This is a genomic window from Sphingomonas sp. CFBP 13728 (assembly GCF_014841895.1).
Lineage (GTDB): Bacteria > Pseudomonadota > Alphaproteobacteria > Sphingomonadales > Sphingomonadaceae > Sphingomonas.
In genome coordinates this window covers 229,947-287,617 of record NZ_JACYUS010000001.1, presented here as the reverse complement: position 1 = coordinate 287,617, position 57,671 = coordinate 229,947, and the positions used below count along the sequence as shown (strand labels likewise).

General features: G+C 66.3%; 45 protein-coding genes and 2 riboswitches (2 of these 47 cut by a window edge). Of the genes, 26 read left to right on the top strand and 19 right to left on the bottom strand.

Annotated features, from left to right (window positions below):
* Positions 1-838, top strand: partial view of an ATP-binding protein gene (locus IFT67_RS01205; RefSeq protein ID WP_192144731.1) — the end only. Its footprint begins 1,142 nt before the window's first position; 838 of the gene's 1,980 nt are visible here — the last part of the coding sequence; its start codon lies beyond the left edge, outside the window; the stop codon is at positions 836-838.
* A gap of 44 nt (positions 839-882) precedes the next feature.
* Here the strand turns inward: IFT67_RS01205 and IFT67_RS01200 are convergent, their stop codons facing one another.
* The 7 genes from IFT67_RS01200 to IFT67_RS01170 form a co-directional block, all read right to left on the bottom strand.
* The gene (locus IFT67_RS01200) at positions 883-3,276 is read right to left on the bottom strand and encodes a TonB-dependent receptor (protein WP_192144730.1); all 2,394 of its coding nucleotides are present in this window, start codon (positions 3,274-3,276) and stop codon (positions 883-885) included.
* Positions 3,277-3,418: 142 nt separating this feature from the next.
* Positions 3,419-4,834 carry a coniferyl aldehyde dehydrogenase gene (locus IFT67_RS01195; protein WP_192144729.1) on the bottom strand — a complete coding sequence of 472 codons (1,416 nt, stop codon included), beginning with the start codon at positions 4,832-4,834 and terminating at the stop codon, positions 3,419-3,421.
* A gap of 145 nt (positions 4,835-4,979) precedes the next feature.
* Entirely contained in the window at positions 4,980-5,225 is a 246-nt protein-coding gene (locus IFT67_RS01190) for a hypothetical protein (protein WP_192144728.1), read from the bottom strand.
* A gap of 84 nt (positions 5,226-5,309) precedes the next feature.
* On the bottom strand, positions 5,310-6,515 hold the full coding sequence (locus IFT67_RS01185; protein WP_192144727.1) for an acyl-CoA dehydrogenase family protein: 1,206 nt from the start codon (positions 6,513-6,515) through the stop codon (positions 5,310-5,312).
* 12 nt (positions 6,516-6,527) lie between these two features.
* Positions 6,528-7,625, bottom strand: coding sequence for an acyl-CoA dehydrogenase family protein (locus tag IFT67_RS01180; protein WP_192144726.1), 1,098 nt, complete (start codon positions 7,623-7,625; stop codon positions 6,528-6,530).
* Entirely contained in the window at positions 7,622-9,160 is a 1,539-nt protein-coding gene (locus IFT67_RS01175; RefSeq protein WP_192144725.1) for an acyl-CoA synthetase, read from the bottom strand. The genes IFT67_RS01180 and IFT67_RS01175 overlap by 4 nt, the downstream gene beginning before the upstream one ends.
* Entirely contained in the window at positions 9,160-10,413 is a 1,254-nt protein-coding gene (locus tag IFT67_RS01170) for an acetyl-CoA C-acetyltransferase (RefSeq protein WP_187504768.1), read from the bottom strand. The genes IFT67_RS01175 and IFT67_RS01170 overlap by 1 nt, the downstream gene beginning before the upstream one ends.
* A 112-nt stretch (positions 10,414-10,525) precedes the next feature.
* Between IFT67_RS01170 and IFT67_RS01165 the strand changes: the two genes are divergently transcribed.
* Together IFT67_RS01165 and IFT67_RS01160 are read left to right on the top strand one after the other, a co-directional pair.
* Positions 10,526-11,098, top strand: a complete 573-nt coding sequence (locus tag IFT67_RS01165) for a TetR/AcrR family transcriptional regulator (RefSeq protein WP_192144724.1) — start codon at positions 10,526-10,528, stop codon at positions 11,096-11,098.
* A 51-nt stretch (positions 11,099-11,149) separates the two neighbouring features.
* Positions 11,150-12,769 carry a choline dehydrogenase gene (locus IFT67_RS01160; protein WP_192144723.1) on the top strand — a complete coding sequence of 540 codons (1,620 nt, stop codon included), beginning with the start codon at positions 11,150-11,152 and terminating at the stop codon, positions 12,767-12,769.
* A gap of 259 nt (positions 12,770-13,028) precedes the next feature.
* Here the strand turns inward: IFT67_RS01160 and IFT67_RS01155 are convergent, their stop codons facing one another.
* Positions 13,029-13,808, bottom strand: a complete 780-nt coding sequence (locus IFT67_RS01155; protein ID WP_192144722.1) for an SDR family NAD(P)-dependent oxidoreductase — start codon at positions 13,806-13,808, stop codon at positions 13,029-13,031.
* 104 nt (positions 13,809-13,912) lie between these two features.
* Here IFT67_RS01155 and IFT67_RS01150 point away from each other — a divergent pair, with 104 nt between their 5' ends.
* The 4 genes from IFT67_RS01150 (at position 13,913) to IFT67_RS01135 (ending at position 21,174) form a co-directional block, all read left to right on the top strand.
* A complete protein-coding gene (locus IFT67_RS01150) occupies positions 13,913-15,283 on the top strand; it encodes a cytochrome P450 (protein ID WP_192144721.1) in 1,371 nt (456 codons plus the stop codon).
* Between the two features lie 42 nt (positions 15,284-15,325).
* A complete protein-coding gene (locus IFT67_RS01145) occupies positions 15,326-17,413 on the top strand; it encodes a prolyl oligopeptidase family serine peptidase (protein WP_192144720.1) in 2,088 nt (695 codons plus the stop codon).
* Positions 17,410-19,518 (top strand): S9 family peptidase, encoded by a 2,109-nt coding sequence (locus IFT67_RS01140; protein WP_197982881.1) that lies wholly within the window; start codon positions 17,410-17,412, stop codon positions 19,516-19,518. Before IFT67_RS01145 ends, IFT67_RS01140 begins: the two co-directional genes overlap by 4 nt.
* A gap of 411 nt (positions 19,519-19,929) precedes the next feature.
* Positions 19,930-21,174 carry an ROK family transcriptional regulator gene (locus IFT67_RS01135; RefSeq protein WP_107962366.1) on the top strand — a complete coding sequence of 415 codons (1,245 nt, stop codon included), beginning with the start codon at positions 19,930-19,932 and terminating at the stop codon, positions 21,172-21,174.
* A gap of 5 nt (positions 21,175-21,179) precedes the next feature.
* Here IFT67_RS01135 and IFT67_RS01130 read toward each other — a convergent pair whose 3' ends face one another.
* From IFT67_RS01130 to IFT67_RS01115, 4 genes are read right to left on the bottom strand one after another with little or no spacing between them, the layout of a single operon-like run.
* Positions 21,180-22,643 carry a carboxylesterase/lipase family protein gene (locus IFT67_RS01130; protein ID WP_192144719.1) on the bottom strand — a complete coding sequence of 488 codons (1,464 nt, stop codon included), beginning with the start codon at positions 22,641-22,643 and terminating at the stop codon, positions 21,180-21,182.
* The gene (locus IFT67_RS01125; protein WP_244647121.1) at positions 22,640-23,395 is read right to left on the bottom strand and encodes a GDSL-type esterase/lipase family protein; all 756 of its coding nucleotides are present in this window, start codon (positions 23,393-23,395) and stop codon (positions 22,640-22,642) included. The genes IFT67_RS01130 and IFT67_RS01125 overlap by 4 nt, the downstream gene beginning before the upstream one ends.
* Positions 23,392-25,341: a glycoside hydrolase family 97 protein gene (locus tag IFT67_RS01120; protein ID WP_192144718.1), complete on the bottom strand. Its 1,950-nt coding sequence runs from the start codon at positions 25,339-25,341 to the stop codon at positions 23,392-23,394. The genes IFT67_RS01125 and IFT67_RS01120 overlap by 4 nt, the downstream gene beginning before the upstream one ends.
* On the bottom strand, positions 25,338-28,724 hold the full coding sequence (locus IFT67_RS01115) for a glycosyl hydrolase 2 galactose-binding domain-containing protein (protein WP_244647120.1): 3,387 nt from the start codon (positions 28,722-28,724) through the stop codon (positions 25,338-25,340). The genes IFT67_RS01120 and IFT67_RS01115 overlap by 4 nt, the downstream gene beginning before the upstream one ends.
* 40 nt (positions 28,725-28,764) lie before the next feature.
* Here IFT67_RS01115 and IFT67_RS01110 point away from each other — a divergent pair, with 40 nt between their 5' ends.
* From IFT67_RS01110 to cobJ, 8 genes are all read left to right on the top strand, one after another.
* The gene (locus tag IFT67_RS01110) at positions 28,765-28,956 is read left to right on the top strand and encodes a hypothetical protein (protein WP_192144717.1); all 192 of its coding nucleotides are present in this window, start codon (positions 28,765-28,767) and stop codon (positions 28,954-28,956) included.
* A riboswitch (cobalamin riboswitch) is annotated at positions 28,922-29,140 on the top strand. It overlaps the preceding gene by 35 nt.
* 167 nt (positions 29,141-29,307) lie before the next feature.
* Positions 29,308-30,369, top strand: a complete 1,062-nt coding sequence (locus IFT67_RS01105; RefSeq protein WP_446740784.1) for a HoxN/HupN/NixA family nickel/cobalt transporter — start codon at positions 29,308-29,310, stop codon at positions 30,367-30,369.
* 55 nt (positions 30,370-30,424) lie between these two features.
* A riboswitch (cobalamin riboswitch) is annotated at positions 30,425-30,639 on the top strand.
* A gap of 106 nt (positions 30,640-30,745) precedes the next feature.
* Positions 30,746-31,783 carry a cobalamin biosynthesis protein CobW gene (gene cobW / locus IFT67_RS01100; RefSeq protein ID WP_192144716.1) on the top strand — a complete coding sequence of 346 codons (1,038 nt, stop codon included), beginning with the start codon at positions 30,746-30,748 and terminating at the stop codon, positions 31,781-31,783.
* An 8-nt stretch (positions 31,784-31,791) separates the two neighbouring features.
* On the top strand, positions 31,792-35,025 hold the full coding sequence (gene cobN / locus IFT67_RS01095) for a cobaltochelatase subunit CobN (protein WP_192144715.1): 3,234 nt from the start codon (positions 31,792-31,794) through the stop codon (positions 35,023-35,025).
* On the top strand, positions 35,022-36,170 hold the full coding sequence (locus IFT67_RS01090) for a ferredoxin-like domain-containing protein (protein WP_244647119.1): 1,149 nt from the start codon (positions 35,022-35,024) through the stop codon (positions 36,168-36,170). Before cobN ends, IFT67_RS01090 begins: the two co-directional genes overlap by 4 nt.
* Entirely contained in the window at positions 36,171-36,800 is a 630-nt protein-coding gene (locus IFT67_RS01085) for a precorrin-8X methylmutase (RefSeq protein ID WP_192144714.1), read from the top strand.
* Entirely contained in the window at positions 36,797-37,522 is a 726-nt protein-coding gene (gene cobI, locus IFT67_RS01080; RefSeq protein WP_192144713.1) for a precorrin-2 C(20)-methyltransferase, read from the top strand. The genes IFT67_RS01085 and cobI overlap by 4 nt, the downstream gene beginning before the upstream one ends.
* Complete coding sequence (cobJ, locus tag IFT67_RS01075) at positions 37,519-38,268, top strand: precorrin-3B C(17)-methyltransferase (RefSeq protein WP_192144712.1); 750 nt, start codon at positions 37,519-37,521, stop codon at positions 38,266-38,268. The genes cobI and cobJ overlap by 4 nt, the downstream gene beginning before the upstream one ends.
* Here cobJ and IFT67_RS01070 read toward each other — a convergent pair.
* Positions 38,244-38,993 carry a cobalt-precorrin-6A reductase gene (locus IFT67_RS01070; RefSeq protein ID WP_192146306.1) on the bottom strand — a complete coding sequence of 250 codons (750 nt, stop codon included), beginning with the start codon at positions 38,991-38,993 and terminating at the stop codon, positions 38,244-38,246. The two genes, cobJ and IFT67_RS01070, sit on opposite strands and share 25 nt — an antisense overlap.
* On the opposite strand from IFT67_RS01070, the gene cbiE reads away from it, so the two are divergent.
* From cbiE to IFT67_RS20845, 7 genes are all read left to right on the top strand, one after another.
* On the top strand, positions 38,983-40,191 hold the full coding sequence (cbiE, locus tag IFT67_RS01065; RefSeq protein ID WP_446740783.1) for a precorrin-6y C5,15-methyltransferase (decarboxylating) subunit CbiE: 1,209 nt from the start codon (positions 38,983-38,985) through the stop codon (positions 40,189-40,191). The genes IFT67_RS01070 and cbiE overlap by 11 nt on opposite strands.
* Positions 40,173-40,565: a cobalamin biosynthesis protein gene (locus IFT67_RS01060; protein ID WP_342450526.1), complete on the top strand. Its 393-nt coding sequence runs from the start codon at positions 40,173-40,175 to the stop codon at positions 40,563-40,565. Before cbiE ends, IFT67_RS01060 begins: the two co-directional genes overlap by 19 nt.
* Positions 40,562-41,347: a precorrin-4 C(11)-methyltransferase gene (gene cobM, locus IFT67_RS01055; RefSeq protein ID WP_192144710.1), complete on the top strand. Its 786-nt coding sequence runs from the start codon at positions 40,562-40,564 to the stop codon at positions 41,345-41,347. Before IFT67_RS01060 ends, cobM begins: the two co-directional genes overlap by 4 nt.
* Positions 41,344-42,651 carry a cobyrinic acid a,c-diamide synthase CobB gene (locus tag IFT67_RS01050; protein ID WP_192144709.1) on the top strand — a complete coding sequence of 436 codons (1,308 nt, stop codon included), beginning with the start codon at positions 41,344-41,346 and terminating at the stop codon, positions 42,649-42,651. The genes cobM and IFT67_RS01050 overlap by 4 nt, the downstream gene beginning before the upstream one ends.
* Complete coding sequence (cobA, locus tag IFT67_RS01045) at positions 42,648-43,367, top strand: uroporphyrinogen-III C-methyltransferase (protein ID WP_192144708.1); 720 nt, start codon at positions 42,648-42,650, stop codon at positions 43,365-43,367. The genes IFT67_RS01050 and cobA overlap by 4 nt, the downstream gene beginning before the upstream one ends.
* Entirely contained in the window at positions 43,364-44,122 is a 759-nt protein-coding gene (cobF, locus tag IFT67_RS01040; protein WP_192144707.1) for a precorrin-6A synthase (deacetylating), read from the top strand. The genes cobA and cobF overlap by 4 nt, the downstream gene beginning before the upstream one ends.
* Positions 44,123-44,242: 120 nt before the next feature.
* On the top strand, positions 44,243-44,365 hold the full coding sequence (locus tag IFT67_RS20845; RefSeq protein ID WP_274599171.1) for a hypothetical protein: 123 nt from the start codon (positions 44,243-44,245) through the stop codon (positions 44,363-44,365).
* Positions 44,366-44,443: 78 nt separating this feature from the next.
* Here the strand turns inward: IFT67_RS20845 and IFT67_RS01035 are convergent, their stop codons facing one another.
* Positions 44,444-44,713, bottom strand: a complete 270-nt coding sequence (locus IFT67_RS01035; protein ID WP_192144706.1) for a DUF1488 family protein — start codon at positions 44,711-44,713, stop codon at positions 44,444-44,446.
* Between the two features lie 173 nt (positions 44,714-44,886).
* On the opposite strand from IFT67_RS01035, the gene IFT67_RS01030 reads away from it, so the two are divergent.
* From IFT67_RS01030 to IFT67_RS01020, 3 genes are all read left to right on the top strand, one after another.
* Positions 44,887-45,507, top strand: coding sequence for a DUF1826 domain-containing protein (locus IFT67_RS01030; RefSeq protein ID WP_192144705.1), 621 nt, complete (start codon positions 44,887-44,889; stop codon positions 45,505-45,507).
* A gap of 68 nt (positions 45,508-45,575) precedes the next feature.
* Positions 45,576-47,723 (top strand): M3 family metallopeptidase, encoded by a 2,148-nt coding sequence (locus IFT67_RS01025; RefSeq protein ID WP_192144704.1) that lies wholly within the window; start codon positions 45,576-45,578, stop codon positions 47,721-47,723.
* A gap of 144 nt (positions 47,724-47,867) precedes the next feature.
* Positions 47,868-50,282 (top strand): TonB-dependent receptor, encoded by a 2,415-nt coding sequence (locus IFT67_RS01020; protein ID WP_244647118.1) that lies wholly within the window; start codon positions 47,868-47,870, stop codon positions 50,280-50,282.
* A 34-nt stretch (positions 50,283-50,316) separates the two neighbouring features.
* Here the strand turns inward: IFT67_RS01020 and IFT67_RS01015 are convergent, their stop codons facing one another.
* Complete coding sequence (locus IFT67_RS01015; protein WP_192144703.1) at positions 50,317-50,955, bottom strand: glutathione S-transferase; 639 nt, start codon at positions 50,953-50,955, stop codon at positions 50,317-50,319.
* A 111-nt stretch (positions 50,956-51,066) separates the two neighbouring features.
* A complete protein-coding gene (locus IFT67_RS01010; protein ID WP_192144702.1) occupies positions 51,067-53,220 on the bottom strand; it encodes a TonB-dependent siderophore receptor in 2,154 nt (717 codons plus the stop codon).
* A gap of 145 nt (positions 53,221-53,365) precedes the next feature.
* Between IFT67_RS01010 and IFT67_RS01005 the strand changes: the two genes are divergently transcribed.
* Complete coding sequence (locus IFT67_RS01005; protein ID WP_192144701.1) at positions 53,366-53,716, top strand: hypothetical protein; 351 nt, start codon at positions 53,366-53,368, stop codon at positions 53,714-53,716.
* 317 nt (positions 53,717-54,033) lie between these two features.
* Here IFT67_RS01005 and IFT67_RS01000 read toward each other — a convergent pair whose 3' ends face one another.
* The 3 genes from IFT67_RS01000 to IFT67_RS00990 form a co-directional block, all read right to left on the bottom strand.
* Positions 54,034-55,686, bottom strand: coding sequence for a Na+/H+ antiporter (locus tag IFT67_RS01000; RefSeq protein WP_181321125.1), 1,653 nt, complete (start codon positions 55,684-55,686; stop codon positions 54,034-54,036).
* Positions 55,687-55,761: 75 nt separating this feature from the next.
* Positions 55,762-57,360, bottom strand: a complete 1,599-nt coding sequence (locus tag IFT67_RS00995; RefSeq protein WP_192144700.1) for a family 43 glycosylhydrolase — start codon at positions 57,358-57,360, stop codon at positions 55,762-55,764.
* Positions 57,357-57,671, bottom strand: the final stretch of a protein-coding gene (locus IFT67_RS00990; protein WP_192144699.1) for a DUF885 family protein. 996 nt of this gene lie beyond the right edge of the window; the window shows 315 of its 1,311 coding nt (coding positions 997-1,311); the start codon falls outside the window, past its right edge; it ends in the stop codon at positions 57,357-57,359. The genes IFT67_RS00995 and IFT67_RS00990 overlap by 4 nt, the downstream gene beginning before the upstream one ends.

Sequence of the window (57,671 nt, the reverse complement as noted above, 5' to 3'; positions counted from 1 at the left end):
GATCGAGATCCCGCGGCATCTGTCGTCGGCGCGCGTCGATCCCAACCAGCTCGAACTCGCGCTGCTCAACCTCGCGATCAACGCGCGCGACGCGATGCCGGGGGGCGGCAAGCTGCTGCTGTCGGTCAGCGAGACGGTGGTCGACGACCGCAACACGGTCGGCCTCGCGCCCGATCGGTACGTCCGCATCGCCGCGATCGACACCGGCACCGGCATGGACCGCGCGACGTTGGCGCGCGCGACCGAACCGTTCTTCTCCACCAAGGGCGTCGGCAAGGGCACCGGGCTCGGCCTGTCGATGGTACACGGGCTCGCGGCGCAATCGGGCGGCACGCTCCGCCTGACGAGCGAGCCGGGCGCTGGGACCACGGTCGAGCTGTGGCTCCCCGCGACGGACGAAGCCGCGGTCGATACCGTCGAGAATGCGGCTGAACCCGTCGCCGCGCGCCGCGCTGCCAAGGTGCTGCTGGTCGACGACGAGGATCTGGTCCGGACGGCCACCGCCGACATGCTGCGCGACATCGGGTATTCGGTGGTCGAAGTCTCGTCCGCCAGCCAGGCGCTGTCGGCGATCCGATCGGGCGTCGACGCCGATATCCTGGTCAGCGACTATCTCATGCCGGGCATGACGGGCGGGCAATTGATCAGCGAACTGCGCGCCTCCGGAAACCGTATTCCCGCGCTTCTGGTCACCGGATATGCGGCGGCCGGCGAAGACGTCCCCAGCGACGTCATCCGCCTATCCAAGCCGTTTCGCCAGACCGATCTCGCGGCACGGGTCGACGAACTGCTGCGGCAATCACCACCGGGACGTCCGAAACTCCGCGCGGTAGAATGAGTGGGTCCGGCGTTTTACCGCCGGACCCGCTTCAATAGCGAGCGTCAGAAGCCCTTCTTCAACGAGACGAAGAACTGGCGTGGCGCGCCGGCCAGCAACGTCTGGTTGTCGCCGCTGGCGGTGAAGCCGTTCGAGCCGATCGTCGCGATGTACTTCTTGTCGGTGAGGTTGGTGACGCTACCCTCGATCGCGACACCGTGCAGCGCGCCGTCACCCTCGAAGCGGTAGCCGATGCTGGCATCGACCAGCACGCGGCTCGGCACCGACTGGTCGTTGAGATAGGTGAAGTAGCGCTTGCTCATGTAGTCGGCGCCGACCCGGCCGGTGAAGCCCGACTGTTCGAGCACGATCTCGCCCTTGACCATGTGCTTGGGCGTATCGACGACGGTATCGCCCTTGCGGACCTGGACCGAGCCAGAGGCGTCGGTGACCGTGTCCTGATATTCCGCATTGGTGTAGGAATAGCTCGCGAACAGCGAGAGCGGGCGGAACACGCGGTAATTGGCCGACACTTCCGCGCCGTACGTGCGCACGCTGCCGGCGTTGTTTAGCGTCGGTGCGTTGCCGAGGATGCCGACGCCATTGGCAAAGGCGAGCAGGCGATTCGAGAAGTCGACATAATAGCCGACCGCCGAAGCCTGGAACGGTCCGCTGTGCAAACGGACGCCGCCCTCGGCGGTCTTCGAGCGCTCGGGCTTGAGACGGCCGCGGACGGCGTTGAAGCCCGCCTGCGTCGCCGCGAACGGCCCCGTCGTTGCCGATGACACGAACGCGCGCATGTTCTCGGTATAGTCGGCGAACACTTCCGCCGCAGGGGTCAGCTTGAACAGAATGCCGGCCTGCGGCTGGAACCAGTCCTTGGCGGAGATCCGGCCGACCGAGAGAGGCGACGTCGTATCGGGCAGCATCGTCGCGCTGTTGACGACATAGGCGCCCTTCCACCCGGCGTTGACGATCAGACGATCGCCCGCCAGCTTCAGCGTATCCTCGACATGATACTGCATCGTGTCGGTGCCGTATTTGCCGTTCCACTGCGTCGCGTACGCATTCTTCTGGAACTTCAGCACGTCTCGGTTGGGCTCCGCGCTGTCGGTCATGCCGTAGAAGCGCCGCGCCTGGGTGAAGGTGTTGGTCTCAAGCCAGCCACCGATCTCGACGGTGTTCGCGCCGGTCTCATAGGCGATGTTGCTGAGCGCACCGCCGCGCTTGATGCTGTATTCGGTCGTGCGGAAGCCGAGCGGGCTGGGCGCAGTGATGGCGCTGCCGTCCTGGTTCAGCGCACCCGCCGGGGTCGGCGAATAGGGCGTGATCCACGACCCCTGACCCTTGTTGTTGTGATAGTAACCGGTCGTGGTCATCGTCAGTTCGGGCGTCAGGTTGGCGTCGAGCGTGACGCCGCCGAGGTAATCGCGCCGAACGCCACCTGCATCGAAATACGCATCGTCGACCGTCCCGAACCCGGTCGGGAAGGTCGTGCCGACGCCAGCCCACGGTGCGACGAAGCCGACCGACGACCCGTTGTTTGCCTTCGTGTAGGTCGCGAGTGCGCCCTGGTTCTGGTAGGTTTTCGCGATCTGCAGCGCGAGCGGATAGTTGTCGGCGATGTTGTCGTTGCGCAGGCCACGGCGGCGAATGATGTCGTAGCTGAGATCCTGGTAATCCTGCTCGCGACGATCGGAGAAGTTCACGAACGCTGACAGGCTGCCGAAGCTGCCCAGATCCTTGACGATCTTGCCGTTCGCCTGATGCTGACGCTGGACGCCGTCGCCCTTCCACTTGTCGGTGGTGAGGTAGCCATAGCTCAGATAGCCCTTCAGACCGCCGCCGAGATCACCGCTGTCGATACGCGCATAGCCGCGGTACGTGCTGTCGGAGCCATAGGTGCCGCCGCCGGTGACGTTGGCGGTATCGCGCGGCTTGTCGCTGAAGAACTGGATCGTGCCGCCGAGGTTGCTGGTCGATGCGGTGCCGAGCGCGCCTGCACCCTGCGCGACTTCGGTGCGGGCGACGTTCTCGGAGATGATCGCGCGGCTGATGTGCAGGCCGTTGACGTTGCCGTAGCTCATGTCGCCGAGCGGCACGCCGTCGAGCGTGAAGCCGAGCTGGTTCTGGTTGAACCCACGCAGCGAGATGCGAACCGCCCATTCATACGCGCCGAACGGGTCGGACGCCTGGAAATTGACGCCGGGAAGCTTCTCGATCGCCTTCAACGGGCTCGAACCGGGGGTGAGCCGCGCGAGGTCGACGGCGCTGACGCTCTGGACTTGGCGGCTCTGGCCGAAACCGAGCACGACGATGTCGGATCCCGCCCCGGCATCGTCCGGCGCTGCATCGACCGATGGTGCGACTGGCGCCGCGTCGGGCAGCGTCTGGGCGGCGGCGGGCACTGCGAGCGCGGTTAGCGCGACGCCCGTCAGCAGCGACGAGATGATGTGCATGGAGCCCCTTTGCAGCGCGCGATTGCGCTGCAGTGCACATTGCCGCTCGACGTTACGGTGCGGCGTCAGTTCGAAGACGATTGTGAGACGCTCGTCCTAATTGGCCGCTAGCGTATCCCGTGCGCCACACTGTCGGCGTTCGTCACCGGATCATCCGCGCGATCGTCTTGGCAGCGGCCGCTCCGTAAGGCGGTTTGAGCCCGGCGAGCTTGGCGACGTCGAGCCGCGATTGCTTGAAGACCGCGCGCGCGTGGCTGAAGGTGCGGAAGCCGTCGATGCCGTGATACGCGCCCATCCCCGACGGGCCGCTGCCGCCGAACGGAAGGTCTTCCATCGAGATGTGGAAGATCACGTCGTCGAGCGTCACGCCACCCGAGATCGTCCGGTCGAGCACGCGGCGGCGCTCCGCCTCGTCGCTGCCGAAATAATACAGCCCGAGCGGTCGATCGCGGCGGTTCACCTGCGCGATCGCGTCGTCGATCCCGTCGTAGCGGCGGATCGGCAGGACCGGGCCGAAGATCTCTTCCTGCATGACGATCATGTCGTCGGTGACGTCGCGGACGATATGCAACGGCATTTTCCGCGAGTTGGCGCTGGCAAAATCCTCGTCCGCCGGGTTCACGACCTCGACGGTTGCGCCCTTTGCCTTGGCGTCGGCGATCCAGTCGGTGAGGCGCTGATGATGGCGATCGTTGATCACCGACGTATAGTCGGCGTTGGCGAGCAACGTCGGGTACATCGCGCTCGCCGCCGCCTTGATGCCGTTGACGACCTTGGCTTCGTCCGCCGAGGGGACGAGCATGTAATCGGGCGCGAGGCAGATCTGTCCTGCGTTCATCATCTTGCCAAGCGTGACGCGTTCGGTCGCGCGCGCGATGTCCGCAGATGCGCCGAGGATCACGGGCGACTTGCCGCCGAGTTCGAGCGTGACGGGCGTCAGATTGTCGGCGGCGGCGTGGAGGATGTGACGGCCGATCGCGGTTGCACCGGTGAAGATCAAATGGTCGAACGGCAGCGCGGCGAAGTCCTTCCCCACATCCGCACCGCCGGTGACGATCGCGAGTTCGTCCTGCGCGAAATATTTCGGCGCGAGCTCTTCGAACAGCGCGGCGGTGGCACGCGTGTACTCGCTCGTCTTAGCCATCGCGCGATTGCCCGCGGCGAGCACGCCTGCGAGTGGCGCCATCAGCAGGTTCACCGGAAAATTCCACGGCGCGATGATGCCGATCACGCCTTTGGGCTGGTATTCGACCCAAGCCTTCGCGCCCAGCAGTCCCAAGGGAAACTGCACCGGGCGGCGGTCGCGGCGCATCCAGCGATCGAGATGCTTCGCCGCATGCGCGATCGGCGCGAGCGAGGCGCCGATATCGGTGATCATCGTCTGCTCGCGGCTGCGATGCCCGAAATCCTCCGACATCGCGTCGCAGAACCGCACGGCGTTATCCCGCACCATCGCCGCAGCACGCTTGAGCCGATCGAGGCGGACGGCCTTGGTAACCGGAAGCTCCGCCATGAATGCGTCGCGCTGCGCGGTGAGGATGGTGTGCATGTCGGTCATTCGTGAATCCTTGGCAGATCGATACTCGACGGAAGCAACTTACATTCTCGTACCGACGGGTAGTGCCGACTCTCGACGGCGACGCTCAGCTCAGCTCGCGAACACGAACTTAAGTGGGGCGCCCATCCCCTTGGAAAACCGGCTCTTATGCATCGAAGGTGTGCCTAATCGCACTCCATTCGGCCCAAACATCATCCTGGTCTATGTCGTCGTAACCGCGTTCTTCGGCCATGTGCGCGGCCACGTCTCGCGGCAACGCTATCGATACGGCATTATCCCGAATCGGCAGAACCTCGCCCTCGGTCAGAGGTACTCCCTTTGCCCGCTCGCGGTTGAGCAGGATCGTCACCAAGGCCGGTATGGGCACGATTACAAGCGGTTCGCTGTTCATTCCGGTACTTTCGCAACTTTCATCAGGGGCTGCAATTCGGCATGCTCCGACCGCGGATAATCCGTGTCAAACCTAGCACTGTCTTCAAGCCCCAACCGGCAAATCCCGAAACGCCTGATCCTTGTCGACACGGATTTCGCCGGGGAGGCCGAGCACGCGTTCGGCGATGATGTTCTTCAGGATCTCGTCGGTGCCGCCGGCGATACGCAGGCCTGGTGCCCACATCGTCGCGGCGTGGAACGCGCCTTTCAGCGGGGTGAGCGCGGGGTCGGATATGATGCCGTATTGATCGCCGGCTTCGACCGCGGTGTTGCCGATCGCCTGTAGCTGGTTGGCGGCGACGATCTTGCCGATCGAGCTTTCGGGGCCGGGCACCTGACCTTTCGACAGCGCGGTGATCGTCCGCATCCGAGTGTTCCGCAGGCCTTCGGATTGCACCCACCAGTCGGCGAGCGTCTGGCGGAACGCGGCGTCCTTCAGCAGCGGGCCGTCTGCGCCGTTGGCCTGAGCGGCGAAGGCGAGGATGTCCTCCGGGCCGACCCCGCCGCTCGTGCCGATCGCGAGACGCTCGTTCATCAGCGTGAACAGCGCGACCTTCCAGCCGCCATCGACCGGTCCGAGGCGTTGCGCGTCGGATATCCGGACGTCCTCGAACCAGACTTCGTTGAAACTCGACCCGCCGGACATCTGGTGGATCGGGCGGATCTCGATCCCCGGTGCCTTGAGGTCGAGCCAGAACATCGTCAGGCCCTGGTGTTTCGGCACGTCGGGATTGGTTCGCACCAAAACGATGCCGTAGTCGCTATAATGCGCGCCCGAGGTCCAGACCTTCTGCCCGTTGATGACCCAGTCGTCGCCCTCGCGGACGGCTCGCGTACGGATCGCAGCGACATCTGACCCGCCAGCGGGTTCGGAAAACAGCTGCGACCAGATCTCGTCGCCGCGCACCGCCGGGCCGACGAAACGGTGCTTGGTCGCGTCGTCTGCATAGGCCATCACGGTCGGCACGCACATGCCGAGGCCAATCGTGAAATAGCTGCCGTCGACCGCGTGCTTGGCCTCTTCCTGCCCGAAGATCACGCTCTCGATCGGGGTGCCGCCGCCGCCGCCCCATTCATGCGACCAGGTGATGCAGGCGTATCCACCAGCAGCTTTTCGGGCCTGCCAAGCCTTCGCCTTGGCCATGTCGTCGGGGTAGTGGCCGGCATCGTGCTCGGCGATGTTCGCGTCGAGCCAGTCGCGCGCGGCGGCGCGGTAGGTGGCTTCGACGTCGCTGTCCTTGAAGTCCATGTGCTGCTCCGATCAGGCGGCGTTGCGCATTTCGAGTTGGCCGACGAGGCGTTCGCGCCACGCCGCGGGGCTGCCGGCGACGAGCGCGAGCTGGCGCGAGCGGCGGTAATAGAGGTGGCAGTCGGACTCCCAGGTGAACCCCATCCCGCCATGCGTCTGGATGTTCTCCTTCGACGCGAACCAGTAGGCGTCGGACGCGGCAACGCGCGCCGTGGCGGCGGCGAGCGGGAGTTCGGCGGCGGCCACGTTCAGCGCCCACGCGCCATAATAGGCGTTCGAGCGTGCGAGTTCGTTCTTCACGTACATGTCGGCGAGCTTGTGCTTGATCGCCTGGTAGCCGCCGATCTGCCGGCCGAACGCGTAGCGATCGAGCGCATAGCCCTTCGCCATATCGAGGCACCGGTCCGCGCCCCCCAGTTGCTCGAACGCCAGCAGGACGGCGGCGCGGTCGAACACCGCCTGCATCGCCGCGATCCCGTCGTCGGTGCCGAGCCTTTCGCAGGGCGCGTCGGTGAAGGTGAGACGGGCGGCGCTCCGCGTCGGGTCGAGCGTTCCGAGGACTTCCGCGGTAACGCCCGACCCCTTCTCGACGAGGTAGAGGCCGTCGCGCGCAAGGATGACGATCAGGTCGGCAACGTCGCCATCGGCGACGGGAATCTTTTCGCCAGTAATTTTGCCGTCGGAGACGGTGGTGCGGACCGATCGTGCAGTGACCGGGCCGGCGCCTTCCGAGGTAGCGAATGCACCGATGACGTCACCTGCCGCTATCCTCGGCAGCCATCGGACCTTCTGGGCGTCGCTGCCGTACAGCATCAGCGCTTCGGCGACGAAATAGACGGTCGAGGCGAACGGGATCGGCGCGCAGGCCCGCCCCAGTTCCTCGGCGATCGCGCAGAGTTCAATGTGGCCGAGGCCCAGCCCGCCGAACTCTTCGGGGATCGCTGCACCGAGCCAGCCTTGTGCGCCGACCGCTTTCCAGAGATCAGCGTCATAGGCGGTGCCGACATCATCGAGCACCGCGCGGACCCGGTCACTGCCGCAATGCGCGGACAGGAACTTGCGCGCTTCGTCCTTGAGGAATTTTTGGTCGTCGGAATAATCGAAGTTCATGCGGACTCCTTCGAATGCGCCCAATATTCGTCGCGGAGCAGGCGCTTGTAGAGTTTCCCCGTCTCATGCCGCGGTAAGGTCTCGCGAAAATCGATCCGGCGCGGCGCCTTGACGTGGCTAAGGTTCGCGCGGGCGAAGGCGCTGAGTTCGGCGGCCAGTTGCGCGCGATCCTCGGTCGGATCGGCGGGACAGACGATCGCCACCACCTGCTCGCCCATCTCGTCGTCCGGCGCGCCGATCACCGCGACGTCGGCGACCTTCGGATGGGTGACGAGCAGGTTCTCGATCTCGGCGGGATAGATGTTCACGCCGCCCGAGATGATCATGAAGCTCTTTCGGTCGGTGAGATAAAGATAGCCTTCCTCGTCGAGCCAGCCGACGTCGCCCAGCGTCGTCCAGCCATGCGCGTTGGCGGCCTCCGCCGTCTTGGCGGGATCGTTATGGTATTCGAACGCCCCACCGCCCGCGAAATAGACGTCGCCTTCAGCGCGTGGCGGCAGAGCGTTGCCCTCCTCGTCGCAGATCATCGTCTTAGCGGTCAGATTACGTCCGACCGAGCCCTTATGCGCCAGCCATTCCGCGCTGGAGATCGCGCAGAACCCGTTGCCTTCGGTACCGGCGTAATATTCGCCGATGATCGGGCCCCACCAGTCGATCATCGCCTGCTTGACCGGGAGAGGACAGGGGGCGGCGGCGTGCCATACCGCCTTCAACGACGACACGTCGTAGCGCGCGCGGACTTCGGGCGGGAGCTTCAGCAGGCGGATGAAGTGCGTCGGCACCCATTGCGCATGCGTTACGCGGAACCGTTCGATCGCGGCGAGCGCGGCTTCGGGATCGAAATGCTCCATCACGACGACGGTGCCGCCGACCTGGTGCACCGCCATCGACCAGCGCAGCGGCGCCGCGTGATAGAGCGGCGCGGGCGAGAGATAGATCATCTCGGGGGTGAAGTCGTACAGCCCCTTGCCGAGCATCACGAGCGGCGAGACGTTGGTCCCGAACGCCTCGTCGGACAGCGCGTGCTTGACGCCCTTCGGCTTGCCGGTGGTGCCTGACGAATAGAGGAGGATGCCGCCGGGCGAGGGGTCGGCGATCGGCGTGGCGGGCATCCCGTCTCGCGTGGTTTCGTAAGGCGCGTAACCCTCTGTCGCGCCGTCGACCATATAGCGCGTCACGTCGTCGAGCACCGGGACAAGTGCCGTCGCAACCTCCGCACACCCTTTGCTCGCGATCATCACGCGGCAATCGCCGTCGCGGATGATGTACGCCGCCTCGCTCGCGGTGAGTTTCGACGAGAGACAGGTGCAATAAACGCCGGTCCGTTCCGCCGCCCACATCACTTCCAGATAGCGCGGCGAATTGTCCATCAGCACTGCGATCCCGTCGCCGCGCCTGAGCCCGAGCGACCGGAACAGATGTGCACCCCGGTTTGCCCGTTCGTCCAAGTCGCGATACGTCACCGTCTCGCCCGTCGCCGCCATGATGTAGGCGGGTTTGTCGGGCGTCGTCAGCGCGTGCGCGACGGGATGCATCAGACGCGCTCGATGATGATCGCCGGAGCCATCCCGCCGCCCGCGCACATCGTCACGAGCCCGCGCTTCAGGTCGCGGCGTTCGAGCTCGTCCAATATCGTGCCGATCAGGATCGCGCCGGTCGCACCGATCGGATGGCCCAGCGCGATTGAGCCGCCGTTGACGTTCACCTTGTCGCGGTCGAGCTTCAGGTCGCGGATGAACTTCTCCGCGACCACCGCGAACGCCTCGTTGATCTCCCACAGATCGATGTCGTCGACGGTGAGCCCAGCCTTCGCGAGCACCTTCCGCGCCGCAGGGACGGGCGCGTTGAGCATCAGCGTCGGGTCGTCGCCCATGTTCGCCATCGCGACGATGCGCGCGCGGGGCTTCAACCCGTGCTTTGCGGCGTAATCGGCACTCGCGAGCAGCACGGCGGCGGCGCCATCGACCACGCCCGACGAATTGCCGGCATGATGGACGTGCTTGATATCGACGTCAGGATAGCGGCGGTTGATCTGCTTGCGATACGTCGTGCCCTTCTCGTCGAGCGGAATGTCGGCAATCCCGGCAAACGAAGGGCGCAACGCCGCGAGGCCCTCGGCGGTCGTATCGGGACGCGGATATTCGTCCTTCTCAAGGACCAATGCGCCGGTGTCGTCAGTGACCGGCACGAGGCTGCGGTCGAACCGGCCTTCGGCGATCGCCACCGCAGCACGGCGCTGGCTCTCAAGCCCAAGCGCTTCGAGCGTTTCGCGGTCGATCCCCTCAATGCTGGCGATCGCGTCGGCGCAGATCCCCTGGTTCGATTGCGGATGCGCCGCGTCGAGCCTCGCGTTGCCCGATCCGATCCCGAGCGGCCGCTTGCCCGCCGCCATGTCGTCCTGCATCATCGTCGTGGTCAGCGACATCATCTCGGTCCCGCCGGCGATGACGAGGTCTTCCATCCCGCTCATGATCTGCGCCGCGGCGAAGTTCACCGCGGTAATCCCGCCGCCGCAGAACCGGTCGAGCGTCGTTCCGCTCGCCTTGACGTCATAGCCAGCATCGAGCGCCGCCATCCGCCCCAGATCGCCGCTCTGCTCGCCACGCTGCGTCGAGGTCGACCAGATGATGTCGTCGACATCGGCGGTTTCGAGGTGGTTGCGCTCGGCAATCGCTTTAAGCACGGTCGCGGCAAGGTGTTGGGGATGCATATGGGCTAAAGCGCCCTTGCCCGTCTTGCCGATCCCGCGCGGGGTACGGACGGCGTCGATGATCAATGCCTCGGCCAACATCGCTCTCCTGTCGCATCCGCCGGTCTGGTCCGATCGTGATGCCTAATGCTAGGTGAAGCCAGATTGCGCCCGGCCTCGTTCCGACGTAACATTCGTTATGGAGAGTGGCTTGTCAAGCACGGTATCGATCGAAGACGCGGCGGCAACCCGGGCGGATCTCGCGCCGCGCGACTGGCTCGAGATCGGCCAGGCGCTGCTGAAAAGCGGCGGGCTGCGTGCGCTGAAACTCCGCGGCCTGGCGCAGGCGGCGGGGGCGTCGACCGGCAGCTTCTATCATCATTTCAAGGATTTCGACGGCTATCACGCCGCGCTCGCCGAGTATTTCGCGGAGGCGCAGATCGATCCGCTGCTGGCGTCGCTGACCGCATCGGACCTCGCGCCGGTCGAGCGGATCCGCGCGTTCGCCGAGCATGTCCGTGAGCACGACATGTCGCAACTGGCGCTGGCGATGCGTGCCTGGGCGAAGAGCGACGCGCGGGCGGCGTCGGCGATCCGCGAGCATGACGACAAGGTCATGGCGTTCCTCGTCGCGCAGTTGACCGCGCACGGGTTCGACTCCGTAGAGGCGGGTATTCGTGGCTATGCGCTGCTCGCGGTAGGGCTGAGCGAAGTGCATCCCGTCGAGGGTCTCGATCGCGGTGTGCTACGCAACGGCTTGCTAACGCTGCTGTGCGAGCGCTAGCCTGATACCGCGACTCCGTAAAAAGCGGAGCGTGAACAAGAGGATGCGGGCATGCAGACGTATGACTACGTGATTATCGGCGCGGGCTCGGCCGGCTGTGTGCTCGCCGCGCGATTGACCGAGGACCCCGACGTGAGCGTGCTGCTGCTCGAGGCGGGCGGGCGCAACGACGGCGTGCTAGTGCGGATGCCCGCAGGAGTCGGCGAACTCATCAAGAGCAAGAACGCGAGCAACTGGGGCTTTTCGACCGAGCCCGAGCCGCATCTCGACAACCGTCGCCTGTGGTGGCCACGCGGCAAGGGGCTGGGCGGCAGTTCGTCGATCAACGGCATGATCTACACGCGGGGCCATCCGCAGGACTATGACGAGTGGCGGCAGATGGGCCTGCCCGGTTGGTCGTTCGACGACGTGCTGCCGTATTTCAAACGGCTCGAAGGGCATCATCGCGGCGAATGCCCCTTGCACGGCGGCGGCGGGCCGCTGACGATCTCGGGCGGCGAGTCCGACAGCCCGTTCTACGACGCGCTGGTCGAGGCCGGGCGGCAGGCTGGCTATCCGGTGACCGAGGATTTCAACGGGGCGAGCCAGGAGGGGTTCGGGCGCTACGACCTGACCGTGGCCGACGGGAAGCGTTGGAGCACGGCAGCGGCGTATCTGCGGCCGGTACTGTCGCGGCGCAACCTGACCTGCGTCACGGGCGCGCGGACGACGCGGATCCGGATCGACAAGGGGCGTGCGACCGGCGTCGATTACGTGCTCGACAAGGGGGCGCGCCCTGAGAGCGTGACGGCGACGCGTGAAGTGCTGCTATGCGCGGGCGCGGTGCAGTCGCCGCATATCCTCCAGCTGTCGGGTATCGGCGATCCGGATCGGCTGACCACGGCGGGGGTCGGCGTGGTGCACGCGCTGCCCGGTGTTGGCGAGAACCTTCAGGACCATCTCGATGTCGTGATGAACTGGAAATCGCGCGGGCTGCGGACCGGGTACGCGATGACCAAGGGCGTGGGGATGATCGGAGTCGGGCTGAACTACCTTCTGCGCGGCAAGGGGGCGGGGCGGCAGCAGTTCCTCGAGGCGGGTGCGTTCGTGTCGTCGCGCGAGGGTCTCTCGCGGCCCGACGTGCAGATCCACGCGGTGCTCGCGATCATGCAGGATCACGGCAAGGTGAAGGCGACCGAGGATGGCTTCACGCTGCATCTCTGCCAGTTGCGGCCGCAGAGTCGCGGACGGATCGGGCTGCGCTCGGCCGATCCGTTCGCCGACCCGACGATCGTCGCGAACTATCTCGCGACCGCGGAGGATCGCCGCGTGATGCGCGCCTGCGTCGGGATCGGTCGCGATGTCGCGCGGCAGGCGGCGCTCGATCCATACCGGGCGGGGGAATTGTCGCCCGGCGAGGACGTGCGGACCGACGACGAGATAGACGCCTGGGTGCGTCGGACGGCGGAGACGATCTACCACCCAGTGGGGACGTGCAAGATGGGCGCCGCAGACGACGCGCTGGCGGTGGTCGATGCGACCTTGGCAGTGCGCGGGCTTCAGGGGTTGCGGGTGGTGGACGCCTCGGTGATGCCGACGCTGATCGGGTCCAACACCAACGCCCCGACGATCATGATCGCGGAGAAGGCGGCGGACATGATCAAGGGGCAGCAACTGGCGCGGGCGGCCTGAAGGGTCCGCCCTCCACAATGCACCACCCTGGCTAACTAGACACCACCCCGGCGGAGGCCGGGGCCCAATTGGAAAGGTCGCAGTAACGAGGCGCTGCCCTTAGTTACTGGCGTCCCCCAATTGGGCCCCGGCCTTCGCCGGGGTGGAGGTTGGCACCAAGCGTACCCATCTTGCCCCGTCGCCGCCTCACCTTCCTCCAATTGAGAGAGGGAAGGGCCCGCCCGGCGCTTTGCCGTGAGAGGAGCGGGGGCGGCTTATATCACCGCGGCGCCATCCGGATAGCGCCGTCCAGCCGCACGTCCTCCCCATTGAAATACCCGCACTCGATCATCGTCAGCGCCAGCGCCGCAAACTCCTCCGGCCGCCCGAGCCGCTTCGGAAACGGCACCGACGCCGCCAGCGCATCGCGGACCTGCTGCGGCGCGGCCGCTAGAAGCGGCGTGTCGAAGATGCCCGGCAGGATCGTGTTCACGCGGATCCCCTCGCTCATAAGGTCTCGCGCGATCGGCAGCGTCATCCCGACCACACCGGCCTTCGACGCGGAATAGGCGGCTTGCCCCATCTGGCCATCCTCCGCAGCAGCACTCGCGGTGTTGACGATCGCACCCCGCTCGCCGTCTTCGCCCGGCTCCAGCGTCAGCATGCCCGCCGCCGACTTGGCGAGGCAGCGGAACGTGCCGACGAGGTTGATCTGGATGATCCGGTCGAACGCATCGAGCGGGAAATGCTTGATCGAGCCGTCCTGCTTCGATCGCCCCGCGGTCTTCGCCGCGTTGCCGGTGCCCGCGCAATTCACCAGTATCCGCTCCTGACCATGCGCGGCGCGCGCCGCCTCGAACCCCGCATCGACGCTGTCGTCGGACGTGACATCGACCTTGCAGAACACCCCGCCGATCTCGTCCGCCAGCGCCTCGCCCTTGTCCGCCTGGAGGTCGAAGATCGCCACTTTCACCCCCTTGGCGGCCAGTGCACGCGCCGTGGCGGCACCCAGGCCCGACGCGCCGCCGGTCACCACGGCAGCACTGTTTGCGAGGTCCATGCATCTCTCCTGTCAAAGCGCCGGGATCCGCGCCCCGGTTGCAGAACAATAGTTATGCCGGTATTCGAGGCTTGCCAAGCCGGCATGTCGCTGAGGATCCGACGATGAGCCACGCCATGTTGCAGAACGCCAGCCCGCACTGGCTTCCGCGCCAGAAAAAAGGCGCGCTCGATCACATCCCCGGCAGCTACGGCCTGCCGTTCTTCGGCAACACCTTCAAATTGCTGGCGGATCCGATCGCGTTTTCGGAAGGTATGGCTGCGCGCTACGGCCCGATCTATCGCAACCGTGCGCTCGGCGGCACCGGCGTCAACCTGCTCGGTCCCGACGCGAACGAACTGGTTCTGTTCGATCGCGACAAGATCTTCTCGTCCGAACAGGGCTGGGGCCCGCTGCTCAACATGCTGTTCCCGCGCGGCCTGATGCTGATGGATTTCGACAAGCATCGCGCCGACCGGAAGGCGCTGTCGGTCGCGTTCAAGCCCGAGCCGATGCGGCATTACGCGACCGAACTCGACGCGGGCATCGAGGCCGCGATCGGCGGCTGGGCCGGGCAGACCTTGCGCTTCTACGACGCGGTCAAGAAACTCACGCTCGATCTCGCCGCGACCAGCTTCCTCGGCGTGCCGCTCGGCGCGGAGGCGGATCGGATCAACCAGGCGTTCGTCGACGAGGTACAGGCGAGCGTCTCGCCGATCCGCAAACCCTTGCCTGGCACACAGATGCGCAAGGGCGTGCGTGCCCGCGCCTATCTGGTCGACTTCTTCGAACGCGAGATCCCCGCACGACGCACCGGAAACGGCCAGGATTTCTTCTCGCAATTCTGCCGCGCGACCGATGACGACGGCGCGCCGCTGACCGCGCTGGCGATCGCCGACCACATGAATTTCCTGATGATGGCGGCGCACGACACGATCACCTCGTCCGCGACCAGCCTCGTCATGCTGCTTGCGCGCAACCCGGAGTGGCAGGAACGGTTGCGTGAGGAAGTTGCCGCGCTCGACCCGGATGTGCCGTTGACCGAGCAACTCGATCGCCTGATCCTCACCGAATACGCGTTCAAGGAATCGCTGCGGATGATGCCGCCCGTCCCGTCGATCCCGCGGCGTGCGCTCAAGGATTTTACCTTCGGCGGATATGACATTCCCGCCGGGACGAGCGTCGGCACGGGCATCACCTATACGCACCGGATGGCCGAGTATTGGCCCGATCCCGACAAGTTCGACCCGCTCCGCTTCACGCCCGAGGCATCGAAGGGCCGCCACCGGTTCGCCTGGGTGCCGTTCGGCGGCGGCGCGCACATGTGTATCGGGCTGCATTTCGCGACGATGCAGATGCGACTGCTGATCGCGCATCTGCTCCTGCGCTACAGGATCGAGGCGGCGGCGGGCAGCGGAAATGCATGGCAGGTGTTCCCGATCCCGCGGCCGAAGGACGGTTTGCCGGTCACGTTCGTACCGCTTGCCTCCACGTAATAATGTGTCATCGTAACGCGGTTCAATCGAAGGAGCCGTTCGTTGCGCTTGACCCTTGCCCTCCTCCTGCTCGCGGCGACGCCGGCCTTTGCCCAGCAACAGCCGGCCACGCCGGTGCCTGCCCCCGTGCCCGATGGTCCGACGCGCAGCTTCACCGGTAGCGACCTATTCGGCCTGACGATCGCCGCCGATCCGCAAATCAGCCCAGACGGCAAGACGATCGTCTACGTCCGTCGCACCGGCGACGTGATGACCGACACGATGCAGTCCTCGCTCTGGCTGATCGACGTCGCGAGCGGGCGCCAGACGCCATTCGCCACCGACGGCAGCAGCCCGCGATGGTCGCCCGACGGGGCAAGGATCGCCTATGCCGCGCGCGACGGCGAGGGATCGCAGCTCTTCGTCCGATGGATCGGCGGCGCCCAGAGCGCGCGCGTGACGAGCTTCCCCGGCGATCCGCAGGCGCTCGCGTGGTCGCCCGACGGCACCAAGCTCGCCTATATCGCCACGGTGGCGGGCGAGGGAACCAAGCTCGGCACGCAGCCGCCCAAGCCCGAGGGCGCGAAATGGGCGGAGCCGCTGACGATCATCGACCGGGTCAATTACCGCAACGATGGGCCGGGCTATGTAAAGCCGGGCTACGACCATCTCTTCGTGGTCGGCGCCGACGGCGGTGCCGCGCGGCAACTGACATACGGCAAGTTCGACGATGGCGGCCCCCTGTCATGGACGCCAGACGGCCGCAGCATCGTCTTCGCCGCGATCCGTGGCCCCGCCGCCGACCGCCAGGTGATAAACTCCGACGTGATCGCGGTCGATGCGATGAGCGGCTCAATGCGGACGCTGACGACGCGCGACGGCCCCGACGCGCAGCCGCGCGTGTCGCCCGACGGCGCGAAGATCGCGTGGCTCGGCTTCGACGACAAGCGCCGCAGCTACGAGAACACGCAGCTCTATGTCGGCGACCGTGACGCCGCCTCGCCGCACTCGCTCACCGCCACGCTCGACCGCGCGATCGAGGACGCGGTGTGGTCCGCCGACGGCCGCAGCCTGTACGCGAGCTACGACGATCACGGCCAGCGCCGCGTCGCCCGCGTCGGTGTCGATGGCCACGTCACGCCGCTGATCGACAACGTCGCGGGCGGCGGGCTCGACCGGCCCTATACCGGCGGTGAGTTCTCGGTCTCGAAGGGCGGCACGATCGCCTATACCGGCGGCGATGCGAGCGCCCCTGCCGACGTCTGGGTGCTGGCGGGCGGGAAGCCGCGACGCCTGACGACGCTCAACGCAGTGCTGACCGGATCGAAGGCGCTCGCCAAGGTCCGCAAGATCACGGTGACAGCGCCCGACGGCCGGCCGATCGACGCATGGCTCGCCACCCCGCCGGGCCGTGCCGCAGGCCAGCGCGTGCCGCTGATCCTCGAAATCCACGGCGGCCCGAACGCCGCCTACGGCCCCGCTTTCGCGACCGACATGCAGCTCTACGCCGCCGCCGGTTATGCGGTGCTCTGGACCAACCCGAGGGGCTCGACCTCCTACGGGGCCGAGTTCGCCAACCTGATCGATAAGACCTACCCGGCCGCGGATTACGACGACCTGATCGCCTCGGTCGATGCGGCGATCGCGGAGGGCACCGCCGATCCGGACAATCTGTTCGTGACCGGCGGATCGGGCGGCGGGCTGCTGACCGCGTGGATCGTCGGCAAGACCGACCGGTTCAAGGCCGCCGCGACGCAGAAGCCGGTGATCAACTGGATCAGCGAGGCGCTGACGATGGACAACACGCTGTTCACCTCGCGCTACTGGTTCACCAAGCTGCCGTGGGAGGATCCGATGAGCTATTGGAACCGCTCGCCGCTCAGCCTGGTCGGCAACGTCAAGACGCCGACCCTGGTCGTGGTCGGGGGCGACGATTACCGCACGCCGGTCAGCGAGTCCGAGCAATATTATGCGGCGCTCCAGATCCGCGGCGTACCGACCGCGCTGGTCAAGGTGCCAGGCGCGAGCCACGGTGGCCTCGCCGCCCGTCCGTCGCAATCCGCGGCGAAGGCGTCCGCGATCATCGCCTGGTTCGATCGATACCGGAAGCCGGCAGGCGCAACGACGCCGGCACAGGGAGCCGCACAATGACGATACGGTACATGATGCTCGCCGGCGTGGCGCTGGTCTCGACCGCGGCGGTGGCGCAGGTCCAGCCGCCGCGCGTCGCGAAGAAGCCGTTCCAGGTGACGTCGCCCAACGGCGCGCGCGAGGACGATTATTACTGGCTGCGCGACGACACGCGGAAGAACCCGGAGATGCTCGCCTATCTCGCCGCCGAGAACGCCTATGCCGATGCGCAACTCGCCTCGCTGAAGCCACTCCAGGCCAAGCTCTACGAAGAGACCGTCTCGCACATCAAGCAGGACGACGGCTCGGTCCCGTACGCGAAGAACGGCTATTATTACGGCTCGCGGTTCCAGACCGGGGCGGATTATCCGATCCTGGAACGTCGCAAGGGCAGCCGCACCGCGCCCGCCGAGACGCTGTTCGACGAGCCGGCGATGGCGAAGGGCCACAGTTTCTTCGCGCTGAGCGACTGGGCAGTGAGCCCCGACAACGCCCGCGTCGCCTGGGCCGAAGACACCGTCGGGCGCCGCCAATACGTGCTCAAGGTGAAGGACCTCGCGACCGGTGCGACGATCGCCGACACGCTCTCGAACATCGAGCCGAACGTCGTCTGGGCGGACGATAACAAGACGTTGCTGTACGTCGAGAAGGACCCGGTCACGCTGCGCGGCTACCGCGTGAAGGCGCACGTCCTCGGCACGCCCGTCGCCAGCGACCGGCTGCTGTACGAGGAGAAGGACGACACCTACTCGATGGGCGTCTCGCGCACGGCAGACGACAAGTTTATCTGCATCGGCGTGAGCAGCACAGTCAGCGACGAGCAACGCTGCGCACCGTCTGCTGCACCGAGCAACTTCACGATCGTCGCACCGCGCGCGCGAGAGTTCCGCTACAGTGCGGATCACATCGGCAATCGCTGGATCATCCGCACGAACAAGGCCGCGAAGAACTACAAGCTCGTGACTGTCGCCGACGCCGATCTGGCGAAAGGAACGGCAGCATGGCGTGACCTGACGCCAGCCAGCGACACCGTCTTCATCGAAGGCTTCAGACCGTTCGACGGCTTCGTCGCGATCGACCAACGCGAGGGCGGCAACCGCATGATCCGCGTCCTGAACGATGCGGGCAAGTCGACCGCGGTGACCGCCGACGAGCCCGCCTATCGCATGTCGCTCGACGTCAACGAAGAGACCGCGACGCCGTGGGTGCGTTACACCTATGGCTCGCTCGTGACGCCGACCACGACCTACGAGGTCAACGCGAAGACCGGCGAGCGCCGCGTGCTGAAGGTCGCGCCGGTGCCGGGCTATGATCCCGCGAAATACGTCACCGAACGCGTCTGGGCGCCCGCGCGTGACGGCACGCGGATCCCCGTGTCGCTGGTCTATGCCAAGGGCACAAAGCGAGACGGCACCGCACCGCTCTTCCAATATGCCTATGGCAGCTACGGAATTTCAAGCGACCCGGCAGTCGATCCGGGCCGGATAGGGCTGCTCGATCGCGGCGTGATCTACGCGATCGCGCATATCCGCGGTGGGCAGGAGATGGGGCGCGGCTGGTATGACGACGGGCATCTGCTCAACAAGAAGAACAGCTTCACCGACTTCATCGACGTCACCCGCTATCTCGTCGCGCAGAAATACGCGGCGAAGGACCGCGTCGCGGCGATGGGCGGCAGTGCTGGCGGTCTGCTGATGGGCGGCGTCGCGAACATGGCACCGGCGGACTACAAGCTCATCATCGCGCAGGTGCCCTTCGTCGACGTGGTGACGACGATGCTCGACGCGTCGATCCCGTTGACGACGTTCGAATACGACGAATGGGGCAACCCCGCGCAGAAGGCGTCGTACGATTACATGCTGAGCTATTCGCCGTACGACAACGTCACTGCCAAGGCGTATCCGGCGCTGTATGTCGGCACTGGCCTGTGGGACAGCCAGGTGCAATATTACGAGCCGACCAAGTGGGTGGCCAAACTCCGCGAACTCAAGACCGACACAAACCCGCTGCTGTTCCGCGTCAACATGGAGGCAGGGCATGGCGGCAAGTCGGGACGGTTCGAACGCTATCGCCAGAACTCCGAGTGGCAGGCATTCATGCTGCAACAACTGCAGATCGTTCGCTGATCGCGGTCTTCTGACATCGGTGCGACCGGTTTGACCCGGGATTTGGAGGTATCGGCATCGGACAAGAGACGATGCCGATACCCACCGACTAGGACCAATCTAGTATAAGAAAATTGATTTCTTTATTGACCGTCCCGCGTGATTACTCGAAACTCGCGCGAGTTCGAGACGGTGAGAAGCTGCGATCGGCGTACATCAGCGGACCGGTGTCGTGTGACGGCGGCGTCGGGGTGGGCATTCCGGATACGAGCGACGCGGTCGCCGATCGGGATTGCGCACGAAGTCGGGAGGGAATGTCGTGACCTATCGCGCGAAAGCACATGCCGTGGCGGCGGTTGGTACGTCCATGTCGACGTTCCAGCCCGCATCCGATCCCGTCGAGACGATCGCCCCGTTCGCGCGCGCTGGGGCATGAGCAAACCGATGGATTTCTCGGATTTCGAGCCGTCGAGCTACGGTGGCGTCACCGCGGACGAGCGCGCGGTAAGGCTTGGCCCCAGTCTGTCCGGCACCAATCTGGCGCGCGCCGGCGATTACAACCAGCGGGTCGTGTTGCAGGTTATTCGCCGCCATCCGGACATCACGCGAACCGAGATCGCGGCGATGACCAACCTCACCGCGCCGACCATCGCCAACATCACCGGGCGGCTCTTCGACTCCGATCTCATCATCGATGCGGGTCGGCGCACCGGCGGCCGCGGCCAGCCTGCGGTACGCTTGCGGATCAATCCCGATGGCTGCTTTGCGATCGGGCTGAACATCGACCGGGATCACGTGACTTTGGTCTCGCTGGACCTGGCTGGCGTCGTCCGCTCGCGCTTCACGCGACAGGTACCGTTCGCCATGCCCGGCGACGTGGTGGAGGTCATCCGCGCGGGGATTGCCGCGATCCGGGAGACCGGGGTCATCGGCATGGACCGGGTGCTCGGCGTCGGCATCGCGTTGCCCGACGATCTCGGCCGGGTCGCGTTGCCGCACCGTCCGGCGGGCTACGAGGCGTGGGGCGCGGTCGACCTGCCGACGCTGCTCGCCGACGTCGTGCCGTGGTCGATCCACGTCGACAACGATGCGGCCGCCGCGGCGATCGGCGAGGCCCAGTTCGGCGATGGTCACGATCATGCGAGCTTCTTCTACGTCCTGGTCAGCGCAGGACTAGGCGGCGGCCTGGTGATCGACGGCGCCTATTATCGCGGCGCGAACGCCCGGAGCGGCGAGATCGGTTTTCTCCCGCTGGCGGACGATGCGACGCGCGTGCTTCAGGATGTCGTGTCGCTGTCGGCGCTGACCACGCGTCTGGAAAAGGCCGGCGTGATGCAGCCCGGGATCGATCCGACGCAGCCATTCCCCGACGCCTTCGCGCCGCATGTCGATGCATGGCTCGACGATGCATCGAGTGCGCTGGTGCCTGCAATCACCGCAGTGAACTGTCTCATCAATCCGGCCGCGGTGCTGTTCGGCGGGCGGCTGCCGGCGGACGTGCTCGATCGGCTGGCGGCGGACACCCATCGCAAGCTTCGCGCCGCAGCGCCCAACATGCCGGCGACCGCACCGATGCAGCGCGCCAGCCTGTCGCTGGACGCGCCTGCGGTGGGCGCCGCGATCCTGCCGTTCCTCGATCGCATCCTGCCGTCGGATGCGATCCTGATCAAAAGCTGATCGGCTCAGGGCGTATCGCGTAGGCCGCAAATGGCGCCGCGCAGATCCCGGCGCGACACCGGCCCGGTCTGGTCGAACGCCATATAGTCCCGCGTGCCATTCGAATATCGCGCCCATTGCGGGAGTGCGCCACCGTTCGGGTTCCCCGTCTTCACGAAGTTCACCCAATAGGCCTGCAACGGCGGCTGGCCGGGTTTCGGTGGGCTGAACAGATAGCCGATCTCGCTCGAATGGCTCACCGTGCCGCCGGGCGGGGCATAGTCGAACTGATATTGCCAGACGGGCACGCCGACGCGGGTCAGCGCCTTCGAGACCGCGACGGTCGGGCAGCGGAACGTCAGATCGGTCGCCAACTGCGCGGTCACGTCGCCGAGGCGCGGATCGTCGACGGGCTTGCCGCCGGGGTTGAGCCCGTAGAGGCCAAGCGCCTTGCCGGCGTTGGCACCGAACTCGCTGCGCACGGTCGCTTCGGCTGCGGGGCGGCCACCATGCAAGCCGAGTTCGCGCGCGTTCACGCCGATCACCAGCGGCGCACGATCGACTTGGCCGTTCGCCAGCAGATGCGCGGGGGTGTCGGTGAGAACGCGGCCGTCGACCACCGCCTGCAACCAGATGAAACTGTCGTCGTCGAGATCGGGAACGTCGACCTTGTCCTGCACCGCGAGCAACCGCTCGACCGGCAAGCCACGCAGTTGCGCCGCCGTCGCGGTCTCGGGCAACCCCGCGGCTTGGGCGATCAGCGATCCCAGCCGCTCGTTCTGCGCGAGGCTACGCGGTGCCACGCCGAAGCCCGGCGTACCGCTTTCCTCGATCGCCTGCGCGAACAGGCCGCGCGATGCTGGCGCCAGCCGGTGGAGCGCGACGTCCTGCGCTCCGGCGGATTCACCCGCGATCGTCACGCGCGCGGGATCGCCCCCGAACCGCGCGATGTTGCGCTTGACCCAGCCGAGCGCGGCCTGCTGGTCCATCAGCGCGTAATTGCCCGAATGCCCGCCCTGTTCGCGGCTGAGCGCGGGGTGCGACAGGAACCCTAGCGCGCCCAGTCGGTACTGGATGCTGACCAGCACGATACCGCGGTCGGTAATCGCGGATTCGACCGTGCCGCTCCCTGCGCCGCCTCGATTGGCGCCGCCGTGGATCCAGACCAGCACGGGCAGGGGCTTGGCGGGCGACAGCGCCGGCGTGCGGACGTCAAGGAACAGGCAATCCTCCGAGCCATGCTGCGCGGCCGTCCGGTTCCATTCGCCGTAATCGCCCTGCGGACAGGCAGCGTGCTCGGCGACCGCGTCGACCGGCTCGGTCCATTTCGCGGGCCGCTCGGGCGCACGCCAGCGGAGCGGCCCCGCCGGTGCCTTCGCGAACCGGATGCCACGAAACACGCTCGTTCCGCCGGGCACTGCCTGGCCACGGACCGGTCCGTCATCGGTGCGGACGACCGGCGCGGCGGCCAAGGCCAGCGCCAGGATCATCGCAGGCCTCGCGGTGCCGGCTTGGCGAGCGCGGCGCGGATCGCGGCTTCGGCGACCGGTGCCATCGCCGCATAGCCTGCCTTGTTCGGATGTACCCCGTCATAGGTCAGCGAGGCGCGCGTCGCGTCGCCGTCGTGCAGCGCTCCCCAGTAATCGGCATAGGTCGCGCCGATCTTCGCCGCATAGTCCTTCAGCCACGCGTTCATCGCGGCGATCTTCGGTGCCGTCGCCAGCCCCGGCCGCCACGGAAACCGGTCCGCCGGCGGGATCGAGGCGAAGATCACGCGGATGTTGTTGGCGCGCGCGAGATCGGCCATCGACATGATGTTCGCCTTGGTCTGCTCGGGCGTCATCGGTCCGGTATTGCTGGCGATGTCGTTGGTGCCGCCCATGATCTGGACCACCGCCGGGTGGAGGTCGACGACGTCCTGCCGAAAGCGGAGCAGCATCTGCGGAGTCGTCTGCCCGCCGATCCCGCGGCCCATCCGGTCGTCGGCGAAGAACGACGGGACCATGTCGAACCACCCCTGCGTGATCGAATCGCCGATGAAGACGACGCGGTGGTTGCCGGGCTTGGGCAACGCGGCGTTGGCGGACTGATAGCGGCCCAGCCATGCCCAGTCCTCGTGCAGCCGAGTCTCGGCCGCCTGCGCCTCGCGCTGCTTGTCGGCGTCGGTCTGCGCGGTCGCTGCCGTGCCGGTCAGTGCGATCATGCCGGCAAGGGCGATCCGGGCGAATGTCGTCATGGTCATCGAACAGGCTCCATCATGGCGGCGGCGCCTCCGGACGCGGCCAGTGTCAAGGTCAGGGTGTCGCGCGCGGTCACCGTGCGGGTCGCGGTGACGAGGTCGGTCGGGGTCGCGCCGTCGGTCCAGGTCCGCGTGCGATAACGGCCGGTCCCGAGGAAGCCGAGCGGCAGCGTGATCGTCCGCGCGGCATCGGTCATCGCCCCGACATACCAGGTCTTGCCGCGCCGCCTTGCGACCGCGATGTGCTCGCCGAGTTCGCCGCTCAGGAACCGCGTCTCGTCCCACGTCGCCGGCACCGCGGCGAGGAAATCGAGCCCCGGCTGGCCACGATACGCATCGGGACTGTCGGCGATCGCGCCGAGCGGGCTTTCGTACACGACGTACATGGCGAGCGTCTGCCCGCGCGTCGTCTGCACCTCGGGCCCCACGGGATGCGGCGCGAACGTCGCCGGCGTACGATTGCGATACCCGCCCGGCGTATAGTCCATCGGCCCGCCGAGCATCCGCGTATAAGCGAGCGTCACGTTGTGCCGCGCCGTGATCCGCCGCGTCCACTTGTTGTATTCCGCCCCCAGCACGCCTTCCTGCGTCAGGAAGTTCGGCCAGGTCCGCGTCATCCCCCAGGGGTGCGTCGCGCCGTGCAGGTCGAGCAGCAGGTGATGCCGCGCGGTCGCCTCGGCGAGGCGGTGATAATAGGCGATCATCTCCTGGTCGTCGCGGTCCATGAAATCGACCTTGATGCCCTTGATCCCCCACGCCTCGACCTGCGCGAGGATACGCTCCATGTCGGTATCGAGCAGCTTCCAGTGGATCCAAACGATCAACCCGACGCCGCGCTTGCGGCCATAGTCGACCAGCGCGGGCAGGTTCACGGCGGCGATCGGCCTGGTCGGGTCGGCACCCGGATTGAGCGTACCGCCGTCGCCGCTGTTCACATACCAGCCGTCGTCGATCATCATGTACGGCAGCGTCATCGACTGCGCGAAATCGATATAGCCACGGGTCGTCGCGTCGTTGGTGCCCGCCTTGGGCACGCTCGCCAGGATCGGCCCGGACCACCAGTCCCACGCGGTCTTGCCGGGCTTCACCCAGCTGAAATCCCCCTTCGGCGCGGGGTTGAGGCTGGTGAGCAGCGTGTTCTCGATCAGCGTGCCGGGGTTCGCGCCGACCATGATAATCCGCCACGGCGACCGGATGCCGGTCCCGACGTCCGCCTTCACCGCGATCCCCGGCTCGTCGATCCGCCGCGACAGCTTGGTGTCGACGCCGAGCGCGCCGGTTTCGGTGCCGGTCAGGTACATCGTCGGCCATCCGGTCACGTCGGCCTCCGCGAAGGCCAGCGTCGGCCCGCCCTCGCCGGTGCGGCACACCAGCGGCAGTTCGTACAGATTGTGCCGACGGATCGTCGACGCCTTCACCGGATCATATTCGCCCTCATGGCTGGTCCCGAAGGTGCCGAGGTTCAGCCCGGTGCAGTCATAGTCCGCGGGGAAGGCGACCTGCGTCAGTTCATTGACGATCCGCAGCGACGTCAGGTTCGGCTGCGTCGGCACGACATAGCGCAGCGCCGTCCCGGTGTCGTACGCACGGATGACCACGTCGAGCCGTCGCGCCTTGCCATCGGCCTCGGCGAGATGGACGACGATCTCGTTATAGCGCTCCGCGACCGACGACGTCTTGCCCGCGCGCAAGGTGTAGCGATCCTCGCCGCGCCGCCGGTCGACGCCGGTCACCTTCAACCCGTTAGACAGCTTGGCGTACCGCTCGAACTCGAGCCCCAGCGTCGAGGGCGCCACGACTTCGCGACCGGCCACGGCGACCCGGTAGGTCGGTTGCGCCGCGGCGTTGGTCCCGAGCGTAACGGCGATCCGGCCATCGGGCGAAACGACGGATTGCGCCACGGCGGGCGTCGCCCCGAGCACCGCCGCGACGAATACCAGCGCCTTCATCGTACCATCCCTCCTGCAACGTTCCACCCACGCAGCGCGACATGCGCGGCGGAAGCCTTGGCCGTTGGATAGCGGATCTCGACGGTGCGTACGTCACCCGGCAGCAAGGATACGTAGTTGTCGCTGAAATAGGCGGGCAGGACCTGCGTGCCGTCGGCGTTCATCACCGTCAGCTTGGTCTCGATCGCGGGTGTCGCGCTGGTATTGCGCAACGTCACAATGGTCACCGTGTCCGCGCCGTCGACCCGCGTCGCCGAGGCCGTGTCGAGCGTCACCGCCGCGAGACCGTTCAGCGCCTGGAACTGCGCGTCGTTCGCCGCCTGCCAGTAGAAGTTGGTCGACAACAGCTTGCCCGCCGCATCGCTCGCCTCCAGCCGGACGAGCGCGACGCCGTTCGCGGTCGCCGCCTTGGGATCCAGCATGAACGCATCGCTCGCCGCCTCACCGGTAGCGGTGATCGTCGCGGATTTCTCGGCGATCGTCCGGTTGTCGAGCCCGACCACCTTCGCCTTCACCGTGACGCCGCGCAGAGACGCCAGCCCGTTATTGACCAGCAGGACCTTCCAGTCGGGCAGGTTCATCTGGACATGGACCGGCTCGGACGCCTTCTTCACGCCGTAGAACGAGGCCTGCGTGTCATAGTCCGAACTGAAGATGTTCCACGCCGACGACGGCCAGGTGGGCTGCGTCATCCACAGCATCCGCCCGCTATGCTCCGTCCACAGCTTCGCGTTCATCCCCTCGAAGATCGCGCGGTACGATTCATACTGCATCATCTGCGCCTTGCGCTCGAAATCCTCGAGGCTGGTGCCGGGGCCGAAGCGCGTGGCGAGCACGTCCATATACGTCTTCACCGCGCCGTTCCCGGTCTGGTGCCAGTCGTGATACGCCCACGCATCGCTGATCGGCCATTGATCGGCCGGTGCCATCGCGCGCTTCCACGCCTCCAGCGTCGGCAGCGACGGGGTGCCGCTCTCGACCGAGAAACCCTTGGCATGCTCGGTGAAATACTCGACCGGCGGACGCCAGTTATACGGCCCGGAGTTCTGCAGGTTCACCCGGTTGGACGACCCCATGTACAGCCGCGTGCCGTCCTCCTTGTCGATCAGCGTCTCCAGCGCCTCGTTGAGAATCGGCTGGGGCACGCCCTCGTTGCGGCCGAACCACACGACGATCGACGGGTGGTTGCGGTATCGCTTCACGACGTCGGTCGCGTTGGTCATGAACAACGCCGGGTCCTGCGCCTCGATGTTGTAATCCTGCGTCGATTCCCAGAAATCGTTGAGGATCATCAGGCCGTATTCGTCCGCGAGATCGTAGAACGTGTCTTCGGTGTTCTGTCCGACCCAGTTGCGGATGATGTTGAGATGCGCGTCCCTGTGCAACTTGAAGAACGGCTCGAGCCGCGTCCGGTCGACGCGCTTCATGAAGTCGTCCATGCCGATATTGCCGCAACGCGCCGCGATCTTCACGCCGTTGACGCGGATCACCAGATACGGCGTCAGGCCGTCCTGATCCTTGATCCGGGTGACCGCAGGCGATGTCTCGGCGCCCGGCACGAGGCTCGCGGCCCAGCCATTGGCGACCTTGCGGATGCCGGTATGCGAGCCGTCGACGATCCGCTCGCCGCGCTGCCGGGCCTTCGACAGGTCGATGCCGACCCGTTCGAGGTCGCCGTCCTTGTCCATCAGCGAAATGTCGTACGTGACCTGCCGGATGCCGAAGCGGACGTGCTTGGTGTCGCTCGCCGCGCCGTCCACCGACGCGGTCAGGGTCAGGTCGTGCAGGGCAGGGGCGCCGTAGCCGTTCGGCCACCAGAGCTTCGGATTGCGCACCAGCAACTGCGGGAAGTCCGCAGGCTTCAGCACGACGTTGGCGGTCTGGCCCGGCGCGAGCGTCACCTGCTTCTCGACGACGACGTCGTCGAATGCCGCGCGGACGGTGGTTCTCACCGGTCCCGCGGAATGGTTCGCGACGGGTACGCCGATCTCGACTGCCGCGACGCTGTTGTCCGCCCTGGGCAAGGTCGTCACGACCTGCGCATCGCCTAGCGTCGCGATCCCCGTCGCGGTCAGGGTCACGCCGCGCCACATGCCGATGTTGCGGTCGCGGATGCTCGGGATCCAGTCCCACCCCTCGGTCGCCACGAAGGTCGGGCCGTCGAGCATCATCATGCCGCCATTCTCGCCGACGCCCGACGTCAGCGACTCTTCCTGCGCGATCCCCGGATGCGGCGGCGGCGACACCTTTACCGCGACCGCGTTGCGGCCGGGCAGCAGCTTGCCGGTCACGTCGAACCGGCCGCGCACGAACGCACCCTTCATCGTGCCGATCGGCGCGCCGTTCAGCCACACCTCCGCGCTATAGTTCACGCCGTCGAAATTGAGCATCTGTCGCTTGCCCGCGGTCGCGGCGGGCGCGTCGAACTCGGTGCGGTACCAGTAATCCTGTTTCGCGAGGCTTTCGGGGATCGTCATGTTGTTCAAACCGAACGCAGGGTCGGCATAGACACCGCGATCCACCATCGTCGTCAGTACCGTGCCAGGCACCGTCGCAACGTACCAGTTCGACGCATCGAACCCCGCACGGCTGAGCGTGGCACCGGGTGCGGTCACCTTCGGCGCTTCGGCCAGCCGCCAGCCGGCGACCGTCCAGGCGCCGGCATGCAGCGGCGCGATCGCGGGTTCGGTCGGGAGTGGCTTGGCGACGGGCGCGGGGAAGGGGGCCTTCGACACCGGCCGGGTCCAGGCATCCTGTGGGGTGGTCTGGCCGAGCGATTGACGCACCTGAACCGGCCATGCCGGGCTCGCATCCTGATAGACGATCGACGCGCCTGGCTTGGTCGTGGCAAGCGCCTTCACCGCGCCCGCGTCGAGCGTACGCGCCTCCATCGCAAAGCCCGCAACCCGCCCGCCGAACGGCGCGATCGTCGCGACCGATGGCACGGGCGCCGTGGTCATCCGGCGCTGCGCGACCTGGCGCCCATCGACGTACAGGCGCGCCTGACCCTGCTCGACCGTCGCCGCGACGTGATGCCAGCCGCCGGCCGCGATCCGCGACGGCGCGATCACCGTGCCGGCTTCGGTGATGAGGCTCGGGCGGCCCTTGTCGAGCGCGAGATACCGGCGCGGTCCGTTCGCGATATCGCCGAACCCCGCCACCGGGACGATGCCGTCGCGGATCGTCCGGGGTTCGATCCACCCCGACAGCGTCCAGCTCGGCGCGTCTATCGGGCTGGCGCTATCGCCACCGATCGCCGTCTTGAGGCTGTCGCCACCAGCAGGCGCCGCGACGTTGAACGGACCATAGCTCTGGGCCGACGCGGCGGTCGCACAGCAGAACGCCACCATGGAAATCGTGCCCGCGAACATCCGCTTGCCCATAATCATCCTCCCGTGCGCGGAATCTGACGATGCTCCGCGATTGACGATCAACATGACGCGGTGTCGCGAAAAAGCCAAATTGAATTACGAATTGTTTCAGATCGGTCGGGGCGTCCGCGATCACGCTTGGCCGAGGCGCATATTGGCAGCGCTGCGAAAGCAGGATACCCAACCGGGCGGGCAGCGGATCAACGCCGCCTGCATGATCGCGTCGGTGCCCCTCGGGGCTTGATTGGGAATGCGGTGCGGTCGGGTTCGCCCTGCCAATGCCGCGGCTGTCCCTGCAACTGTAAGCGGCGAGCGAGACGCACGGGCCCTTCGACTGGAGGGCAGCCACTGGGCCGAAGAGCCTGGGAAGGCGTGGCGTGGAGCTTTGACCCGTGAGCCAGGAGACCTGCCGGCGTCTGGTCGCTCTTGTCCCGGTCCAGGGGGTGGCCGAGGCACGGTGAACGCCGTCTGAGCGACGACACGCGCGGCAGGGGCCGCACGGCGACGCGCGTCGGCCGCTCATGGCGTCCGGTCTTCGCGTGTCCCGGCCGCTTGCGGCAGGCCCCCGTCCTCGTCGGACGCCGGGGAGTTCTGCATGACGACTGCGACGATAGAGAGAACGATCGAGAGACCGACGCGCGCCGCCACCCGCAAGCGGATCGGCTGGATGTTCGCAGGCCTGGTCGTTGCCAACATCGCCGCCTGGGGCTGGGCGTTCTCGCTGTTCCACGCGCAACCGCTGATGCTGGGCACCGCGCTGCTCGCCTGGGGCCTGGGTCTGCGCCACGCGGTGGATGCGGATCACATCGCCGCGATCGACAACGTGACGCGCAAGCTCATGCAGGACGGCCAGCGCCCGATCGCGGTCGGCTTCTGGTTCGCGATCGGTCATTCGGGGATCGTGCTGATCGCCGCTGTCGCGATCGCGCTCACCGCCAGCGCGCTGTCGCAGTTCGAGGCGTTCAAACAGGTCGGCGGCGTCATCGCGACCGTCATTTCCGCCGTCTTCCTGTTCACGATCGCGGCGATGAACCTGATCATCCTGCGATCGGTCTGGCGGACCTTCGGCCACGTCCGCGGCGGCGGCACCTATGTCGAGGAGGATCTCGACCTGCTGCTCGGCAACCGCGGCCTGCTCGCACGGCTGTTCCGGCCGATGTTCCGGCTGGTCACGCGGAGCTGGCACATGGCGCCGCTCGGCTTCCTCTTCGGGCTGGGCTTCGACACCGCCACCGAGGTTGCGATCCTCGGCCTCTCCGCCAGCCAGGCCGCCGACGGCCTGTCGATCGGCACCGTGCTCGTGCTGCCGGTGCTGTTCGCGACCGGTATGGCGCTGGTCGATACCGCGGACGGGGTCGTCATGCTCGGCGCGTATGAATGGGCGTTCGTGAAGCCGATCCGCAAACTCTATTACAACATCACCATCACGCTGATCTCGGCGATCGTCGCGATCGCGATCGGCGGGATCGAGACGCTCGCGCTGCTCGGATCGAAGCTGGGGCTGACCGGCGGCATCTGGGATCTGGCGGAGGCGCTCGGCGAGAACTTCAACGGCCTCGGCTTCGCGATCATCGGGCTGTTCGTGCTCTGCTGGGTGCTGAGCTTCGCGATCTACCGCTGGAAACGCTTCGACGAGATCGAAGTCGTGCACGGATAGCTGGCGGCGTGCCGGAAAGTCCGTTAGGTCGCCTTCGTGAGGGTCGGTTGCACCGAACCTCGTTGATCGCGCCGGTGCCCTTCGGGGCTTGAATGGGAATGCGGTGCGGAAGGGGTTCGCTCCTCCAATGCCGCGGCTGTCCCTGCAACTGTAAGCGGTGAGCGACACGCACGCGCCCTTCATGGGCAGCCACTGGGCCGACGGCCTGGGAAGGTGTGCGAGGAGCTTCGACCCGCGAGCCAGGAGACCTGCCAGCGCAACGGTCGCTCTTGCCACGATCCAGGGGGTGATCTTGGCACGGTTCTCCGTCTGAGCGACGAACACGTCCGACCGAAAGGCCGTGCGTGCGTGTGCTTCAGACGTCGAGGAAATAATCATGTCCGATCTTTCAAAGGTCCCCGTCACCATCGTCACCGGCTTCCTGGGCGCCGGCAAGACGACGCTCATCAGCCATCTTATCCGCAACGCAGGCGGGAGGCGCCTCGCGGTCGTGGTCAACGAATTCGGCACGCTCGGCATCGATGGCGACATCCTCAAGGGCTGCGCGATCCCCGATTGTCCGGCCGAGAACGTCGTGGAGCTGGCGAACGGCTGCATCTGCTGCACCGTGGCAGACGACTTCATCCCGACCGTCGAGACGTTGCTCGCGCTAAACCCGCGCCCCGATCACATCCTGATCGAGACGTCCGGCCTCGCGCTCCCGAAGCCGCTGCTGAAGGCGTTCGACTGGCCCGCGATCCGCTCGCGCATCACCGTCGACGGCGTGATCGCGCTGGCCGATGCTGAGGCGGTCGCCGCAGGTCGTTTCGCGCCTGACGTCGCTGCGCTCGATGCCCAACGCGCCGCCGACCCCAGCGTCGATCACGAGACGCCCTTGTCTGAGGTGTTCGAGGACCAGCTCGCTTGCGCCGATCTCGTGCTGCTAACCAAGATCGACCTCGCCGGCCCCGATGGCGTCGCCAAGGCGCGCGCGGTCATCGCCGCGGAGTCCGCACGGCCGCTCCCGGTGATCGACCTCACTGACGGCATCATCGACCCCCGCGTGATCCTCGGCCTCAACGCCGCCGCCGAGGACGACATCGCCAGCCGCCCCTCGCATCACGATGGCGAGGACGATCACGAGCATGACGATTTCGACAGCGTCGTCGTCGAGCTTGGCGAGATCGCCGACCCCGCCGATCTGACCGCGAAGATCGAAGCCCTCGCCCGCAGCGCCGACATCCTCCGCGTAAAGGGGTACGCCGCCGTCACCGGCAAGCCGATGCGCCTGCTCGTCCAGGCAGTAGGCGCGCGCGTCCGTACGCAATACGACCGCCCATGGCGCGCAGGCGAACCGCGTCGCACGCAACTGGTGGTGATCGCCGAGCACGACCGCATTGACGAGGCCCGCATCAAGGCCGCGCTGGACGGCTGAGTCCCACGATGCACGTAGTCTTCCGCGAGAGCCACGGGCTGGAGGAAAGCGCGGTCCCACAGGACCTCGCCCAATCCCCCGCGGATCTCGTCGTCCTCTCGTTCTCCGACGGTGACCTCGGCGCATTCGCCGCGGGCTGGAAACGTGCGGACGCAGCCGGTAGCCGATTGCCGTCGCTACGCCTCGCGAACCTGACCGCACTCCAGCACCCGCTATCGGTCGACACCTATGTCGAACAGACGCTGGCCGGCGCGAAGGGCATTTTGATCCGGCTGATCGGGGGACGCTCCTACTGGAACTACGGCCTGCAACAGGTCGAAAACCTCGCGCGGGAGAACGGCATCGCGCTAGCCGTCCTCGCAGCAGACGGTCGAATCGACAGCCGCCTCGACGCCGCCTCGACGATCCCGCTCTCGACGCTCCGCCGTTTAGCCCATCTCTGCGACACCGGCGGCGCAGTCGCGGCGCAGGCGGCACTGGCCCAGTTCGCGCTGGCCGCCGGCTGTTACGCTGGTCCCGTAACGGGCGTCCGCGCGATCGCCGATGTCGGCGGCTGGCAGCCACATGACGGCGTGACCTGCCCGGCGGCGTTTGCCCTGAACGCGACACGCCCCCGCGTACTGATCGTGTTCTACCGCTCGTATCTTACAGCCGCGGACCTCGACCCGATCGAAGCGCTTCACGCCGAACTTTCCGCGCGAGGGTTCGACGTCATCGGCCTCTTCGCACCTTCGCTCAAAGCCCCTGACGCAGCCGGCTGGCTGAGCCGCTGGGTCAAGGCACTGGAACCCGCCGCGATCGTCAACGCCACCGCCTTTTCCGCACGCGGCGTCTCCGACACCACGCCTCTCGACGGCGCGAACGTGCCCGTCTTCCAGATCGCGCTAGCCACCTCCGACCGCGCCGCCTGGGCCGGCGCCACCCGCGGCCTGTCGCCCGCCGACCTCGCCATGCACGTCGTCCTCCCCGAAGTGGACGGTCGCCTCTTCGCCGGTGTCGCCAGCTTCAAGGAGGCTGCCGCGAGGGACGGAGATCTCGAATACACGCGCCGCGAACACCGCGCCGACCCGGCCCGCATCACCGCCATCGCCGCGCGCATCGAAGCCTGGACCAGCCTCGCCAGCAAGCCCGTCGCCGACCACCGCCTCGCGATCATCCTCTCGACCTACCCCGGCAAGGCGTACCAGATGGCGCACGCCGTCGGCCTCGACGCGCTAGCCTCCACGCACGCGATCCTCGCAGACCTTAGCGAAGGGGGCTACGCGATCACGGCCGACCCAACTGACCTCGCTACCTCACGCATTCACTGGCCGCTTGCCGAGTACCGCGAAGCCCTCGCGCATCTCCCCGTAGCCCTGCGCAAGGACCTTCGGGAAACCTGGGGCGAGCCCACCGAAGACTTCATGTTCACCGCGATCGACCAGGGCGGGGCACTGGTAGCCCTTCAACCCGAACGCGGGCGAACCGAGTACCGCACGGAAGAATATCACGACCTCTCCCGCTGCCCCTGCCACGCCTATGTCGCCTTCTACCTGTGGCTCCGCTCGCGAGGCACCGACGCGCTGGTCCATGTCGGCGCGCACGGCACGCTCGAATGGCTGCCCGGCAAGTCGGTCGCGCTATCCGACAACTGCTGGCCCGAAGCGCTCACCGGTGCCATGCCCGTCATCTACCCGTTCATCGTCAACGATCCCGGCGAGGCCGCCCAAGCCAAACGCCGCATCGGTGCGGTCACGCTCGGCCACGTCCCGCCACCGCTCGAACACACGCGCACCGGCGCAGGTCTCGGCCGCCTCGAAGCGCTGCTCGACGAATTCTCCAACGCCGATGGCCTCGACCCGGCGCGCCGCGACCGCCTGCAACGCGACATCCGCGACGAAGCCACCGCCACCGGCCTCGCCGCAACGCTGGGCCTCGACGACGCGCAGTCCCAGGCCGAGGCGATCACCCGCATCGACACCTTCGTCTGCGACGTGAAGGAGAGCCAGTATGGCGACGGCCTCCACATCTACGGCCGCGGCGAACATGGCGCAGCGGAACGCGCCGGTCTCCTGTCGGCGCTCCAAGGCAAGCGCGTCGCGTCAGGCCCGTCCGGCTCTCCGTGGCGAGGCCGCGCCGACGTCCTCCCAACCGGCCGCAACCTCTACACCACCGACCCCCGCGCGGTCCCGTCGCGCGCCGCCCACACCCAAGGCATCAAGCTTGCCGATGAACTCGTCCGCCGTCATCTGCAGGATCACGGCGACTACCCCCGCACCCTCGTTGTCGACTTGTGGGCCTCCGCCACGATGCGCACCGCAGGCGAGGAGTTCGCGATGGCGCTCCATCTGCTCGGCGCGGAACCGGTGTGGGACATGCAATCCGACCGCGTGACGGGTGTCGAGATTCTGCCACTGGCGAACTTCGACCGCCCCCGCATCGACGTCACCCTGCGCGTGTCGGGCCTGTTCCGCGATGCCTTCCCGACGCTCTGCACGATGTTCGGCCAAGCCGTCCGGGCCCTCGCCGCGCGCGACGAACCGCAGGACTGGAACCCGTTCGTCGGCAAGCCCGCAACCGCTCGCGTCTACGGTCCCGAACCCGGCCGCTACGGCCTGAGCATGGGCGACGCCGCCGAAACCTACACGCCCGCAGCGCGCCTGACGGCCGGCCAAGCGTGGCTGTCTGCCTCCAGCCACGCCCTCAACGACGGCCAAGACAGCTTCGATCCCACCGGCATCCGCGAGCGTGTCGCCGCCGCCGATGCCTTCGTCCACGTCCAGGACTTGCCCGAAACCGATCTCCTGCTCGCCGCAGACTACGCCGCGCACGAGGCCGGCTTTGCCGCCGCGCAATCGGTCGCGGGGGGCAGCGCCACGCTCTACCATCTCGACGCGCGTGACCCGAACCGAGCTAAGGCCCGCCCGCTTCAGGAAGAGATCGCCTGCGTCGTCCACGCCCGCGCGGCAAACCCGGCTTGGGTAGATGGCATGATGCGGCACGGCTTTCGCGGTGGTGCGGAGATTGCCGCCACGCTTGATCACCTCGGTGCCTTCGCGCATCTCGCTAGCGCAGTCCGTCCCGAACTGATCGACCTCTATTACGACGCGACGCTCGGCCGCGACGACGTCCACGCCTTCCTCGCCGAAGCCAACCCCGGCGCACTCGCGGCGATGCAGGCGCGTTTTGCCGCGCTTCACGCAGCCGACCTTTGGCCGACCCGTCGCAACTCGATCCTCGCGAGCCTGGACTTGCCGACATGACCGCGCCGGTCACCAACGGCGTCGTCAAAGGCTGGTGCCCCGACGCCTGGCGTCCGATGATGGCGGGCGATGGACTGCTGGTCCGTGTGAGGCCACCAATTGGCCGCCTAACGCGCGCCCAAGCACTTGGCGTATGCAAAGCGGCAACACGGCACGGTAACGGCCAGATCGACGCCACCACCCGCGCCAACCTCCAGATCCGCGGCGTCCAGGAGGATAGCTGGCGCCCGCTGATCGACGCGCTTCTCGACCTCGCCCTGATCGAGCCCGACCCGGTCCGGGAAGCGCGCGCGAACATCCTGGTCGTACCCGAATGGTGCGTGGGCGACGACTCCCACCGCATCGCCGAAGAGCTGCGCGCCCGCCTCTCGGAACTACCGGACCTCCCCGGCAAATTCGGCTTCGCGATCGACGCCGGCGCCACGCCGATGCTGCTCGGCGCCCCAGCAGACTTCCGCATCGAACGCGCCGTATCCGGATCGCTGATCCTCCGCGCGGACGGCCGCGACCTCGGCATACCGCTATCGCCCGGTACCGAAGTCGACCGCCTGATCGCGCTCGCGCATTGGTTCGTCGAAAGCGGCGGAAGCGCCAATAAACGCATGGCGCGCCACGACGCGCCGCTCCCCGATTGGGCGACTGCGACGACGCCCCCTGCATTCGCAGCCACGGCGCCCAAGCCTGGCCCACATCCGCTAGGCATGGCGCTCGGCCTGCCGTTCGGTCGTATCGGAGCGCCAGCCCTGACACGCTTGCTCGCAGCCGAAGCGATCCGCGCCATCCGCATGACGCCGTGGCATGTCGTGATCTGCGAGACGGACGCGCCGTTCCAGGCCAACCCGGCCGAGTTCATCACCGACCCAACTTCGCCGATCCTGCACGCCGACGCCTGCGTCGGCGCACCGGCCTGCCCGCAAGCCACCGCCGAAACCCGCGCACTAGCCCATCGCCTTGCGCCGCACGTCGCTGGCCGCCTCCACGTCTCGGGCTGCGCCAAGGGATGCGCCCGCGCCGCCCCCGCCGACGTCGTTCTCACCGGTCGCGAAGGTCGCTACGACCTCGCCTATGCCGCGCGCGCGGGCTCACCACCCGCCGTTACAGGTCTGGACGCCGCCCAGATCCTCGCCCATTTCGGAGTCGCCTGAATGCCGTACGCCTATGAAACCGACGGCGCGGCGATCTACCGCCAGTCCTTCGCGATGATCCGCGCCGAAGCCGATCTCGCCCGCTTCTCGCCCGCGGAAGAACCAGTCGCGGTCCGCATGATCCATGCCGCCGGGCTCGTTGGCCTCGCCCAGCACCTCCGCTTCTCCCCGACCTTCGCGGTCGAGGCTCGCCGCGCCCTGCAAGCCGGCGCGCCGATCCTGTGCGATGCACGGATGGTCACCGAAGGCATCACGCGCGCGCGCCTCCCTGCCGACAACCGCATCGTCTGCACGCTCCACGCCCCCGAAACGCCAGACCTTGCCCGAACGATGGGCAACACCCGATCCGCCGCCGCGCTCGAACTCTGGCGCCCGCATCTCGCTGGCGCCGTCGTGGCGATCGGCAACGCGCCCACCGCACTGTTCCACCTGCTCAACATGCTCGAAGACCCCGGTTGTCCGCGCCCGGCGGCGATCATCGGCTGCCCGGTCGGGTTCGTTGGTGCGGTGGAATCGAAGGCGGCGCTGTGGACTGACCAGCCCGTGCCCTGCGTCGTCGTCGAAGGCCGGATGGGCGGCAGCGCGATCACCGTTGCCGCGATCAACGCACTCGCGAGCGGCACCGAATGACGTCTGGTACGATCCACGGGGTCGGCTTGGGGCCGGGCGCGCAGGACCTGATGAGCGTCCGCTCGGACCGCCTCGTCCGCGGGGCGCGCCATATCGCCTATTTCCGCAAGGCCGGACGCGCAGGTCAGGCGCGGAAGATCGTCGACGGCATGCTCCGCGCCGACGTAATCGAATTTCCGATGGAATATCCCGTCACCACCGAAATCCTGGTGTCGGACCCGCGCTACAACGACCAGCTCTCCGCCTTCTACGCCGCCTGCATCGATCACCTCGCGATGCTTGCCCGCGTCGGCGAAGACGTCGTCGTGCTCTGCGAAGGCGATCCGTTCTTCTACGGTTCGTTCATGCATCTTTACACGCGATTGCAGGGTGTTGCGCCGGTCGCGGTCGTCCCCGGCATCACCGGCATGTCGGGCGCGTGGACCGCAAGCGGCGCGCCGATCACTTGGGGCGACGACGTGCTGACCGTCCTGATGGGGACGCTGCCCGAGGAGGACCTCGTCCGCCGGATCCGAGACACCGACGCGCTGGTGGTGATGAAGATCGGCCGCCACCTCGACAAGCTCCGCCGCGCCGTTGCCGCCGCCGGCCGCGAGGATGCGGCATGGCTCGTCGAATATGCCGCGATGGCCGACCAGCGCGTCACGCGGCTATCCGAAGCGAGCGCCGTCACGCCCTATTTCGCGATCCTCCTGATCCACGGGCAGGGGCGTCGCCCATGACCGGCTGGCTCGTCATCGCAGGGCTCGGCCCGGGCAACGAAGCGCTCGTGACGCCCGAAGTCACCGCCGCACTCGCCGACGCGACCGACGTGATCGGCTACATCCCCTACGTCGCCCGCGTCGCCCCCCGTGAAGGCCTGACGCTCCACCCGACCGACAACCGTGTCGAACTCGACCGCGCAACGCACGCGCTCCAGCTGGCTGCGCAAGGCCACCGCGTGGTCGTCGTATCCTCTGGCGATCCAGGCGTGTTCGCGATGGCGGCGGCGGTATTCGAAGCGCTCGAAGCCGGCCCGCGCGAGTGGCGCGACCTCGATATCCGCGTGCTCCCTGGCATCACCGCTATGCTCGCCGCAAGCGCGCGCGCCGGGGCGCCGCTCGGCCATGATTTCTGCGCGATCAACCTGTCGGACAATCTCAAGCCCTGGCCGCTGATCGAACGCCGCGTGCGCTTGGCCGCCGAAGCCGACTTCGCGATCGCCTTCTACAATCCGCGATCGAAGGCGCGCCCGGATGCGCTGATCCGCATCTTCGAGATCCTCCGCGAAACCTGCGCCGACGACCGCCCCGTCCTGTTCGCACGCGCCGTCTCGACGCCCGAGGAAACGCTCCGCATCGTGCCTTTGCCCGAAGCTCGCGCGGAGATGGCCGACATGCGCACGATGATCATCATCGGCTCCAGCCTGACGCGGATTATCGAACGCGCGGGCGGCCCGATCCTCTATACGCCGCGGTCGGCGCCATGATCGATCCAGCGCAGCACGTCCTCAGCGGCCTGCACCTCCAGCCGATCCGGCAGGACCGGCCGATCGATCATGATCATCGACAGCCCGAGCGCACGCGCCGCGCGCAGCTTGGCCTGCGCGCCCGTGCCGCCCGCATTCTTGCAGACGACCACCTCGATCCCGTGCGCCGCCATCAACCGCCGGTCGCCCTCCACATCGAACGGCCCGCGATCGACCACCAGATGATGCCGCGGCAACCCGGGCGGATGGTCGGGCGCATCGACGAACCGCAGCAGATACTCATGCTGAGGCTGCGCGCCGAACGCATCGACATGCATCCGTCCCAACGCCAGCATCACACGCCGCGCTGGGCCTGCCAGAGCTGCGACCGCCGACTCGATATCGGCCACCCGCGTCCACCGATCACCAGCGACGGGCGCCCAGGCCGGCCGGGTCAAAGCAATATGCGCAACGCCCGCCCGTGTTGCAGCCGTGACGGCGTTCGCGCTCATCCGAGCCGCGAACGGATGCGTCGCGTCCACCAGATGCGTCACGCCGTGCTCACGCAGATACGACGCAAGCCCATCGACGCCGCCAAACCCACCGACACGCACCGGAATCGGCTGAACCTTTGGGCTGGCGACACGCCCGGCATAACTGAGCACCGCATCGTCGGCACGCGCCGCCAGCATCGCGGCGAGTGCGCTTGCTTCGGTCGTACCGCCAAGAACGAGGATGGTCGGAATGGCTGAGGCTCCATGGCTGACGATCGTCGGGATCGGCGAAGACGGCATCGCCGGCCTCTCCGCGCCGGCCCGCCTAGCACTTGCCGAAGCGGAGGTCGTGACGGGCGCGACGCGCCATCTGGCGCTGGTCGGCGATCTTACGGCTGAGGTCGAACCTTGGCCAGTACCGTTCGATCAGGGCATCGCGCAGTTGCTCACGCACCGCGGCCGCCACGTCGTCATGCTCGTCTCTGGCGATCCGTTCTGGTTCGGCGCAGGCACGTCGATCACGCGCCATCTGCCTGCCGACGAATGGATCGCGTATCCCGTATCGTCCACGTTCAGCCTTGCTGCAGCCCGGCTCGGCTGGCCGCTGGAGGACACGCCGTGCCTCGGTCTTCACGCCACGCCGTTTTCACGGCTGCGTCCTCACATCGCGGTCGACCGCAAAGCGCTAGTCTTGGTGCGTGACGGCGATGCGGTTGCCGTTCTCGCACGATATCTGTGCGCGTTCGGCTTTGGAGGATCGCGCCTGCACATTCTCGAAGCACTTGGCGGCCCGCGTGAACGCATCCGTCACGCGGTCGCCGCCGACCCGGATTTCGCCGATATCGCCCATCCCGTTGCGATCGGCATAACATTCGCCGGCGCAGGTAACGTGTTGCCCCAGGCAACCGGTCTGCCCGACGCGTGGTTCGAGCATGACGGCCAGATTACCAAAAGCCCGATCCGCGCGCTGACCTTGTCCGCACTTGCCCCGAAGCCGGGTGAGAAATTGTGGGATGTCGGCGCCGGCTCGGGTTCGATCTCGATCGAATGGCTGTTGTCGCATCCTTCGACGCACGCGATCGCCTTCGAAGCCGACCCGATCCGCGCCGGCCGGGCCCGTGCCAATGCCGCCGCCCTGGGGGTAGACCGTCTGACGGTCGTGGAGGGCAGGGCACCTGCGATCCTCGAAGGCCACGCACGGCCCAATGCCGTATTTATCGGCGGCGGTCTGTCGGAAACGCTCCTGGAATCCGTGTTCGCCACGCTTTCCACCGGAACGCGCCTCGTCGCCAATGCGGTCACGCTGGAATCCGAAGCGCTGCTCACGCGCTGGCAAGGACTAAAGGGCGGCACGCTGTTACGCATCGAACTGTCCGACGCGGTCCCGATCGGCTCGCGTCGGGGCTGGCGCGCGCGCTACCCCGTGGTCCAGTGGAGCGTTTGCTTGTGATCGTCGCCGGCTTCGGTTTCCGTAAGGACGCGACGCTCGACGCGTTGCGCACCGTGCTCGCCAGCGCGCAACATGGCCACCCTCCGGTAACCGCGCTTGCCGCGCTGCACGACAAGCAGGCGCTGGTATCGCCCCTCGCCGAGGCTATGGGTGTGCCGATGATCGCGGTATCGCCCAGCGCGTTGCAGTCGGCACAAACGTCGACGCGGTCTCCCGCCAGCCTCGAGGCGCGCGCCACCGGCAGCGTTGCCGAAGCTTGTGCGCTCGCCGCGGCGGGGCCAGGCGCCCGGTTGCTGACCCCCCGTCACATTTCGCTCGATCGAATGGCGACCTGCGCCATTGCGCGATCGGTCGCCGAAGGATTCGAAGCATGACCGTTCACTTCATCGGAGCCGGCCCCGGCGCGCCCGATCTTCTCACGCTGCGAGGTCGCGATCGGATCGCCGGATCACCGGTCTGCCTATACGCCGGCTCACTGATTCCGACGGCGATGCTGGATCACTGTCCGCCCGGTGCGCGGATCGTCAACACCGCGGCCTTGTCGCTCAACGAGATCATCGCCGAAATCCAGACAGCAACCGATGCCGGCCAGGACGTCGCGCGGCTCCATTCGGGCGACCTGTCGATATGGTCTGCAATGGGCGAGCAACTCCGCCGCCTCCGCGCACTCAACATCACGTTCACGGTCACGCCCGGCGTACCAGCCTTCGCCGCCGCCGCCGCCGCGCTGGAGATCGAGCTCACGCTCCCCGAACTCGCTCAATCGGTCGTACTGACCCGCACGCCGGGCCGTGCCAGCACGATGCCACCTGCGGAAAAACTCACCACGTTCGCCGCGACCGAGGCGACGCTGGCGATCCACCTTTCGGTGCACAACCTCGCGCAGGTCATCGCCGAACTGACGCCGGCTTACGGCCCCGAGTGCCCGGTCGCGATCGTCTGGCGCGCGAGCTGGCCCGACCAGCAGATCGAACGCGCCACGCTCGCAACGATCGCGGACACGATCGAAGGCAAGCCCGATCGCACCGCGTTGATCTTCGTCGGACAGGCGATCTCGCCCAAGGATTTCGCCGAAAGCAGCCTCTACGCGCAAGGCTATGACCGTCGCTTTCGCCCACAATCGGCGGAGTCGAAGTTTGCCGGAGGTGAGGCATGACCCCAGGCCTCCTTGTTGCGGCCCCAGCCTCGGGCACCGGCAAGACCACCGTCATGCTCGGCCTGCTACGCGCCCTGCGTGACGACGGGGTTACAGTCCAGCCGTTCAAGAGCGGTCCCGATTATATCGATCCGGCCTTCCACCGCGCCGCGAGCGGCCGGGCATCGTTCAACCTCGATAGCTGGTCGATGCCCGCCGCCATGCTCGATACGCTCGCGGCGAAGGCCGACGATGCCGACTTCGCGCTTGCCGAAGGATCGATGGGGCTGTTCGACGGCGTTGCCAGACCGGGCGAGACCGGCAACGGCGCCAGCGCAGACATCGCTCGCCGGATGGGCTGGCCGGTCGTCTTGGTGATCGACGTTTCCGGCCAGGCACAGTCCGCCGCCGCCACCGCGCTCGGGTTCAGCCGTTACGATCCCAGCGTGCCGATCGCCGGTGTCATCCTCAACCGCGTCGCCAGTCCGCGGCACGAACGTCTCGCGCGCGCCGGCATGGACGCGGTCGGCATCCGCGTGTTCGGCGCCTTGCCGAGGCGCGGCGACCTGAAACTGCCGGAACGTCATCTGGGACTCGTGCAGGCGGTCGAGCACGCCGACCTCGACGCGCGGATCGATGAGTATGCGACATTCCTGCGCGCGCACGTCGATATCCCAGCACTCCGGGAGGCCGCCGCTGCGACCGCGCGATCCGTCCCCCTCGATGCCTGGGTCCGCCCCCCGGCGCAGCGGATCGCGTTGGCGCAGGATGCCGCGTTCTCGTTCACCTATGAGCACGTCCTGGAGGGCTGGCGCAGGGCAGGGGCTGAAGTGCTGCCGTTTTCACCGCTTGCCGACGAGGCGCCCGCATCCGACGCCGACATCGTCTGGCTACCCGGCGGCTATCCCGAACTCCATGCCGGACGCCTCAGCGAAGCGCGCAGTTTCCACGCCGCTCTAGCCGAGCATGCCGAGACGCGCCCCGTCCACGGCGAGTGCGGCGGCTACATGGCGCTGGGCGAGGGGCTGATCGACGCCGACGGGACACGCCACCGGATGGCCGGACTGCTCGGCCTCGTCACCAGTTATGCGCAGCGAAAGATGCATCTCGGCTATCGACGAGCGTCGCTGCTAGCACCGATGGCGGGCTTCGCGCAGGGCGCCAAACTCGCAGGGCACGAGTTCCACTATTCGACGATCCTCGAACAGTCCGATGCGCCTCTCGCCGACGTCGTCGACGCTCAGGGAGAGGCAGTGCCGGAAACGGGCTCCCGTCGCGGACGTGTAACGGGTACGTTCTTCCACATGATCGCGCCTGTCTCATGACGGGGTTCGTGTCCTTCGTCGGCTCGGGCCCAGGCGATCCCGAGTTGCTGACATTGAAGGCCGTGGCGCGGTTGCAGGCTGCGGACGCGGTATTATTCGACGACCTGTCCTCGGCGGTACTCGGCCACGCCCGCCACGGTGCCGATCTGGTCGCGGTCGGGAAGCGCGCCGGGCGGCCTTCGCCGAGCCAGGCGCACGTCTCGCAACTCCTCGTCGAGTACGCCCGAACCGGCATCCGCGTGGTCCGGCTCAAATCGGGCGACGCCGGCATGTTCGGCCGGCTCGAGGAAGAGATCGTCGCGCTGCGAGCGGCGGGCATCCCGTTCGAGATAGTCCCGGGCATCAGCGCCGCGAGCGCGGCCGCGGCCGCCGCGCAGATTCCGCTCACACGCAGGCTCAGCGCGCGTCGCGTCCAGTTCGTGACCGGCCACGACGTTACCGGCGATCTGCCCGAGCAGCGCAACATGGCAGCCCTCGCGGATCCCGAGGCAACGACGGTGGTCTTCATGCCCAAGCGAACCTTCCCCGCGCTGGCCGCATCGCTGATCGCGCATGGCCTGTCGCCCGACACGCCGGCGATGATCGCCGAGAATATCGGGCACCCCGACCAGAGCCTGGCGCGCTCGACGATCGCAGAGCTTGCCGCGCGATTGCAGGAGGGCTTTTCCGGCAGGCCCGCGCTCATCCTCTACGGCCCGCTGATGGACGCCGAATGATCGACCTTCACCTCATCGGCATCGGTACGGGCAATCCGCAGCATCTCACGCTGGCCGCGATCGCGGCGATGAACGCTGCCGACCTCATCCTCCTGCCGCGCAAGGATGACGCGAAGTCCGACCTGATCGATCTTCGCCGGACGATCTGCGTGGACGTAGTGACCGGCGCCACGCGCATCGTTGAGTTCGATCTTCCGCAACGCGATCCGGACTCGCCGTACCTCGATGCGGTCGATCACTGGCATGATGCGATCGCCGATGCGTGGTCCGACCAGATCGCCGCGCATCTGCCTGACGGCGGTAAGCTGGCGTTGCTCGTGTGGGGCGATCCGTCGCTGTACGACAGCAGTTTGCGGATTGCCGATCGGTTGCGGGAGCGCGGCATGGCGATCCGTGTTCACGTCGAACCGGGCATCACCAGTCTTCAAGTGCTCACTGCGGCGCACGCCATTCCCCTCAACACGCTTGCCGCGCCAGTGCTGATCACGACGGGGCGCCGGTTGCGGGCAGGGGGCTGGCCGGAGGGGGTGGATACGCTCGCAGTGATGCTGGACGGCGGATGCGCATTCGAGACGCTCGCAGACGAAGGCATTGCGATCTGGTGGGGTGCCTATCTCGGCATGCCGAACCAGTCGTTGATCGCAGGTCCGCTGGGACAGGTCGGCGCGCAGATCGTCCGCACCCGCGCTTCGCTCCGTGCAGAGCATGGCTGGATCATGGATATCTACCTGCTCCGCCAAAAACGACGCATCTGACCGCCCTTTTCGTTCGGCCTGCTGCAGGCTGAAATGAACGCACGATTGACGCGCCGTTCAGGTGCCGTGCCGGTTCTGGATCATAGATCGAGCCGATCGAGGAATTGACGGAGTTCGACCATGCTCAGGATCGTCATCATCGTCTTTGCGACGATATGGGGAGCATCGATGCTGTTCGGGGTAACGCTGCTCGTCGGCAGCCACTATTCGGCGCGCATCCGGCGGTTCGTTACCGGCGACTAGGTCACCCGGCTTTCTGGGAAGTGTGAGCCGACGGCCAGCGCGTCCTGAAGACGATCGCCGGCCGCCCGCTTTCCGCCGTTATTCGAGGTCGTTCTCGTCGACGACGATCGTCGAAGCCCCAGGCTTGCGCTCCAGCGCTGCCAGGCACGCATCGACGATATCGTCGTTGAATCGGTTGAACAGCTCGATGCCGTCGTCCTCGGGCTCGTCGCCGCTCAACTCCTTGAGAACCGAGTATTTTACCGCGAACTCATATTCGTCGCCGTCGAACTCGCCGAGGAACTCGATCTGCTTCTGGATGTCGTTGTCGACGATGCTCGACTGATCGATTTCTAATGCGCTGGCCATGTCGGAACTCCTGAGGTTTGCCCGCCTACTGCCTGCGCTCGGGCAACAGCGCAAGCGTCGGCGCAGCAAGCAAAACTATGCGAGGCTTCGAGCGGGTTGACCTTCTGCCGATACGATGACACGAGTGCGGTATGATACACCATATCATTGAGCGCTTTGCGGAGCGAATGCCGATGGATACACGTGAAAAAGAGCCTGAGTTACGCGCCGCAGTGGCGATCGGACGTGATCCGGCGATCCTCGAGCGCATCATGGACGAAACCGTGCATCTGGCGATCTGGCAACGGCTTGCGCCGGAGTACGGCGCGGCGGTCAGCGAACTGGGCTGGGATGCGATCGACGACATCGACGACGAGATGGATGTCGTCGACGTACCGCGGGCGTTACCCATATCGCTGGCGAACGCGGGATACCTGGTCGACCTCGGGCTTGCGGACGAGCTTGCCGCGCTCGCGGTGCGCTTTGCGGAGATCGTCGCGTGCGACCGTCTGCGCGTTCGGTTGGATGTGATCCAGACCGATGCATGCCGGAAGTTTCACGCCGACAACGTGACGGTACGATTGCTGATGCCGCTCGTCGGTCCTGGAACGCAGTGGCTCGCGGCGCGCGGGGTTCATGCCGACCCACTCGTCGCGCATGGCCAACTGCAAATCGGCGAGGTCGGCCTGTTCAAAGGGCGGGTATGGGCGGAGCGACCGGAAATTCTCCATCGTTCGCCGCCTGTCGCGGCCACGGGGATCACGCGGCTGTTGCTGGCGATCGATCCGTTGGGCGGCGTCCACGATCAGCGATAACGGACGTTGTAACCGCTCGTCGCTCCATGCAAGAAGAGCGTCATCACTCCTGCCATTGTGAGTCCTCGATGTCGCGTTCCAGCCTGCTTCGTTCCGCTGCTCTTCTCTGTTGCATCGCCAGCGCCGCCTCCGCGCAAACCCCCTCCAAACCGATTGCCAAACCGTCGCGCGTCAATCCGCTGACCGTGCCCAGCACGCTGCCGTTCCAGGCGCCGCGCTTCGACCAGATCACCGATGCCGATTATCAGCCTGCGCTCGAACAGGGCATGGCCGAGCAGATCGCCGAAATGAAGGCGATCGCCAACAACTCCGCTGCGCCGACCTTCGCGAACACGATCGAGGCGATGGAACGCTCGGGCGGGACGCTCGATCGCGCGAGCCAGGCGTTCTTCGGCGTGTCGCAGGCGAACACCAACGATGCACTCGACGCGGTACGGTCCGCCGAGGCGCCCAAGCTCGCGCAGCATAGCGATGCGATCTACCTCGATCCCAAGCTCTTCGCGCGCGTCCAGGCGCTGTATGCGAAAAAGGATTCGCTCGGTCTCGATGCCGAACAGAAGCAGGTCCTCGAGATCTATCACAGCGATTTCCTGCATGCCGGGGCGCAGTTGAACGACGCCGACAAGGCCAAGCTGCGGTTGCTCAACACGCAGATCTCGACCGCGACGACCGACTTCCAGCAGAAGCTGCTCGCCGGGACCAAGGCAGGCGCGCTGGTGGTCGACGACAAGGCCAAGCTTGCGGGCCTAAGCGATGCGGAGATCGCGGCCGCTGCCGAAGGCGCGAAGGAGCGGGGGATGCCCGGCAAGTACGTGCTGTCACTCCAGAACACGACGCAGCAGCCGGCGCTCGCCTCGCTCTCCGATCGTGCGACCCGCGCGGCGCTGTTCGAGAAGAGCTGGAACCGGTCGCAGCGCGGTGACGCCAACGATACGCGCGCGCTGATCCAGAAGATAGCGCAGTTGCGCGCGCAGAAGGCGCAGCTGCTCGGCTATCCGAACTATGCCGCCTACTCGCTGTACGACCAGATGGCGAAGACCCCGGCGGCGGCGAAGGGCTTCATGACGCAGCTCGTCCCCGCGACCGTCGCGGAGCAGCGTCGAGAGGCGGCCGAGTTGCAAAAGACGATCAACGCGACCGGCGCATCGTTCCCGCTCGCGCCATCGGACTGGGATTTCTATTCGGACAAGGTGCGCAAGGCCAAGTACGACCTCGACCAGAACGAGCTGAAGCCGTATTTCGAGATCAGCCGCGTGCTGACCGACGGTGTGTTTTTCGCAGCGAACCAGCTCTACGGCGTCACCTTCAAGGAACGCCGCGACATCCCGACCTACCAGCCGGACATCCGCATCTTCACGGTGTTCGACAAGGACGGCTCCGAACTGGGCCTGATGTATTTCGATTACTGGAAGCGTGACAACAAGGCGGGCGGCGCGTGGATGTCGAACTTCGTCGGCCAGTCGAAGCTGCTGAAGACGAAACCCGTCGTGTATAACGTCGGCAACTTCACCAAGCCCGCGCCGGGCCAGCCTGCGCTGATCACGTTCGACGACGTGACGACGATGTTCCACGAATTCGGCCACGCGCTGCACGGGCTGTTCGCGAACCAGACCTATCCTTTGGTCTCGGGCACCAACACCGCGCGCGACTGGGTCGAGTTCCCGTCGCAGTTCAACGAGCATTGGGCGCTCGATCCCAAGGTGTTCGCGAACTACGCCAAGGATTATCGCACCGGCGCGGTGATGCCCCAGGCGCTCGTCACCAAGATCAAGAACGCGGCGAAGTTCAACCAGGGCTATGAACTGGGGGAACTGGTCGCGGCGGCGACGCTCGATCAGGACTGGCATTCGCTGCCGGCGTCGGCCGGGCCGCAGGATGTCGATGCGTTCGAGACCAAAGCGCTCAACTCGATGGGCCTCGACACGAAGGACGTGCCGCCGCGCTATCGGACCAGCTATTTCGCGCACATCTGGGCGGGTGGCTATGCGGCCGGCTACTACGCATATCTGTGGACGCAGATGCTCGATAACGACGCGTATGCGTGGTTCATGGCGCATGGCGGGCTTACGCGTGCGAACGGCCAGCGCTTCCGCGACATGATCCTGTCGAAGGGCCATACCGAGGATTACGGTCCGATGTTCAAGGCGTTCTACGGCAAGGACCCGGATATCGGCCCGATGCTCGAAGACCGCGGCCTGACGGTGACCGCGAAGTGATGCGGCGGCGGTGCAGCGGCCTTTTGGACCGCTGCACCGCACCATATTAAATCTGTAGCGCAACGGTCATCCGACTGTCTCGCAGTGCCAATAGGCGCAGCCCCGGGAGTGACGATCGATCGATCTCGCTAGGGGTTTTCAAGAATGACGATGTTTTCTCGTACGGCCGCGCGGCTGTTGTGCAGCGCTATCGGTTTTGTCGTGGTCGGCGTGCCAATAACCGCAACGGCGCAGTCGCTGGTTGCCAAGGATGCGGAGCCGGGTTCGCCTGCTCCAGTGGCCGATCCCGCCGATCCAGCAACCCCGCCCGCCGGGCAGGATGATACGATCGTCGTCACCGGCGCGAACACGCGATCGGTGACGCAGGTCAGCGGCGTCGACATGCAGAAGATCCTTCCCGGCGTCAGCCCGTTGAAGGCGCTCCAGACGTTGCCGGGCGTCACCTTCCTCACCGCCGATCCATGGGGCAACAACGAGCAGAACATCTCGCTGTTCGTCCACGGCTTCAACGCGCAGCAACTCGGCTACACGCTCGACGGCCTGCCGCTGGGCGATCAGAATTACGGCAATTACAACGGCTTGTCGCCGCAACGTGCAATCATCTCGGAGAACGTCTCGCGCGTCACGCTGGCCAGCGGCGCGGGCGATCTCGGCACCGCATCGACCAGCAACCTCGGCGGTACGATCGATACCTTCTCGAGCGACCCCAAAAAGGATCTTGGCGTCCAAGTGGACCAGACGCTCGGCAGCCACTCGACATCGCGACTGTTCGCGCGGATCGACAGCGGCGATCTGGGCAACGGCAACGCGTTCTACATCTCTGGCTCGCGGCAGAAGGCGAAGGCGTGGGATTTCAACGGTATTCAGGGCGGCTATCAGGCCAATGCCAAGTTCGTCCACGATGACTCGAACGGCAAGCTGACGCTCTACGGCGCGTTCTCGGACAAGACCGAGCCGAACGAGGATTCGACCGTCATCACGACCGCGACGCAAGCCACCGCGCCGTATGTCCGCCCGTTCGTCTATCCCGATTTCAACGCAATGCTGACCTATCTCAACTCCGGCGCGTACAAGGCGGATGGGTCGAACTACCGCAATTACTACGGTGTCGCGGCACGCACCGACTATCTCGGCTACGTCAAATACGACTGGAACGTCAGCGATAAGGTCACCTTCTCGAACCAGGCCTATTACCATCACAATGACGGCGTCGGCGTCATCGGCGGTCCGATCGACGTCGCCGGTCTGCCCAAGCTGTTCTCGTTCTACTATCCGGGCCAGAACCTCACCCAGGTGTTCGGCGGCTCGGGCCTCGCGACGCGCACGACAGAATACCGGATCGACCGCGGTGGCCTCGTCTCCACGGTCGCGCTCGATATCGGCGCGCATCATGTCGAGTTCGGCGTCTGGTACGAGCATCAGAGCTCGTCCGCATATCGCCGCTGGTATCCGTTCCCGGTCAACGATCCGAGCACGCCATACCAGCGTCCGCGCGAAGAACTGACGCCGCTGATCACGCAATATCACAGCGAAGTCCGCGTCGACGAATACCAGGCGCACATCCAGGACAGCTGGAAGGTCTTGCCGACGCTCACGATCCAGGGGGGCGTCAAGAGCACGTTCCAGAACGCGTCGCAGCGCGTCCCGACGCAGCCGATCCCGGGCTCGTTCACCGGCTCGGTCGCGCTGCCGGTCGGCAAGATCGATACGCACAAATACTTCCTGCCACAGCTTGGTGCGCTGTGGGATGCGACCGACAACGAGCAGGTGTTCGTCAACGTCCAGAAGAATATTCGCCAGTTCCAGACGAGCGCTGCGGCCGGCTTGTCGCCGTTCGCGCTCGGCAGCCAGGCGGCGTTCGACCTGTTCAAGCAGGACGTCGAGCCCGAGACGAGCTGGACCTATGAGGCGGGCCTTCGCTCGCATCATGCGCTGAACCTTGGCCCGTTGACCGGCTTCGATGGCCAGATCAGCGTCTATCACGTCGACTTCAGCAACCGCCTGCTCGGGATCAGCCCGAACCCGGTTGTGACTGCGGTCGTCAGCGGCGCGGCGATCCTGCAGAACGTCGGTGCGGTGAAGACCGACGGGTTCGACATCGCGGGCACGTTCCGATTCGGCTCGCACTTCTCGTTCTACGATGCGCTATCGTACAACAACTCACGCTACGAGGAGAACTACATCAGCGGTACGAGCACCGTCGCGACCGCGGGCAAGAAGGTACCGGGCAGCCCCGACTGGCTCAACAAATTCACCGCTTCGGCGAATTACGGCATCTTCGACGCGCAGCTCGTCGGCGACTATATCGGCAAACGGTTCGCGACCTATACCAACGACCTGTCGGTGCCGTCCTACTTCACGCTGTCCGGCCGCATCGCTGCGCGCGTGCCATTGTCGGAAGGGGAGATCGTCAAGACGGCGACGGTCAGCCTCAACGTTACCAACATTACGAACAAGCGCGCCGCCTCGACGCTCAGCATCGGCGCGGCAAGCGGCACGTTCAACCAGTTCCCGGTCGCACCGCGCCAGGTGTTCGGGACGATCAGCGTCGGCTTCTGACGCGGGCAGGGGGCCTCGGTTTTGCCGGGGCCTCCTACTGCGCGTCGGTCGTCGTCGGGAATATCATCGGAGGATCGTCCGGTTGCCAAGGCGTCGGGCGTATCATGACCCGAGCGAACAGCGCCGATGCGAGGTGCATCGCCAGCCACGCGCGTAGCCGCTCGAACGGCAAACCATCGAAATAGGATCGATCGGTTTGCGCGAACTGGCGGACGAACGGCATGATCGCAAGATCAGTCATCGACTGCGGGCTGATGCCCAGACTGCCGGTAGCACGGAGCCGCTCGTCCAGGTCGCAGAGCAGGACGGTCGCGGCGCCGCGGTGCTCGATCGGATCGACGTCGTAGCGAGCGGCGTATTTGTAGCGGTCGAGATGGTGTTTGAATTCGCCGTCGTTCGTTGCGATCAACCCGGCGTTGCTACCAGTCGGCCATTCAGCATCGCGTGTGTTCGCACAGGCCCAGCGCATAATGTCTAGACTCTGGTCGATCACCGTCCCGTCCGGCAGCACTAGCACCGGCACGGTTCCCTTGGGCGACGCGTCGATCATCGCCGCCGGCTTTTCCCGCAAGACGATCTCGCGCAGTTCAACGCGACGATCGTTCGCCGCGATCGCGAGACGCGCGCGCATCGCGTATGGGCAGCGTCGGAAGCTGTAGAGGACCGGTATCATGCGCCGGCCTATAGCGAAACGCTGCGCCTTGGTCGCCTGATCGCCGCTAGCTATCGACGTTCCCAACCGATGTTGCTCTGCAACCTCGGTTGGGAACGTCGATAGCTTGGGTCAGAAACGATAGCCGATCGTCGCCTGTACCGTCCGGCGGTTGCCGTACCAGCACCAGTTGTAGTTGGCGAAGCACGACGTCAGATACTTCTTGTCGAAGATATTCGCGCCGTTGACCGCAAGGCTAAGGCCCCGCAGCGATGGCGCGAGCTTCTCTAAGTCATAACGGATCAGCGCATCATAGACCGTGTAGGACGGGCTGTTGCGACCGACGGTCTCGGTCGGCGTGACGCCTGCATAGACCTGGTCGACGTGACGCACCGCCCCGCCGATTGTCAGCCCTTCCAAGGCACTCACGGGCGGCGCCCAGTCGAGGCCTAGCGACGCTCCACCGCGCCCGACGGTTTCGAGGCCACGTCCGACGCGCGTTGGATCGTTTACGTCTTGCGTCACCTTCACGCGTTGACGGCTATAGGCAGCACGGGCGTTGAAGCCGTACGGCAGCGGCGCGCTACCCTCGAATTCCACGCCCTGCGAGCGGACCTTGCCGGTCTGCGTCGAGACCGAGAACGTCGGCGTCGAGGTCAGCACGTTGGTTTGGTCGATGCGGAACCACGCTCCCGAGAGCAGGATCTGCGTGCCCGGGATCGTGAATTTCGCGCCGGCCTCGAACTGCTTGCCGAGCGACGGATCGGCGATGCCGAACGATCCATCGGGACGGAGCACGGTACCTGCCTGCTGTTCAAACGACGTCGAATAGCTCGCATACGGCGCGAGGCCGAACGGCAGCGTGTAGAGCGCTGCGGCACGGTAGGTGAACTTCTCGTCGTGTTTCGCAGCGCCGCCGAACTGTTGCGCGCGCGCCCAGTCCTGTCGGCCGCTGAGCACCACGCGGAGCTCGCCGAGCGACATCTGATCCTGCGCGTAGAGGCCCTGCTGACGCTGGCGGGTCGCAATGTAGCCGCCGAACGGATTAGGCACCGCCGCTACGCTCTGCGGCGGGGATACCGTTCCGTACACCGGCGCAAAGCCGTTGATCGACGGTGCAGAACCAAAAGCGAAATCCTCGGTCGAGTGCGCGACTTGGCGATCAACGCCGAACAACAGCGTGTGCTGGACGGGACCGGTCTGGACTGAGCCGGTCAGCTGGTTGTCGAACGTCCAATTGTTGAGCTGCTCGCGCGTTGCATAGGATGCACGGCTATACGTCTGTTGGGTCGGATCGCTCGTATCGAGCGCCCCTGCGGTATAGATCAGCCCGAGCGCCGACTTTACATACTGATAGCGACCCGATGAGCGGAACGCCCAGCCGCCGCCGAAATCGTGGCGGAAGATGTAGGTGAGTGCCGCCTGCTCGCGGCTGAAGCGGTTGCCAGCCTCGCCTCCGTCGAATCTGGTCGGGAGCTTGCCGTTCGGATTGGCGAGTAGCGTTCCGCTGGCCGGAAACACGCCGTAGTCTCCGTTATACGGATCATGCGAATAGGCGCCGAGCAGGGTCAAGCTGGTCGAACTGCCCGCGCCTGCCGTCACGGCGCCCGAGATCGTCTGGCGTTCGCGCTTGCCGAACTTCTGCTGCGTGTCGGCGCCATTCGCGCTGCCGTTGATCCGCCAGAGAACGCCTTCGCCCGCTCGCCCGCCGATGTCGGCATCGACGCGGTAGAGATCGTAATTGCCGTAGGTGCCGCTGATCGCGCCGTAGAGCGCCTGATCGAGCGGGAGCTTGCTCGATTCCGCGACGAGGCCGCCGGGGCTCGACTGGCCGTACAATACCGATGCGGGCCCCTTGATCACTTCGATCCGGTCGAGACGTGAGACGTCGACCTGTGGCACGGCATAGCCCGACGGGCTGCCGAACTGCTTCAGGCCGTCGAGATAGACCGGCGCGTCGAAGCCGCGCAGCTTGAACTGGTCATAGACCTCGCCGCTCGACCCGCGCGTTTCGGGCGTCACACCTGCGACAAAGCGAAGCGCTTGGTTGAGGTTCTGCAAGCTGCGGCCTGCAATATCATCAGCGGTGATGACGGTAATCGACTGGGGCGTCTCGGCGAGGGGGGTATCGGTCTTGGTGCCCGACAACGCCTGAGTGCGCGCCTGCTGTGCGTTGACCACGATGACTCCCGATTCGTCATCGTTTTGCGCGGTCTGCGCATAGCCGGGTGCGACTGCGAGAGCGGCGGAACCCAGCAGGAAAGCGATGCCGAGACGATATGTCATGTGATACCCTTTACGTTACGCCGCCCCGCTAATGTTTCTGATAGTTATTATCAACAGCGAGTTGGCCCCTGAATTATTGAGCGGTTGCATCTGCGGCAATCTGGCAACACCTGTCTCGTCTCGAATGCGCAGGAGTCGAAGACGCGTGAAGAACCAGAAGGCAATGGCAGTCCAGATCGCGACCGCTGGAGACGAGGCGTGGTTCGACAAGAACCTCGACCGACGATTGCGACTGAGGAACATGGTCGCCGGGGAGTTCGACGACGTGGTCGGGCAGCCGCCGGTCGGCATGACATGGCGGACGATCGTCCTGGAAGCGCAGCCGGGTGCCCGGAGCCGTCAGGCGATTGCGTTGCCGATCGGTGTCGATGCCGATGCGCTGAGCGACACCGATCTTTTCGAGCTTTTCGTACAGGTGGCGCCGCCGGGTGCCCGCGCGATGATTGCGTCACTCCGCAAGGTCAAACTGCCCCAAGGCACAGGGACACGGCGCTGAAGACAGGTCACGGGCGGACGGACGCCGCAACGTACCTCGATTTCGGACAAGGCGAGGCGCAGACGTGATGGGCCGTGCTTCTCACCTCGGCATCTCCTGCTAGCTTGTCGTCAGCGATGCGCGGCCGAACGGCCGCCGCGTCCTCGGTGCCCTGCCCGGATACGAGAGTGTCGCACGGACGGGCAGGGCACCTCGTTCATACTAGATTCATGTTAAAGCGGCATAGCGCGCGTCAGAGGCATCGCCTAGTATCGCGTAACCTTCAGCGCCCCGCTGGTTTCAGTCACACGGACAAGCGGGGCGCTCAACGCCGGCCTTCAGTGCAGTACCTGACGTGACAGTCGGGCATCGGCCAAGTCGAGTTCGCGCCCCAATTGCTCCGCCAGTTCGACGCCGATCTCACGGCGGCGCGCCAGATCGAAGATTGCGTTGCGTTCGGCACGGACCGCAGCGAGGCGCATGTCGCGTTCGATCACGCCATCGCCATGCTGTGAACGATCTTCCGGCTGGGTCGAGAGGCTGTCGATCCGTTCGCGATACTGGTCCATCAGGCGCGCGGCGATATCGGTGAAGCGGTCGGGATCGTCGCGTCCCTCGGCCATCCGGTGCTGGACGCGGTCAAGTTCTGCGATCGCCGCGTTAGCCGCAACCAGCTTGGCCTGATCGCGCGCCGCGCCGACGCCGGTTTCGGGCGGCAGGCTTAGTCCGCGCAGGAGCAGCGGCAACCCTACCGCAGCGATCACGAGCGACGACAGGATAACACCCGACGCCAGGAAGATGACTAGGTCGCGCGCCGGGAACGGCGTCCCGTCGGCCATGCTCAATGGCAACGTCAGCGCGCCCGCCAGCGTGATCGCGCCGCGCGCGCCGGCGCAAGACATCGCGGCGATGATCCGGCGTGGCGGGCTCTCACCGGCGGCGGGGTCATTGCGACGTCGCGCGCGGAGCAGCGTGAACTGGAGCGATACCCAAACCCAACCGTAGCGCAGAATCGCCAGACCGGCGACGACCGCGACGACATAGACCGCAAGCCACCACGGGCTGACATGCCCCGTCGACGTCACGGTATCGCGCGCACGGACGAACACTTCGGGCAATTGTTCGCCGAGCAGCACGAAGATCACACCGTTCAGCGTGAACTGTAGCATGTCCCAGACCGCACGACGGCGGATACGCGTTCCGGCCGCGACCGCCGTCGTGGCATCAGTAAAGCTCATTGCGATCCCCGCGGCGGCGGCGGCGAGCACGCCCGACGCGTGAATGTGCTCGGCCAGCAGATAGGCGGCGAACGGGATCAGCAGGCTGACGAGGATATTCGATCCGGCTTCGTCACCGAACCGCCGCGCGAACGCACTCTTGGTCGCAACGATGCCGAGCGCGACACCGACGCCGATCGCCACGCCCGCAATCGCCATCCACGCGAAGGTCGCGGCGGCATCGGCGAACGAGAAGGTGCCGGTCAGCACGGCGGCGATCGCAAAGCGGACGCAGACCAGGCCGGACGCGTCGTTCAGCAACGCTTCGCCTTCGAGGATATGCATCATCCGCTTCGGGATCGGCGCGTTCTGCGCGACCGCCGAGACCGCGATAGGATCGGTCGGCGACACCACGGCTGCGAGCGCGAACGCGACCCCCAGCGGCATCGCCGGGATCAGCCAATGAATGAAGAGGCCCATGCCAAGGACGGTGAGGAAAACGAGGCCGAGCGCGAGCCCCAACACGGCGCCACGATCGCGGAAGAGTTCGTCCTTCGGGATCCTCCAGCCGTCCAGGAACAGGAGGGGCGGGACGAGCAGCAGGAAGAAGAGTTCGGGATCCAGTTCGACCCGGACGTGCGCGACCATGCCGATCAAGGCGCCGAGCGCGATCTGTACCAGCGGCCGGGGCAACGCCGAGGGCAGCATGCGCGAGACGATGCCGCTCACCACGACGGCGAGCAACAGGAACAGGCACAAGGTCACAATCTGCAAACCGGACTCCCCGAAGATTTGGACGCGCGGCAGGCACGCAGGCGCGCGATCGAGAGGACCGGCGAGTATCCAGTATCAGATAGCAGAGAACCGGAAATTTCGGAAGCGCGCTACGCCTTTTCCCGCTGCGTACAGTCCCGGTCGCAGCATCAGGAAACCGCCACGGACATTGTGGTGGTAGCCCGACACCTCCATCCCGCGATCGAACCGGTGCCAGGTCCGGCCGCCGTCGCCGCTGGTGTCGTACGTGACGATATGGCGATCGTTGGTGACGCGGATCCGCATCGAACGGCCGTGCGGGTTCGTGGGACGGCCACGTTCGGCGCCATATTGGTGCGTGACGAACCGGTCGCCGTCGAAGCCGAGCCCGCAATAGAGCTTGTCGTCGTAGAACAGGATCAACCCGGCGGTGGTGCCGGGATCGATCGCGACATCGCATTCGAATTGGTAGCGCGTGTCGCCGGCGATCAGCAGCAGCGGGGAGGAGTCGACGGGCGCACTACCGCTGGCGGCGAGCGTCAGGGTGTTGCCGGAGACAGACGCGCGTTTCGCCTCGTCGGGGCGGGGGCGGAAGAAGCTCCATTTCGTCCCGAGCGCGAGGGTCTCGAAATTGTCCGAGAGTATCTGGCCGTGCGGGACCGTGGTGCCGCCTTTCGGTTTCGCAAGCGGCTTCGACAGGTCGCCGCCCTTCATCCGGAACCAGCCATCGGCGGTCCACTCCACGGGATCGAGCAGCGTCTGGCGGCCGAGCGTCCAATAGCCGTTCTCGAACCCGTGATAGAGTGCCCACCAGTCGCCTGCCGGCCCTTCTACGAGCGAGGCGTGACCCCGCGACCACCAGCGTTCGGCGGTGTCGGTGGTGCGGACGATCGGGTTGGCGGGACAATCCTGCCAAGGGCCGTGGATCGAGCGGGAGCGCGCTGCGATCACCATATGCCCGGTCGGCGGTCCGGCGGTGCCGCCCACCGCGGTGATGAGGTAGAACCAGCCGCCGTGGCGGACGATCTTGGGCCCCTCCGGCGAGAACCCCTCGACGATCCAGTGCTCGGGATAGCGCCACGGATCATAGACGTGCTCGACCGCACCGACTGTCGAAAGGCCGTCGGCGGCGAGGCGGATGCGGTCCCCGCCCGACAGGAAGAGCCAGCGACTGCCGTCCTCGCCGACGATGTGGCACGGGTCGATATGCTTGTGCAGGCCAAGGTCTACCGGATCGCTCCACGGCCCTTCTATGCGATCTGCGTGGATCACCCAGATCGAGTTCGGCTCGGCTTTCACCGGGATATAGAGGAAATAGCGGCCGTCGTGCTTCTCAAGGCTGACCGCCCAGACCGATCCGATGTTGCGCGTGAGGGCCGGGCCGACCGGTTGCCAGTTCACCAGATCGCGCGAGTGCCAGATGACGAGCCCAGGATAGGAATCGAAACTGGAGAAAGTCATGTAATAGTCCGACCCGTCCTTCAGGATTGCGGGGTCGGGTCGGTCGCCGGCCATCACCGGGTTCAGGAAGCGGCCGTCGCCTAGATCGGCGATACGCTGGTTATCCAGACCGCGGCGCCAGTCGGGGGCGGCGGGCGTAGTCTTTGCTGCGGTACGGGCAGGTGCCTCGCCGGGAACGAGCAACGCGCCGGCTGCGCCGAGCGTGGTGAAGGCATCGCGTCGGGTGAAGGTCATGATGGGATCTTTCGGATATCATCGGTGCGCTGGCGACCGTGGACGAGCAGCGTGGTGTGATACGCGACCGGAGGTTTACCGCGCGCGGTATCGGCGATCGTGAGCCACGCCATCGCCTCGGCGACACGCGTGGCTGGTTCGAGCGGGATGCGCGCGAGTTCGACGTCGAACGGCGCGAAATACGCGGGTTCGCCCTGCCATTCGACGAGGCGCTCGCGGGCTTGTTCGATCGACCAGCCGTGGAGGTGGATGCCGAGATCGACGAGTGCGCGGGCGACGCGAAACAGGAGCCAGTGGATGTGGCCGAGCGC

Coding starts and splice junctions, on each gene's coding strand:
- IFT67_RS01120 (WP_192144718.1), bottom strand. CDS start 25,341: ATGAAGGCGCTGGTATTCGTCGCGGCGGTGCTCGGGGCGACGCCCGCC.
- IFT67_RS01025 (WP_192144704.1), top strand. CDS start 45,576: ATGTCGCGTTCCAGCCTGCTTCGTTCCGCTGCTCTTCTCTGTTGCATC.
- IFT67_RS01150 (WP_192144721.1), top strand. CDS start 13,913: ATGAGCCACGCCATGTTGCAGAACGCCAGCCCGCACTGGCTTCCGCGC.
- IFT67_RS01135 (WP_107962366.1), top strand. CDS start 19,930: ATGAGCAAACCGATGGATTTCTCGGATTTCGAGCCGTCGAGCTACGGT.
- cobJ (WP_192144712.1), top strand. CDS start 37,519: ATGACCGGCTGGCTCGTCATCGCAGGGCTCGGCCCGGGCAACGAAGCG.
- IFT67_RS01010 (WP_192144702.1), bottom strand. CDS start 53,220: ATGACATATCGTCTCGGCATCGCTTTCCTGCTGGGTTCCGCCGCTCTC.
- IFT67_RS01020 (WP_244647118.1), top strand. CDS start 47,868: ATGACGATGTTTTCTCGTACGGCCGCGCGGCTGTTGTGCAGCGCTATC.
- IFT67_RS01125 (WP_244647121.1), bottom strand. CDS start 23,395: ATGACCATGACGACATTCGCCCGGATCGCCCTTGCCGGCATGATCGCA.
- IFT67_RS01090 (WP_244647119.1), top strand. CDS start 35,022: ATGACCGCGCCGGTCACCAACGGCGTCGTCAAAGGCTGGTGCCCCGAC.
- IFT67_RS20845 (WP_274599171.1), top strand. CDS start 44,243: ATGCTCAGGATCGTCATCATCGTCTTTGCGACGATATGGGGAGCATCG.
- IFT67_RS01180 (WP_192144726.1), bottom strand. CDS start 7,625: ATGAACTTCGATTATTCCGACGACCAAAAATTCCTCAAGGACGAAGCG.
- IFT67_RS01195 (WP_192144729.1), bottom strand. CDS start 4,834: ATGACCGACATGCACACCATCCTCACCGCGCAGCGCGACGCATTCATG.
- IFT67_RS01050 (WP_192144709.1), top strand. CDS start 41,344: ATGACCCCAGGCCTCCTTGTTGCGGCCCCAGCCTCGGGCACCGGCAAG.
- IFT67_RS01155 (WP_192144722.1), bottom strand. CDS start 13,808: ATGGACCTCGCAAACAGTGCTGCCGTGGTGACCGGCGGCGCGTCGGGC.
- cobF (WP_192144707.1), top strand. CDS start 43,364: ATGATCGACCTTCACCTCATCGGCATCGGTACGGGCAATCCGCAGCAT.
- IFT67_RS01190 (WP_192144728.1), bottom strand. CDS start 5,225: ATGAACAGCGAACCGCTTGTAATCGTGCCCATACCGGCCTTGGTGACG.
- IFT67_RS00995 (WP_192144700.1), bottom strand. CDS start 57,360: ATGACCTTCACCCGACGCGATGCCTTCACCACGCTCGGCGCAGCCGGC.
- IFT67_RS01035 (WP_192144706.1), bottom strand. CDS start 44,713: ATGGCCAGCGCATTAGAAATCGATCAGTCGAGCATCGTCGACAACGAC.
- IFT67_RS01085 (WP_192144714.1), top strand. CDS start 36,171: ATGCCGTACGCCTATGAAACCGACGGCGCGGCGATCTACCGCCAGTCC.
- cobI (WP_192144713.1), top strand. CDS start 36,797: ATGACGTCTGGTACGATCCACGGGGTCGGCTTGGGGCCGGGCGCGCAG.
- IFT67_RS01200 (WP_192144730.1), bottom strand. CDS start 3,276: ATGCACATCATCTCGTCGCTGCTGACGGGCGTCGCGCTAACCGCGCTC.
- IFT67_RS01105 (WP_446740784.1), top strand. CDS start 29,308: ATGACGACTGCGACGATAGAGAGAACGATCGAGAGACCGACGCGCGCC.
- IFT67_RS01175 (WP_192144725.1), bottom strand. CDS start 9,160: ATGCATCCCGTCGCGCACGCGCTGACGACGCCCGACAAACCCGCCTAC.
- cbiE (WP_446740783.1), top strand. CDS start 38,983: ATGGTCGGAATGGCTGAGGCTCCATGGCTGACGATCGTCGGGATCGGC.
- cobW (WP_192144716.1), top strand. CDS start 30,746: ATGTCCGATCTTTCAAAGGTCCCCGTCACCATCGTCACCGGCTTCCTG.
- IFT67_RS01130 (WP_192144719.1), bottom strand. CDS start 22,643: ATGATCCTGGCGCTGGCCTTGGCCGCCGCGCCGGTCGTCCGCACCGAT.
- cobN (WP_192144715.1), top strand. CDS start 31,792: ATGCACGTAGTCTTCCGCGAGAGCCACGGGCTGGAGGAAAGCGCGGTC.
- IFT67_RS01160 (WP_192144723.1), top strand. CDS start 11,150: ATGCAGACGTATGACTACGTGATTATCGGCGCGGGCTCGGCCGGCTGT.
- IFT67_RS01030 (WP_192144705.1), top strand. CDS start 44,887: ATGGATACACGTGAAAAAGAGCCTGAGTTACGCGCCGCAGTGGCGATC.
- IFT67_RS01115 (WP_244647120.1), bottom strand. CDS start 28,724: ATGGGCAAGCGGATGTTCGCGGGCACGATTTCCATGGTGGCGTTCTGC.
- cobM (WP_192144710.1), top strand. CDS start 40,562: ATGACCGTTCACTTCATCGGAGCCGGCCCCGGCGCGCCCGATCTTCTC.
- cobA (WP_192144708.1), top strand. CDS start 42,648: ATGACGGGGTTCGTGTCCTTCGTCGGCTCGGGCCCAGGCGATCCCGAG.
- IFT67_RS01185 (WP_192144727.1), bottom strand. CDS start 6,515: ATGGACTTCAAGGACAGCGACGTCGAAGCCACCTACCGCGCCGCCGCG.
- IFT67_RS01015 (WP_192144703.1), bottom strand. CDS start 50,955: ATGATACCGGTCCTCTACAGCTTCCGACGCTGCCCATACGCGATGCGC.
- IFT67_RS01140 (WP_197982881.1), top strand. CDS start 17,410: ATGACGATACGGTACATGATGCTCGCCGGCGTGGCGCTGGTCTCGACC.